53 protein-coding genes and 4 pseudogenes (2 of these 57 only partly in view) are annotated in these 56,266 nt (G+C 64.3%); 35 read left to right on the top strand and 22 right to left on the bottom strand.

The genetic code is table 11. The features are described 5' to 3' along the window. Positions 1-781, top strand: partial view of a phospholipase D family protein gene (locus tag GKC70_RS00565; RefSeq protein ID WP_295484126.1) — the 3' portion only. 779 nt of this gene lie to the left of the window's left edge; 781 of the gene's 1,560 nt are visible here — the last part of the coding sequence; its start codon lies beyond the left edge, outside the window; its stop codon occupies positions 779-781. A gap of 4 nt (positions 782-785) precedes the next feature. Here GKC70_RS00565 and GKC70_RS00560 read toward each other — a convergent pair whose 3' ends face one another. Both GKC70_RS00560 and GKC70_RS00555 read right to left on the bottom strand, forming a co-directional pair. Next, complete coding sequence (locus tag GKC70_RS00560; protein WP_342650137.1) at positions 786-1,925, bottom strand: MFS transporter; 1,140 nt, start codon at positions 1,923-1,925, stop codon at positions 786-788. 85 nt (positions 1,926-2,010) lie between these two features. Next, a pseudogene (locus GKC70_RS00555) lies at positions 2,011-3,503 on the bottom strand (aldehyde dehydrogenase). Between the two features lie 212 nt (positions 3,504-3,715). Between GKC70_RS00555 and GKC70_RS00550 the strand changes: the two are divergent. The 4 genes from GKC70_RS00550 to GKC70_RS00535 all read left to right on the top strand — a co-directional run bounded on the left by GKC70_RS00550 (position 3,716) and on the right by GKC70_RS00535 (position 5,130). Next, positions 3,716-4,075: a cupin domain-containing protein gene (locus tag GKC70_RS00550; RefSeq protein WP_342650136.1), complete on the top strand. Its 360-nt coding sequence runs from the start codon at positions 3,716-3,718 to the stop codon at positions 4,073-4,075. An 89-nt stretch (positions 4,076-4,164) separates the two neighbouring features. Then, positions 4,165-4,416, top strand: a complete 252-nt coding sequence (locus tag GKC70_RS00545; RefSeq protein WP_052192148.1) for an I78 family peptidase inhibitor — start codon at positions 4,165-4,167, stop codon at positions 4,414-4,416. 171 nt (positions 4,417-4,587) lie between these two features. Beyond that, a complete protein-coding gene (locus tag GKC70_RS00540; protein ID WP_342650135.1) occupies positions 4,588-4,791 on the top strand; it encodes a hypothetical protein in 204 nt (67 codons plus the stop codon). A gap of 135 nt (positions 4,792-4,926) precedes the next feature. After that, the gene (locus GKC70_RS00535) at positions 4,927-5,130 is read left to right on the top strand and encodes a hypothetical protein (RefSeq protein WP_317872170.1); all 204 of its coding nucleotides are present in this window, start codon (positions 4,927-4,929) and stop codon (positions 5,128-5,130) included. A 74-nt stretch (positions 5,131-5,204) separates the two neighbouring features. Here GKC70_RS00535 and rpmG read toward each other — a convergent pair whose 3' ends face one another. Further along, entirely contained in the window at positions 5,205-5,360 is a 156-nt protein-coding gene (gene rpmG / locus GKC70_RS00530; RefSeq protein ID WP_003253507.1) for a 50S ribosomal protein L33, read from the bottom strand. 10 nt (positions 5,361-5,370) lie between these two features. After that, positions 5,371-5,607, bottom strand: coding sequence for a 50S ribosomal protein L28 (rpmB, locus tag GKC70_RS00525; RefSeq protein ID WP_003258972.1), 237 nt, complete (start codon positions 5,605-5,607; stop codon positions 5,371-5,373). Positions 5,608-5,975: 368 nt separating this feature from the next. Between rpmB and GKC70_RS00520 the strand changes: the two genes are divergently transcribed. Next, the gene (locus tag GKC70_RS00520; protein ID WP_342650134.1) at positions 5,976-7,565 is read left to right on the top strand and encodes an ABC transporter substrate-binding protein; all 1,590 of its coding nucleotides are present in this window, start codon (positions 5,976-5,978) and stop codon (positions 7,563-7,565) included. Between the two features lie 67 nt (positions 7,566-7,632). Here the strand turns inward: GKC70_RS00520 and radC are convergent. Beyond that, positions 7,633-8,301 (bottom strand): annotated as a pseudogene (gene radC / locus GKC70_RS00515) (DNA repair protein RadC); the annotation flags it as partial. Between the two features lie 129 nt (positions 8,302-8,430). Between radC and coaBC the strand changes: the two are divergent. From coaBC to GKC70_RS00480, 7 genes are all read left to right on the top strand, one after another. After that, positions 8,431-9,642 (top strand): bifunctional phosphopantothenoylcysteine decarboxylase/phosphopantothenate--cysteine ligase CoaBC, encoded by a 1,212-nt coding sequence (gene coaBC, locus GKC70_RS00510; protein WP_317872230.1) that lies wholly within the window; start codon positions 8,431-8,433, stop codon positions 9,640-9,642. A 5-nt stretch (positions 9,643-9,647) separates the two neighbouring features. Continuing rightward, positions 9,648-10,103, top strand: a complete 456-nt coding sequence (gene dut / locus GKC70_RS00505; protein ID WP_029613175.1) for a dUTP diphosphatase — start codon at positions 9,648-9,650, stop codon at positions 10,101-10,103. A 103-nt stretch (positions 10,104-10,206) separates the two neighbouring features. After that, positions 10,207-11,604 carry a phosphomannomutase/phosphoglucomutase gene (locus GKC70_RS00500; protein ID WP_342650133.1) on the top strand — a complete coding sequence of 466 codons (1,398 nt, stop codon included), beginning with the start codon at positions 10,207-10,209 and terminating at the stop codon, positions 11,602-11,604. Between the two features lie 22 nt (positions 11,605-11,626). Continuing rightward, positions 11,627-12,532, top strand: coding sequence for an acetylglutamate kinase (gene argB, locus GKC70_RS00495; protein ID WP_029613177.1), 906 nt, complete (start codon positions 11,627-11,629; stop codon positions 12,530-12,532). A 159-nt stretch (positions 12,533-12,691) separates the two neighbouring features. Continuing rightward, a complete protein-coding gene (locus GKC70_RS00490; RefSeq protein ID WP_342650132.1) occupies positions 12,692-13,372 on the top strand; it encodes a CsgG/HfaB family protein in 681 nt (226 codons plus the stop codon). A 49-nt stretch (positions 13,373-13,421) separates the two neighbouring features. Beyond that, positions 13,422-13,790, top strand: a complete 369-nt coding sequence (locus GKC70_RS00485; protein WP_342650131.1) for a DUF4810 domain-containing protein — start codon at positions 13,422-13,424, stop codon at positions 13,788-13,790. 20 nt (positions 13,791-13,810) lie between these two features. Beyond that, on the top strand, positions 13,811-14,446 hold the full coding sequence (locus GKC70_RS00480) for a DUF799 domain-containing protein (protein WP_039583310.1): 636 nt from the start codon (positions 13,811-13,813) through the stop codon (positions 14,444-14,446). A 72-nt stretch (positions 14,447-14,518) separates the two neighbouring features. On the opposite strand, the gene pyrE is transcribed toward GKC70_RS00480, so the two are convergent. After that, complete coding sequence (gene pyrE / locus GKC70_RS00475) at positions 14,519-15,160, bottom strand: orotate phosphoribosyltransferase (protein WP_029613181.1); 642 nt, start codon at positions 15,158-15,160, stop codon at positions 14,519-14,521. Between the two features lie 80 nt (positions 15,161-15,240). Here pyrE and GKC70_RS00470 point away from each other — a divergent pair, with 80 nt between their 5' ends. The 10 genes from GKC70_RS00470 (at position 15,241) to GKC70_RS00425 (ending at position 26,546) form a co-directional block, all read left to right on the top strand. Further along, on the top strand, positions 15,241-16,020 hold the full coding sequence (locus GKC70_RS00470; protein WP_039582003.1) for an exodeoxyribonuclease III: 780 nt from the start codon (positions 15,241-15,243) through the stop codon (positions 16,018-16,020). Positions 16,021-16,353: 333 nt separating this feature from the next. Continuing rightward, positions 16,354-17,661: a CitMHS family transporter gene (locus GKC70_RS00465; protein ID WP_039582006.1), complete on the top strand. Its 1,308-nt coding sequence runs from the start codon at positions 16,354-16,356 to the stop codon at positions 17,659-17,661. 67 nt (positions 17,662-17,728) lie between these two features. Beyond that, positions 17,729-18,499 (top strand): TerC family protein, encoded by a 771-nt coding sequence (locus GKC70_RS00460; protein WP_029613183.1) that lies wholly within the window; start codon positions 17,729-17,731, stop codon positions 18,497-18,499. 222 nt (positions 18,500-18,721) lie between these two features. Next, a complete protein-coding gene (locus tag GKC70_RS00455) occupies positions 18,722-20,380 on the top strand; it encodes a Na/Pi cotransporter family protein (RefSeq protein ID WP_317872176.1) in 1,659 nt (552 codons plus the stop codon). 37 nt (positions 20,381-20,417) lie between these two features. Further along, entirely contained in the window at positions 20,418-21,824 is a 1,407-nt protein-coding gene (locus GKC70_RS00450) for a pitrilysin family protein (RefSeq protein WP_342650130.1), read from the top strand. 83 nt (positions 21,825-21,907) lie between these two features. Beyond that, on the top strand, positions 21,908-22,930 hold the full coding sequence (locus GKC70_RS00445; RefSeq protein ID WP_342650129.1) for a DUF5924 family protein: 1,023 nt from the start codon (positions 21,908-21,910) through the stop codon (positions 22,928-22,930). A gap of 141 nt (positions 22,931-23,071) precedes the next feature. Then, entirely contained in the window at positions 23,072-24,193 is a 1,122-nt protein-coding gene (locus GKC70_RS00440) for an MlaE family lipid ABC transporter permease subunit (RefSeq protein WP_039582014.1), read from the top strand. Further along, on the top strand, positions 24,190-24,984 hold the full coding sequence (locus tag GKC70_RS00435; protein ID WP_342650128.1) for an ATP-binding cassette domain-containing protein: 795 nt from the start codon (positions 24,190-24,192) through the stop codon (positions 24,982-24,984). The genes GKC70_RS00440 and GKC70_RS00435 overlap by 4 nt, the downstream gene beginning before the upstream one ends. A 3-nt stretch (positions 24,985-24,987) precedes the next feature. After that, positions 24,988-25,926 (top strand): MlaD family protein, encoded by a 939-nt coding sequence (locus GKC70_RS00430; protein WP_342650127.1) that lies wholly within the window; start codon positions 24,988-24,990, stop codon positions 25,924-25,926. Then, positions 25,923-26,546 (top strand): ABC-type transport auxiliary lipoprotein family protein, encoded by a 624-nt coding sequence (locus tag GKC70_RS00425; RefSeq protein WP_342650126.1) that lies wholly within the window; start codon positions 25,923-25,925, stop codon positions 26,544-26,546. Before GKC70_RS00430 ends, GKC70_RS00425 begins: the two co-directional genes overlap by 4 nt. Here the strand turns inward: GKC70_RS00425 and GKC70_RS00420 are convergent. The 6 genes from GKC70_RS00420 to GKC70_RS00395 form a co-directional block, all read right to left on the bottom strand. Then, positions 26,528-27,757 carry a nucleoside recognition domain-containing protein gene (locus tag GKC70_RS00420; RefSeq protein ID WP_039582022.1) on the bottom strand — a complete coding sequence of 410 codons (1,230 nt, stop codon included), beginning with the start codon at positions 27,755-27,757 and terminating at the stop codon, positions 26,528-26,530. The two genes, GKC70_RS00425 and GKC70_RS00420, sit on opposite strands and share 19 nt — an antisense overlap. 115 nt (positions 27,758-27,872) lie before the next feature. Continuing rightward, positions 27,873-29,207: a glutamate/aspartate:proton symporter GltP gene (gene gltP / locus GKC70_RS00415; RefSeq protein WP_342650125.1), complete on the bottom strand. Its 1,335-nt coding sequence runs from the start codon at positions 29,205-29,207 to the stop codon at positions 27,873-27,875. A 730-nt stretch (positions 29,208-29,937) separates the two neighbouring features. Next, positions 29,938-30,408 carry an inhibitor of vertebrate lysozyme family protein gene (locus tag GKC70_RS00410; RefSeq protein WP_029613191.1) on the bottom strand — a complete coding sequence of 157 codons (471 nt, stop codon included), beginning with the start codon at positions 30,406-30,408 and terminating at the stop codon, positions 29,938-29,940. Further along, a complete protein-coding gene (locus tag GKC70_RS00405) occupies positions 30,405-30,566 on the bottom strand; it encodes a DUF1328 domain-containing protein (RefSeq protein ID WP_023532363.1) in 162 nt (53 codons plus the stop codon). The genes GKC70_RS00410 and GKC70_RS00405 overlap by 4 nt, the downstream gene beginning before the upstream one ends. A 52-nt stretch (positions 30,567-30,618) precedes the next feature. Then, on the bottom strand, positions 30,619-30,903 hold the full coding sequence (locus GKC70_RS00400; RefSeq protein ID WP_039582031.1) for a hypothetical protein: 285 nt from the start codon (positions 30,901-30,903) through the stop codon (positions 30,619-30,621). A gap of 175 nt (positions 30,904-31,078) precedes the next feature. Continuing rightward, entirely contained in the window at positions 31,079-31,900 is an 822-nt protein-coding gene (locus tag GKC70_RS00395) for a BON domain-containing protein (protein ID WP_342650124.1), read from the bottom strand. Positions 31,901-32,112: 212 nt separating this feature from the next. Between GKC70_RS00395 and algB the strand changes: the two genes are divergently transcribed. Both algB and GKC70_RS00385 read left to right on the top strand, forming a co-directional pair. Beyond that, positions 32,113-33,459 carry a sigma-54-dependent response regulator transcription factor AlgB gene (algB, locus tag GKC70_RS00390; protein ID WP_039582036.1) on the top strand — a complete coding sequence of 449 codons (1,347 nt, stop codon included), beginning with the start codon at positions 32,113-32,115 and terminating at the stop codon, positions 33,457-33,459. Beyond that, on the top strand, positions 33,456-35,234 hold the full coding sequence (locus tag GKC70_RS00385; RefSeq protein WP_342650123.1) for a KinB sensor domain-containing domain: 1,779 nt from the start codon (positions 33,456-33,458) through the stop codon (positions 35,232-35,234). The genes algB and GKC70_RS00385 overlap by 4 nt, the downstream gene beginning before the upstream one ends. 21 nt (positions 35,235-35,255) lie before the next feature. Here GKC70_RS00385 and GKC70_RS00380 read toward each other — a convergent pair whose 3' ends face one another. From GKC70_RS00380 to GKC70_RS00350, 7 genes and pseudogenes are all read right to left on the bottom strand, one after another. Next, complete coding sequence (locus tag GKC70_RS00380) at positions 35,256-36,875, bottom strand: EAL domain-containing protein (RefSeq protein ID WP_342650122.1); 1,620 nt, start codon at positions 36,873-36,875, stop codon at positions 35,256-35,258. A gap of 75 nt (positions 36,876-36,950) precedes the next feature. Beyond that, positions 36,951-37,727 carry an N-acetylmuramoyl-L-alanine amidase gene (locus tag GKC70_RS00375; protein ID WP_342650121.1) on the bottom strand — a complete coding sequence of 259 codons (777 nt, stop codon included), beginning with the start codon at positions 37,725-37,727 and terminating at the stop codon, positions 36,951-36,953. An 87-nt stretch (positions 37,728-37,814) separates the two neighbouring features. Further along, positions 37,815-39,869 carry a diguanylate cyclase gene (locus GKC70_RS00370; RefSeq protein WP_342650120.1) on the bottom strand — a complete coding sequence of 685 codons (2,055 nt, stop codon included), beginning with the start codon at positions 39,867-39,869 and terminating at the stop codon, positions 37,815-37,817. Positions 39,870-39,947: 78 nt separating this feature from the next. After that, on the bottom strand, positions 39,948-40,802 hold the full coding sequence (locus GKC70_RS00365; protein ID WP_342650119.1) for an endonuclease/exonuclease/phosphatase family protein: 855 nt from the start codon (positions 40,800-40,802) through the stop codon (positions 39,948-39,950). A gap of 11 nt (positions 40,803-40,813) precedes the next feature. Then, positions 40,814-41,446, bottom strand: coding sequence for a thiol:disulfide interchange protein DsbA (gene dsbA / locus GKC70_RS00360; RefSeq protein WP_342650118.1), 633 nt, complete (start codon positions 41,444-41,446; stop codon positions 40,814-40,816). A 192-nt stretch (positions 41,447-41,638) separates the two neighbouring features. Next, the gene (locus GKC70_RS00355) at positions 41,639-42,256 is read right to left on the bottom strand and encodes a c-type cytochrome (protein WP_116889887.1); all 618 of its coding nucleotides are present in this window, start codon (positions 42,254-42,256) and stop codon (positions 41,639-41,641) included. 31 nt (positions 42,257-42,287) lie between these two features. Further along, a pseudogene (locus GKC70_RS00350) lies at positions 42,288-42,586 on the bottom strand (cytochrome c5 family protein). A gap of 181 nt (positions 42,587-42,767) precedes the next feature. Between GKC70_RS00350 and yihA the strand changes: the two are divergent. Further along, positions 42,768-43,400, top strand: coding sequence for a ribosome biogenesis GTP-binding protein YihA/YsxC (gene yihA / locus GKC70_RS00345; protein WP_039582049.1), 633 nt, complete (start codon positions 42,768-42,770; stop codon positions 43,398-43,400). A gap of 297 nt (positions 43,401-43,697) precedes the next feature. Here the strand turns inward: yihA and polA are convergent, their stop codons facing one another. Next, positions 43,698-46,445, bottom strand: coding sequence for a DNA polymerase I (polA, locus tag GKC70_RS00340; protein ID WP_342650117.1), 2,748 nt, complete (start codon positions 46,443-46,445; stop codon positions 43,698-43,700). Between the two features lie 75 nt (positions 46,446-46,520). On the opposite strand from polA, the gene GKC70_RS00335 reads away from it, so the two are divergent. Together GKC70_RS00335 and GKC70_RS00330 are read left to right on the top strand one after the other, a co-directional pair. After that, entirely contained in the window at positions 46,521-46,808 is a 288-nt protein-coding gene (locus GKC70_RS00335; RefSeq protein WP_029612500.1) for a DUF2782 domain-containing protein, read from the top strand. Between the two features lie 73 nt (positions 46,809-46,881). Then, positions 46,882-47,832 (top strand): homoserine kinase, encoded by a 951-nt coding sequence (locus GKC70_RS00330; RefSeq protein ID WP_342650116.1) that lies wholly within the window; start codon positions 46,882-46,884, stop codon positions 47,830-47,832. Between the two features lie 64 nt (positions 47,833-47,896). Here GKC70_RS00330 and GKC70_RS00325 read toward each other — a convergent pair whose 3' ends face one another. Next, on the bottom strand, positions 47,897-48,802 hold the full coding sequence (locus tag GKC70_RS00325) for a zinc ABC transporter substrate-binding protein (protein WP_342650115.1): 906 nt from the start codon (positions 48,800-48,802) through the stop codon (positions 47,897-47,899). Between the two features lie 66 nt (positions 48,803-48,868). On the opposite strand from GKC70_RS00325, the gene zur reads away from it, so the two are divergent. The 4 genes from zur (at position 48,869) to GKC70_RS00305 (ending at position 51,726) form a co-directional block, all read left to right on the top strand. Beyond that, positions 48,869-49,354 carry a zinc uptake transcriptional repressor Zur gene (zur, locus tag GKC70_RS00320; protein ID WP_342650114.1) on the top strand — a complete coding sequence of 162 codons (486 nt, stop codon included), beginning with the start codon at positions 48,869-48,871 and terminating at the stop codon, positions 49,352-49,354. Beyond that, positions 49,351-50,124 carry a zinc ABC transporter ATP-binding protein ZnuC gene (gene znuC / locus GKC70_RS00315; RefSeq protein ID WP_342650113.1) on the top strand — a complete coding sequence of 258 codons (774 nt, stop codon included), beginning with the start codon at positions 49,351-49,353 and terminating at the stop codon, positions 50,122-50,124. Before zur ends, znuC begins: the two co-directional genes overlap by 4 nt. Next, positions 50,117-50,899, top strand: a complete 783-nt coding sequence (znuB, locus tag GKC70_RS00310; protein WP_342650112.1) for a zinc ABC transporter permease subunit ZnuB — start codon at positions 50,117-50,119, stop codon at positions 50,897-50,899. The genes znuC and znuB overlap by 8 nt, the downstream gene beginning before the upstream one ends. A gap of 119 nt (positions 50,900-51,018) precedes the next feature. Beyond that, entirely contained in the window at positions 51,019-51,726 is a 708-nt protein-coding gene (locus GKC70_RS00305; RefSeq protein ID WP_342650111.1) for a PA5502 family lipoprotein, read from the top strand. 53 nt (positions 51,727-51,779) lie between these two features. Here GKC70_RS00305 and katE read toward each other — a convergent pair. Next, positions 51,780-53,923: pseudogene (gene katE, locus GKC70_RS00300) on the bottom strand (catalase HPII). Between the two features lie 225 nt (positions 53,924-54,148). On the opposite strand from katE, the gene GKC70_RS00295 reads away from it, so the two are divergent. From GKC70_RS00295 to GKC70_RS00285, 3 genes are all read left to right on the top strand, one after another. Continuing rightward, positions 54,149-55,156 (top strand): methionine ABC transporter ATP-binding protein, encoded by a 1,008-nt coding sequence (locus tag GKC70_RS00295; protein ID WP_039582065.1) that lies wholly within the window; start codon positions 54,149-54,151, stop codon positions 55,154-55,156. Continuing rightward, positions 55,156-55,827, top strand: coding sequence for a methionine ABC transporter permease (locus GKC70_RS00290; RefSeq protein ID WP_039582067.1), 672 nt, complete (start codon positions 55,156-55,158; stop codon positions 55,825-55,827). Before GKC70_RS00295 ends, GKC70_RS00290 begins: the two co-directional genes overlap by 1 nt. Before the next feature lie 66 nt (positions 55,828-55,893). Next, positions 55,894-56,266 carry the start of a MetQ/NlpA family ABC transporter substrate-binding protein gene (locus tag GKC70_RS00285; RefSeq protein WP_342650110.1) on the top strand. 401 nt of this gene lie beyond the right edge of the window, so only the first 373 of its 774 coding nucleotides appear in the window; the start codon lies at positions 55,894-55,896; its stop codon lies off the right edge, out of view.

Raw genomic sequence — 56,266 nt, 5'->3', positions numbered from 1 at the left:
GGAGAAGCACCCGGCACTGTACGACCGCCTGATGGCCTACCAGACCGAACCGCGCCTGGACACCTGGCGCAACGAGCTGATCTGGGCCCACAGCCAAGCGCTATGGGATGCGCCGAGCAAGGTGCTGTCCAGCGGCGACCCCGATCCGCACCTGCTGATGAGCCAGCAGTTGGCGCCGGACCTGGAGCGCGTGCACCGTGAACTGATCCTGGTGTCGGCCTACTTCGTGCCCGGCGAGCCGGGCCTGCTGTACCTCACCGGCCGTGCCGACGCCGGCGCCTCGGTGAAGCTGCTGACCAACTCGCTGGAGGCCACCGACGTGCCGGCCGTGCATGGCGGCTATGCGCCCTACCGGCGCGCGCTGCTGGAGCATGGGGTGGAGCTGTTCGAACTGCGCCGCCAACCTGGCGATCCGAGTGCCGTACGCGGCGCGCTGAGCTTCAAGGGGCAGTCGGATTCGAGCCTGCACAGCAAGGCCATGGTCTTCGACCGGCAGAAGACCTTCATCGGCTCGTTCAACTTCGACCCGCGCTCGGTGCTGTGGAACACCGAAGTGGGAGTGTTGGTCGACAGCCCGGAGCTGGCCGAGTACACCCGCGAGCTCGCCGAACAGGGCATGGCCCCGGCGCTGAGCTACCAGCCCAAGCTGGTTGACGGAAAGATGGTCTGGGTGACCGAGGACAACGGCCAGGTGCACACCCTGACCGAAGAGCCGGGCGACCTGTGGCGACGCTTCAACGCGTGGGTAGCCCAGGCGGTGGGACTGGAGCGAATGCTCTAGTCCCTCACAGCGCGGCCGGCTCGAACGCCCCCGCTCGCCGGGTCAACAACACCAGCCCCGCCGCACCGGCCGCCATCAGCCACAACAGCGCATGGCCGCTGACCCACTGGCTGCCCGCCCCGGCCAGCAGCGGCCCGAGCAGGCAACCGATGCCCCACAACTGCGCCACGTGGGCATTGGCGCGCACCAGCGCGTCGTCACGATAGCGCTCGCCGATGAGGATCAGCGACAGGGTGAACAGCCCTCCGGCGCTGGCGCCGAATAGCACCCAAAGCGGCCAGATCGCGGGGCTATGCAGCAGCAGCGGAATCGCCAGGCTAGACCCCATCAGGCTCACGGCGCAGCCGCTGAACAGAGCCTGCCGGGACATGCGGTCGGCTAACGCGCCAATCGGCAGTTGCAGCACCGCGTCGCCGACCACCACGGTGCTGACCATGAACAGCGCCACTTCGGCGGTGAAGCCCTGCTGCAGCACGTAGACCGGCAGCAGCGTGAGAATCATCGCCTCGAAGGCGGCGAACAGGGCGATGGCCCAGGCGATCACTGGCAGGCGCCGACAGAAAGCCAACAGATCGCGAAGGGTCACGCTGCACGCTTCGGTAGACGGCGCGCCCGTGCGGCCAAACAGCAGCAATGGCGACAGCAGCAGCAGACCGGTGGCCGCCCAGAAGCCGAAGTCGTCATCCGAGCCGAGCACGCCCAACACCAGCGGCCCGGCCAGTTGGCTCAGGGCATAGCTGCTGCCGTAGAGCGCGACCAGACGACCGCGCCACTGCTCGACCACCAACTGGTTGATCCAGCTCTCGCCGAGGATGAACACCACCGTCAGCGAGGTGCCGATCAGCAAGCGCAGCGCCAGCCACAACGCATAGCTGGGCAGCAGCGCCAGCAGGCCGATCGACAGCGCCCCGCCCCACAGGCACAGACGCATCGCCGCCGGAACACCGAGCCAGCCAGCCAGACGACTGGCCAGGCTGGCGCCGAGCAGCACGCCGATGGCCGGCATCGCCGCCATCACACCAATAGCGAAACTGCCGTAGCCCCAGCCTTCCAGGCGCAGGGACACCAGCGGCATGCTCACGCCGAGGGCGAGGCCGACACTGAGCACCGAGGCCAGCACGGCAAAATAGGTGGCCCAACGCATCGGCCTTCTCCTGAACGAAATGCACAAGGCCCACTCGCGGGTCAATCACCGAAGCGATTGACCCGCGAGTGGGCCATTGGGGAGGTTACAGCTTGATCCAGGTCGCTTTCAGTTCGGTGTACTTTTCCAGCGCATGCAGCGACTTGTCGCGGCCGTTGCCAGACTGCTTGAAGCCACCGAACGGCGCGGTCATGTCGCCGCCGTCGTACTGATTCACCCAGACGCTGCCAGCGCGCACGGCACGAGCGGTCTTGTGCGCCTTGGACAGGTCGGCGGTCCAGATGCCAGCGGCCAGGCCGTAAGGCGTGTCGTTGGCGATGGCCACGGCCTCTTCGGCGCTGTCGAAGGCGATCACCGACAGTACCGGGCCGAAGATCTCTTCCTGGGCGATCTTCATGGCATTGGTCACGCCGTCGAAGATGGTCGGCTCGACATAGGTACCACCGGTTTCCTCAAGGATGCGCTTGCCGCCGGCCAGCAGCGTGGCGCCGTCCTGATGACCGGCGTCGATGTACGACAGCACGGTGTTCATCTGCTGGGTGTCGACCAGCGCGCCTACCGTGGTGGCCGGGTCCAGCGGGTTGCCGGGCTTCCAGGCCTTGAGCGCCTCGACCACCATCGGCAGGAAGGTGTCCTTGATCGAGCGCTCGACCAGCAGGCGCGAACCGGCGGTGCAGACCTCGCCCTGGTTGAAGGCGATGGCGCTGGCGGCAGCCTGGGCGGCGGCGTGCAGATCAGGCGCGTCGGCGAAGACGATGTTCGGGCTCTTGCCACCGGCTTCGAGCCAGATGCGCTTCATGTTCGACTCGCCGGCATACACCATCAGTTGTTTGGCGATGCGCGTGGAGCCGGTGAACACCAGGGTGTCCACGTCCATGTGCAGGGCCAGGGCCTTGCCGACCGTGTGGCCATAGCCTGGCAGCACGTTCAGTACACCCGCCGGGATACCGGCCTCGATGGCCAACTGGGCGATGCGGATGGCAGTCAGCGGCGATTTCTCGGAAGGCTTGAGCACTACCGAGTTGCCGGTGGCCAGCGCCGGGCCGAGTTTCCAGCAGGCCATCATCAGGGGGAAGTTCCACGGCACGATGGCACCGACCACACCCACCGGCTCGCGGGTGACCAAGCCGAGCTGATCATGGGGGTTGGGGCCACTTCGTCGTAGACCTTGTCGATGGCCTCGGCGGTCCAGTGGATGGCGTTGGCTGCGCCGGGGATGTCGATGCTGGAGGAGTCGCTGATCGGCTTGCCCATGTCCAGGGTTTCCAGCAGCGCCAGTTCCTCGACATGCTGGCGCAGCAGGCCGGCGAAACGGATGAGCGTGGCCTTGCGCTTGGCCGGCGGCAGTTGCGACCAGACACCCGAAGCGAAGGTGGCGCGGGCATTTTCTACTGCGCGGTTGGCATCGGCCTGGTCGCAACTGGCAACCTTGGCCAGGAAGCGCCCGTCGACCGGGCTCAGGCACTCGAAAGTATCGCCGGAGGCGGCGTCGGTATAGTGGCCGTCGATGAAGGCGCGGCCTTCGATCTTCAGTTGCTGGGCACGTTGTTCCCAATCCGCACGCGTCAAGGTGGTCATACGAAACTCCTCCTCTTGTTGAAGTGCAGCCCCGTACCGAGGACTCACGGGCACTGTCGGATATGCTGGCCGGGCGCCGAGCGCACACGGGCATCCGACACCCTAAACCAGGCCTGACAAACTATCAATATATTTGACACTAAAGGCAAAAATGCCTACTGATGTGCATTTTATTAAACAATCAACGTGTTGAACCACAAAGGGTATCCAGCATGAGCATCGACCGCATCATCGATTTCGCCCAAACCCTGACCGAGGCCGAGCGCTACCGCCCAGCGGCGGAAAAGATCCTCAAGGGTGATCCTGACCAGGCCGTGTACAAATACTATTCCAGTCCTTGTGGGCAATTCGCGGCGGGCGTCTGGGAAGGTGAGCTGGGGCAGTGGACGGTGAACTACACCGAGCACGAATACTGCGAGATCGTCCAGGGCGTATCGGTGCTGCGCGATGAAGACGGAAACGCCAAGACCCTGCGCGCGAGTGATCGCTTCGTCATTCCGGCCGGCTTCAAGGGCACCTGGGAGGTGCTGGAGCCGTGCCGCAAGATTTATGTGATGTTCGAGCAACGCTGATCGCTTGGGCAGGATTATCTACCGCCGCCATACAACCGCCGAGGGTGAACATGGGCGTGTCCAATCCGGACCATTAAGGAGGGCCACCCATGTCCATCGAAAAGACCACCGGCCAAGCCATCGAAACCTGCGGCACCGCCATGACTGACACCCAAGTCAACGAAGCCATGCAGAGCTTGATCGGCAAGACCTATACCGACGCGATCCGTGACGAGCTGAAACAGACCACTGGCCGTCCGGTCACCGGGCCAGCCGACATCGTCACCCGTGAGCTGAATCCTCAGCGCATCAACCTGCGTACCGACGCGCAGGGTGTGATCAGCGGTGTCGACTTCGGTTGACCCCACTGGCCGAACGTTCAGGACCGCTTCCATCGGAAGCGGTTTTTTTTCGCCTGACAGGTAGTTCGCGGCTACTGTGCGCGTTGCAATCCTTAATTACCGCTCGGCCAAGATGCCGCCACCTGAACATAGCGGTGTCCACTATCGGACAGCAGATCAGGAGTACGCAGCATGACCACCGACATTCTCGGCCCGGTTCGCCATATCATCGGCTCGCGATACGTGGAAACCGTGCAGGCCTATGCGCTCGAACTGACCGGCTTGAAGGCTGTGAGGATCGTAAAAGGCGATGCAGACCTGCGCGATTACCACCCAGATCAACTGCGCATCTACGTGGATGACAGTGGCGTCATCACGAACCTGGCCAATGCCTGAAGTCTGGCGCTGTCGAAAACCGCTTCCCTACCGAAGCGGTTTTTTTTTGCACCTAGATATCTACAGCGTCTCGGCCCACAGGATGATCGACCATCGTTCGGCCTCGACTGGAGGCTTATCGAAAAGGACGCGATCATGGACAGCCAACAAGCGACACACGCTCTGCAGCACCTGCTGGGCACCCGTTTCGTACCCAGCGCAGTGAGCTACATGAAGGAACTGGCCGGCGTGAGCAATGCTGAGCAGGTCGGTGAAGTCATCACGCTGCAAGCGCGCCATGACGTCGTGCTGTACAGCGTCGAAGACGGCAACATCACCTTCGTTGCAGCCCACGTCTAAGCCTGCCAAGCATCACCTGGCATAAAAAAACCCGCCTTCTTGCGAAGGCGGGTTTTTTTCAGGTCGCCGATCAATTACTTGATCTTGGCTTCCTTGTACACCACGTGCTTGCGAACGACCGGATCGTATTTCTTGATCTCGATCTTGTCCGGGGTGGTGCGCTTGTTCTTGTCGGTGGTGTAGAAGTGGCCAGTGCCAGCACTCGAAACCAGACGGATCAATTCACGCATGACGTTCTCCTTAGAACTTTTCGCCGCGAGCGCGCAGCTCGGCCAGCACTACGTCGATACCACGCTTGTCAATGACGCGCATGCCTTTGGCGGAAACGCGCAGACGCACGAAACGCTTCTCGGACTCGACCCAGAAACGGTGATGCTGCAGGTTCGGCAGGAAACGACGACGGGTTTTGTTGTTTGCGTGGGAAATGTTATTCCCGGTTACCGGACCCTTACCGGTAACTTGACAGACTCTCGACATGCCTCAGCCCTCTAAAACCACATGCCCAACCCGGCATGGGTTGGCCGCTTAATCTCTCAGTCTATGGCGCCAAGGCGCCGTGTTTCTGGGGGTCTTATCGAACCGGCTCGAATGAGCGACAGACCGAGCCCCTAGAAAAGAGCGCTGCTTTATACCAGAAAGGGTCGACCACAACAACAGAAGATGCACATTCCAGGCGGGTCGATTGCGCCGGGCCAGCATAGCGACAAGGCTTGCGCGCTGTCGACCGCTCGTCGCCGCGCGGCGCAAAAATCCGGTAGCCATTTGCCAAGCGGCACTCTAGGGTTAGAGCTTTCCGCTTCCAGACTGCACTGGCAGATGGGCCACTGACCAGCCGAGGATCCCGCATGCGCGTCGCCGCCCTTTCCGTTCTGTTCACTTCCCTGTTCGTCGCGGGCCTGGCCCAGGCAGCGCCGCTGTCGGTGTGCACCGAGGCCAGCCCCGAAGGTTTCGATGTGGTCCAGTACAACTCGCTGACCACCACCAATGCCTCGGCCGATGTGCTGATGAATCGCTTGGTCGAGTTCGACGCTGGCCAAGGCAAGGTGATGCCGAGCCTGGCACAAGCCTGGACCGTGTCCGACGATGGCCTGACCTACGATTTCACCCTGCGCGACGGCGTGAAATTCCACAGCACCGACTACTTCAAGCCTACCCGCACGCTGAACGCCGACGACGTGCTGTTCAGCTTCCAGCGCATGCTCTACCCCGCCCATGCCTGGCACAAGACCGCACCCGGCGGTTATCCGCATGCCCAGTCGCTGCAGTTGGGCAGCCTGATCAAGTCGATCGAGGCGCCTGACCCGCAGCATGTACGCTTCGTCCTGAGCCACCCCGACGCCACGTTCCTGGCCACGCTGAGCATGGGCTTCGCTTCGATCTACTCCGCCGAATATGCCGACAAGCTACTCAAGGCCGGCACGCCCGAGAAGCTCAATAGCCAGCCCATCGGCACCGGCCCGTTCGTCTTCCAGCGCTTCCAGAAGGACGCCCTGGTGCGTTATCGCGCCAACCCCGACTATTTCGACGGCAAGCCTGCGGTCGACCCGCTGGTGTTCGCCATCACCACCGACGCGAACGTGCGCCTGCAGAAGCTCAAGCGCAACGAATGCCAGGTAGCCCTGTCGCCCAAGCCGCTGGACATCGCCGAAGCCGCGAAGAACGACAATCTGAAGGTATCCTCCACCCCGGCCTTCATGACCGCCTTCGTGGCGATCAACAGCGAGCACCCGCCGCTGGACAAACCCGAAGTGCGCCAGGCGATCAACCTCGCCTTCGACAAGCCGGCCTACCTCAAGGCGGTGTTCGAAGGCACCGCCGCCGCCGCCAACGGCCCCTACCCGCCCACCACCTGGAGCTACGCCAAGGACCTGCCCGGCTACGCGCTGGACCTGAAGAAGGCCAAGGCGCTGCTGGTCAAGGCCGGCCTGCCCGACGGCTTCAGCACCACGATCTGGACCCGCCCGTCAGGCAGCCTGCTCAACCCCAACCCGAGCCTCGGCGCCCAGATGCTCCAGGCCGACCTGGCGAAAGTCGGCATCAAGGCCGAGATCCGCGTGATCGAATGGGGCGAACTGATCCGCCGCGCCAAGGCCGGCGAGCACGACCTGCTGTTCATGGGCTGGGCGGGTGACAACGGCGACCCGGACAACTTCCTCAGCCCGCAATTCTCGTGCGCCGCGGTCAAGTCCGGGACCAACTTCGCGCGGTTCTGCGACAACCGTCTCGACCAGTTGATCAATGCAGGGCGTACCACCAACGACCAGAGCGTGCGCAGCCGGCTGTACCAGCAGGCACAGACGCTGATCCAGCAGCAGGCACTGTGGCTGCCACTGGCACATCCGAAAGCCTCGACTTTGCTCAGCAATAGCGTGAAGGGATATCAGGTGAGCCCGTTCGGGCGGGTGGACTTCAGCAAGGTGTCGGTGGAGCGCTGACTGGCATTCGGTGTCGGCCTTTTCGCCGCTGCGATTTACCCGCGGAAAGGCCGGCACTACCCCCGAACCATCCCTGCTCGACCATCGACAACGGCTCGCCATCGCCGACGATCACATGATCGAGCACACGCACATCGATCAGCGCCAGTGCTTGCTTCAACGTGCGGGTCAGATGCACGTCGTCCTGGCTGGGCTCGCTGTTGCCCGACGGGTGGTTGTGACAGATGATCAACGCCGCCGCGTTATGCATTAGCGACCGGCGCACCACCTCACGCGGATAGATGCTTGCCCGGTCTATCGTGCCGCGAAACAGAATCTCGAACGCCACGGGCCGGTGCCGGGTGTCCAGGAACAGGCAGCCGAACACCTCGCAGCGTTCATGGCGCAGCATCGACTTCAGGTAGCGCCGCACCGCCGCGGGGCTTTCCAGCGCCGGCGCGCGTTCGATGGTTTCGTCCAGGTAGCGTCGTCCGATCTCCAGCAGTGCCTGCAATTGCGCGTACTTCACCGGCCCGATGCCCGGCTCGCGCAGCAGCGCGGCGCGGTCGGCCTCGAGAAATGCCCGCAACCCGCCAAAGCGCTTGAGCAGGCTACGCGCCAAGTCGACCACATTGCGCCCGGCAACGCCCGAGCCCAACAGCACTGCCAACAACTCCCCATCCGACAGCACTTGCGCCCCACGCGCCAGCAATTTCTCCCTCGGCCGCTCGTCCAGCGGCCATTCCCTGATGTTCATACCCCTCCTTGCGTTGTACTGCGGCGCCTTCAAGCCCTGTGTTAATCTAGTTCGCCTCGTTGAATGCGACGTTCTGCCGCAGGCATGTTCAAACGTCGTCGCCCGCTTTCACTGGAAAAAGGCAAGCCTATGCAGCGGCTGTATCGCAAGCGCATCGTTCTCGGCGTGGGTGGCGGCATTGCCGCCTACAAGAGCGCCGAGCTGATTCGCCGACTTCTGGAACACGGCGCGCAGGTGCGCGTCGTCATGACCCGCGGCGGGGCCGAGTTCATCACTCCGCTGACCCTGCAGGCGCTCTCCGGTCATCCGGTGCACATGGATCTGCTCGACCCTGCCGCCGAAGCGGCCATGGGGCATATCGAACTGGCCAAGTGGGCCGACCTGGTACTCATCGCCCCGGCCACCGCCGACCTCATGGCGCGCCTGGCCCAAGGCATGGCCGACGACCTGCTGACCACCCTGGTGCTGGCCACCGACGCAACCGTCGCCGTGGCGCCGGCCATGAACCAGGCCATGTGGCGCGACCCGGCCACCCAGGACAACCTGGCGCTGCTCGAGCGCCGTGGCATCCAGGTGTTCGGTCCGGCCTCCGGCAGCCAGGCCTGCGGCGACGTGGGCCTGGGCCGCATGCTCGAAGCCACCGACCTGGCCTGGTGTGCCGCCGAAACCTTCAAGCGCCAGTCGCTGACCGGCAAGCACGTGTTGATCACCGCCGGCCCCACCCAGGAAAACATCGATCCGGTGCGCTACATCACCAATCATAGTTCCGGAAAGATGGGCTTCGCCCTGGCCGAGGCGGCCGTCGAAGCGGGGGCTCGGGTGACCCTCGTCACCGGCCCCGTGCACCTGCCGACCCCCGACCGAGTCACCCGTATCGACGTGGTGAGCGCGCGGGACATGCTCGCCGCCTGCGAAGCGGCGATGCCCTGCGACCTGTTCATCGCCTCGGCGGCGGTCGCGGACTACCGCCCGGAAGTGGTTGCCCCGCAGAAGCTCAAGAAAGACCCTACGAGCGGCGACGGCATGCTGCTGCAGATGGTGCGTAATCCGGATATCCTTGCCACCCTCGCCGGCCGGGCCGACCGTCCATTCAGCGTCGGCTTCGCCGCCGAGACCGAACACCTGCTCGATTACGCCACGCGCAAGCTCAAGGACAAGAATCTCGACCTGATCGTCGCCAATGATGTGGCCAACCCCAGCATCGGCTTCAACAGCGAAGAGAACGCCTTGACAGTGATCGACCGCCAGCAGCACCAGACCCTCTTCGCGCAAACCAGCAAGGGCAAAATCGCCCGGCAACTGGTCGCCTTCATCGCCGAACGGCTCAATCAGGTTCAATGAGTTACATGCACGCTCTTCAAGCCAAGATCCTCGACCCACGCCTGGGTACCGAATTTCCCCTGCCGCAGTACGCCACGCCCGGTTCCGCCGGTCTGGACCTGCGCGCCCTGCTCACCGAGGACACCGTCCTCGAACCCGGTCAGACCCTGTTGATTCCCACCGGCCTGTCGATCTACATCGGCGATCCGGGCCTGGCAGCGATGATCCTGCCGCGCTCCGGTCTGGGCCACAAACACGGCGTGGTACTGGGCAACCTGGTGGGTCTGATCGACTCGGACTACCAAGGCGAACTGATGGTCTCGTGCTGGAACCGGGGCAACACCGCATTCACCATCAGCGTCGGCGAGCGCATTGCCCAACTGATCCTGGTGCCCGTGGTGCAGGCGCATTTCGACATCGTCGAGGCCTTCGACGAAACCCAGCGCGGCAGCGGCGGTTTCGGTCACTCCGGTACCCGCTGAAACGACCACCGGGGCCATGGATGGCGAACTCTTGGGTCCAACGACCGTCCAAGCGTTCTGTTTGCGCCTACCCAGAAGCCTCAGACCCTTGGAGTCCCCTGAGATGAACGATATGGCCCAGCTGGTTCCCGCACTGCCGGACAGCATTTTCCGCGCCTATGACATCCGCGGCATCGTCGGCAAGACGCTGCACGCCGAGACCGCCTACTGGATCGGCCGCGCCATCGGCGCCCAGACCCTCGCCCAGGGCGAGCCGAAGATTTCCGTAGGCCGCGACGGCCGCTTGTCCGGCCCGATGCTGGTCGAGCAACTGATCCAGGGCCTGGCCGATGCCGGCTGCCAGGTCAGCGACGTGGGCCTGGTGCCCACCCCCGCGCTGTACTTCGCCGCCAACGTGCTGGCCGGCACCTCCGGCGTGATGCTCACCGGCAGCCACAATCCCTCGGACTACAACGGCTTCAAGATCGTCATCGCCGGCGACACCTTGGCCAATGAACAGATCCAGGCCCTGCTGACCCGCCTGAAAACCAACGACCTGACCCGCGCAGAGGGCAGCGTCGAACGCGTCGAGATCCTCGAGCGCTATTTCCAGCAGATCGTCGAGGACGTGAAGCTGGCCAAGCCGCTCAAGGTGGTGGTCGACTGCGGCAACGGCGCGGCGGGCGTGATCGCCCCGCGCCTGATCGAGGCCCTGGGCTGCGACGTGATCCCGCTGTTCTGTGAGGTCGACGGCCACTTCCCCAACCATCACCCGGACCCGGGCAAGCCCGAAAACCTCGAAGACCTGATCGCCAAGGTGCGCGAAACCGATGCCGACCTGGGCCTGGCCTTCGACGGTGACGGTGACCGCGTCGGCGTGGTGACCAACACCGGCAGCATCGTCTACCCCGACCGCCTGCTGATGCTGTTCGCCCAGGACGTGCTGTCGCGCAACCCCGGCGCCGAGATCATCTTCGACGTCAAATGCACCCGCCGCCTCACCCCGCTGATCGAGCAGCACGGCGGTCGCGCCCTGATGTGGAAGACCGGTCATTCGTTGATCAAGAAGAAGATGAAACTGACCGGCTCGCTGCTGGCCGGCGAGATGAGCGGGCACATCTTCATCAAGGAACGCTGGTACGGTTTCGACGACGGTATCTACAGCGCCGCACGCCTGCTGGAAATCCTCAGCAAGGCCGAGCAGTCTGCCGAAGACCTGTTCGCCGCGTTCCCGAACGATATTTCCACGCCGGAAATCAACATCGATGTGACCGACGAGGGTAAATTCAGCATCATTGATGCACTGCAACGCGACGCCGACTGGGGCGCGGCCGAACTCACCACCATCGACGGTGTGCGGGTCGACTATCCCCACGGCTGGGGCCTGGTTCGCGCCTCCAACACCACGCCGGTGCTGGTGCTGCGCTTCGAGGCCGACAGCGAGACAGAACTGAACCGAATCAAGGCTGTATTCCGTGAGCAGTTGCACAAGGTCGAGCCTGGCCTGCACCTGCCGTTCTGACGTTCACATACTGGAGCCCTGCATGACCCTCGATCGCGACGCCGCTTCCCATGTAGCCGAGGTTTTGTCCGAAGCGCTGCCCTACATCCGCCGCTTCGTCGGCAAGACCCTGGTGATCAAGTACGGCGGCAACGCGATGGAGAGCGAAGAGCTCAAGACCGGCTTCGCCCGGGACATCGTGCTGATGAAGGCGGTGGGCATCAACCCGGTGGTGGTGCATGGCGGCGGCCCGCAGATCGGCGATCTGCTCAAGCGCCTGTCGATCGAGAGCCACTTCATCGACGGCATGCGCGTCACCGACTCGGCGACTATGGATGTGGTGGAGATGGTGCTGGGCGGTCAGGTGAACAAGGACATCGTCAACCTGATCAACCGTCACGGCGGCAGCGCTATCGGCCTGACGGGCAAGGACGCCGAGCTGATCCGTGCGAAGAAGCTCACCGTCAGCCGCCAGACCCCGGAAATGACCACACCCGAGATCATCGACATCGGTCATGTCGGCGAAGTGGTCGGGGTCAACACCGAGCTACTGAACATGCTGGTACGCGGCGACTTCATCCCGGTGATCGCGCCGATCGGCGTGGGCGCCAACGGTGAGTCGTACAACATCAACGCCGACCTGGTGGCGGGCAAGGTGGCCGAGGCGCTGAAAGCCGAGAAGCTGATGCTGCTGACCAACATTGCCGGCCTGATGGACAAGCAGGGCCAGGTGCTCACTGGCCTGACCACCGAGCAAGTCAACGAACTGATCGCCGACGGCACCATCTACGGCGGCATGCTGCCGAAGATCAAGTGCGCACTCGAGGCGGTGCAGGGCGGCGTCAACAGCTCGCACATCATCGACGGTCGCGTACCGAACGCGGTGCTGCTGGAGATCTTCACCGACAGCGGCGTCGGCACCCTCATCACCAACCGCAAACGCGCCTGACAGCGTCGTAGCAAGACTTCGCGGGACCGTCCGTGCCTTCGGCAATGGACGGTCCCGCGATGCACTTCACGTTTCTCAACTTTCCCTCCAGACGGCCGAAACAACGTGGCAGAATGCACGCCCGTTGCAAAAAGTTACCGTTCATCTGGAGAAACTCGCGTGAACTACGCATCACAAGGACTCGTGCTGGCCGCCGCCATCGCCCTCGGGTCCATCGCCGGCTGCGCTACCGAAACCTCCACTGCCGTGGCCGTTCAACAGGTCGAGAGCGTCAACCGCCCCTACAGCGGCGTGCGCACCCCGATCGCCGTCGGCAAGTTCGACAACCGTTCGAGCTACATGCGCGGCATCTTCTCCGATGGCGTCGACCGCCTCGGCGGCCAGGCCAAGACCATCCTCATCACCCACCTCCAGCAAACCCACCGGTTCAACGTACTGGACCGCGACAACATGGGTGAGATCCAGCAGGAAGCGCAGATCAAGGGCCAGAGCCAGCGCCTGAAGGGCGCCGATTTCGTGGTCACCGGCGATGTCACCGAGTTCGGCCGCAAGGAAGTGGGCGATCACCAGCTGTTCGGCATTCTCGGCCGCGGCAAGACCCAGATCGCCTACGCCAAGGTGGCGCTGAACATCGTCAACATCAGCACCTCCGAAGTGGTGTATTCCAGCCAGGGCGCCGGCGAATACGCGCTGTCGAACCGCGAAGTCATCGGCTTTGGCGGCACCGCCAGCTACGACTCCACCCTCAACGGCAAGGTCCTGGACCTGGCCATGCGCGAGGCGGTGAACAAGCTGGTCAGCGCCGTGGACAGTGGCCAGTGGAAGCCACAGGCCCAGTAATCGACGCCCGACGTTTCGACGCCCGTAACACGACAAGGAAAGCACGTACATGAGTATCACCCGCTCGGCCTGGCGCACTGGCGCCAGCCTTCTGCTGGCCAGCGCCCTGCTGGCCGGCTGCAATACGCCAAAACCGCTGTATCAATGGGAAAGCTACCAGCCCCAGGTGCGCGAGTACTTCAACGACCAGTCCAAGGAAGAACAGGTCATCGCCCTGGAGCGCGATCTGGAGAAGATCAAGGCCAAGAACGGCGCGGTGCCGCCGGGCTATCACGCGCAGTTGGGTCTGCTCTACTCGAGCCTGGGCAAGGATGACCAGATGATCCAGGAATTCCGTACCGAGAAAGCGCTGTTCCCTGAGTCGGCGACCTACATGGACTTCCTGATGAAGAACGCCACGCAAGGAGCCAAGCCGTGATCAAGCGCCTTACCCAATGCTTGGTCGGCGCCTGCGTGCTGGCCCTGTTCGCCGGCTGCGCCGAGCGCAAGACCACCGACTACGCCGCCTTCAAGCAGAGCCGGCCGAAGTCGATCCTGATCGTGCCGCCACTGAACAACTCGCCGGACGTCAAGGCCAGCTACAGCATGCTGGCGCAGGTCACCTATCCGCTGGCCGAAGCGGGCTACTACGTGATGCCGGTGGCGCTGGTGGCCGAGACGTTCCGCCAGAACGGCATGACCACTCCGGCGGACATCCATGAGTTGCCGGCCGCCAAGCTGCGCGAGATCTTCGGCGCCGATGCCGGGCTGTACGTGACCGTCAGCGACTACGGCACCCGCTACATGGTGCTGAGCAGCGCAACCATCGTCACCGCCAGCGCCAAGCTGGTCGACCTGAAAACCGGCGCCACCCTGTGGACCGGCGCGGCGTCGGCCTCCAGCGAAGAAGGCCGGCAGAACCAGGGCGGGCTTGTCGGCATGCTGATCACCGCAGCGGTGAACCAGATCATCTCCAGCGTGCAGGACGACGCGGGCTATCCGATCGCCGGTATCACCAGCGCCCGGCTGCTGTCGCCGAACCCCAACGGCGGCATCCTGTACGGGCCGCGCTCGCCGAAGTACGGCACCGATTGAGCGACGAGCACTGCGTCGAAGCCATAAAAAAGGCGACCTACAAAGGTCGCCTTTTTTATGGACGATCGGCGCTCAGATCCCGTATTGCGCTCGATAGGCCTCGACCGCCGGCAGGTGCTGCTTGAGCTGCGGATCATCGGCCAGGAATTCCAGTACCTGGGTCAGGGATACGATGCTGACCACTGGCATGCCGAAGTCACGCTCCACTTCCTGGATGGCCGAGAGTTCGCCGTTACCACGCTCCTCGCGGTTCAGCGCGATGAGCACACCGGCGGCGCGCGCCTGCTGGGCCTGGATGATCTGCATGACTTCGCGGATCGCGGTGCCTGCGGTGATCACGTCGTCGATGATCAGCACCTCGCCCGCCAGGGGAGCGCCGACCAGGCTGCCGCCTTCGCCGTGGTCCTTGGCTTCCTTGCGGTTGAAGCACCAGGGCACGTCGATCTGATGATGCTCGGCCAGCGCCACCGCCGTGGCGGCGGCCAGCGGAATGCCTTTGTAGGCTGGACCGAACAGCACGTCGAAGGGGATCTTGCTGTCGACGATGGCCGCCGCATAGCAACGTCCCAGCTGGGCCAGGGCCGAGCCGCTGTTGAACAGACCGGCATTGAAGAAGTACGGGCTGGTACGCCCCGATTTCAGGGTGAATTCACCGAAGCGCAGCACGCCGCGATCGATGGCAAAACGGATGAAGTCGCGCTGATACGGCTGCATGAAAAGTCCCGGACACCACGGATTTAGCTAAATGAGTTGAGCTCGGGTATCATACACGCACGAGATTTTTGGGGCCATTTATGCGGATCATCAGTGTGAACGTAAATGGCATTCAGGCTGCGGCCGAGCGTGGTTTGCTCAGCTGGTTGCAAGCCCAGAATGCCGACGTCATCTGCCTTCAGGATACCCGCGCCTCGGCCTTTGAACTCGACGACCCAGCTTTCCAGCTCGATGGCTATTTCCTTTATGCCTGCGACGCGGAGGTGCCCGCCCATGGTGGCGTGGCGCTCTACTCGCGGATGCAGCCCAAGGCAGTCATCACCGGCCTGGGCTTCGAGACAGCCGACCGCTACGGACGTTACCTGCAGGCCGATTTCGACAAGGTCAGCATCGCCAGCCTGCTGATGCCTTCGGGCATGAACGGCGACGAAGACTTGAATCAGAAATTCAAGTTGATGGACGACTTCGCCAAGTACCTGGACAAGCAGCGCCGCAAGCGCCGCGAGTACATCTATTGCGGCTCGCTGTACGTGGCGCAGCAGAAGCTCGACATCAAGAACTGGCGCGACAGCCAGCAGTCGCCCGGCTTCCTGCCGCCCGAGCGCGCCTGGATGGACGCCATCATCGGCGAAATGGGCTACGTCGATGCCCTGCGCGAAGTCAGCCGCGAAGGTGATCAGTACAGCTGGTGGCCGGATAACGAACAGGCCGAGATGCTCAACCTGGGCTATCGCTTCGACTACCAGATCCTCACCCAGGGCCTGCGCCGCTGCGTACGTAACGCGCGCCTGCCACGCCAGCCGCGCTTCTCCCAGCATGCGCCGCTGATCGTCGACTACGACTGGACGCTGACCATCTGAACCCTGACGGGGCCTATCACCAGGCCCCGTTTTGTTTTACAGCCTCTGACCGGCCCTGCGCTTCGTCTTCCTCGACACCACCTCCTGTCGCCTTCATCGCCGCGAAAGCTGGCTGAAAGCTTTCGCCCCTAGGATAGCGCCACCACCGGCACAAAGACCGGTCAGCCAGGGTGCGCATCCACAGCACACCCGGCTCAATCAACAACAACAATGGTGATTCCGATGCTGTCCTGTGCCCGCCTCCCCGCAGTACCCCTCCCCGTATTCCACGCACTGCGCCCAATGCGCTGATCCGCCCGACACCTTTCGCCGCGCCACGCCTGGAGTACCGTCATGCTGACCTTCCTCGGCTTTGCCATGGTCATCACCTTCATGTACCTGATCATGACCAAGCGCCTGTCGGCCTTGATCGCGCTGATCCTGGTACCGATCCTGTTCGCCCTGTTCGGCGGCTTTTCCGCCAAGATCGGCCCCATGATGCTCGAGGGCATCAGCAAGCTCGCGCCCACCGGCGTGATGCTGATGTTCGCCATCCTCTACTTCGCTCTGATGATCGACTCCGGCCTGTTCGACCCGGCCGTGCGCAAGATCCTCAAGCTGGTCAAGGGCGACCCGCTGAAAGTCTCGGTCGGCACCGCCGTGCTGGCCCTGGTGGTCTCGCTCGACGGTGACGGCGCCACCACCTACATGATCTGCTGCGCCGCCATGTTGCCGCTGTACAGCCGCCTGGGCATGAGCCCGCGCATCATGGCCGGGCTGATCATTCTTGCGGGCGGGGTGATGAACATGACCCCTTGGGGCGGACCGACCGCCCGTGCCGCCAGCGCCCTGCACGTAGACCCTTCGGACATCTTCGTGCCGATGATCCCGGCCATGGCCTTCGGCGTACTGGCGATCCTCGCCATCGCCTACCTGTACGGCAAGCGCGAACGTGCGCGCCTGGGCGAGCTGCACCTGCCGACCGACGACATCGACCACAGCGAAATCAGCGTGTCGCAATTCCCCGAGGCGCGTCGGCCGAAGCTGATCTGGTTCAACGGCGCCCTTACCGTCGCGCTGATGGCCGCCCTGATCGCCGGCCTGCTGCCGCTGCCGGTGCTGTTCATGATCGCCTTCAGCATCGCCATGATCGTCAACTACCCGTGCCTGCAACAGCAGAAAGACCGCATCGCGGCCCACGCCGGCAGCGTGCTGGCGGTGACCGGATTGATCTTCGCTGCGGGCATCTTCACCGGCATCCTGTCCGGCACCGGCATGGTCGAGGCCATGTCCAAGAGTCTGCTGGCGGTGATTCCGGAGGCGCTCGGGCCCTACCTGGCGACGATCACCGCGATCGTCAGCATGCCGTTCACATTCTTCATGTCCAATGACGCCTTCTACTACGGTGTCCTGCCGGTGCTCGCCGAGGCCGCCAGCCACTACGGCATCAGCCCGGTGGAAATGGCCCGCGCCTCGATCGTTGGTCAGCCGGTGCACCTGCTCAGCCCGCTGGTGCCGTCCACGTATCTACTGGTGGCCCTGGCCGGCATCGAATTCGGCGATCACCAGCGCTTTACCCTCAAGTGGGCAGTGTTGGTGTGCCTGTGCATAATGCTCGCCGCCCTGCTCATGGGAGTTTTCCCGCTGTTCAGTAGTCTTTAATACAACTGCAGCACCCTACCGCGGCGGCCCTTTGGGGTCGTCGCCTTCACCGCTCGAAGGAATACACATGGAATGGCTGACCAGCCCGGAAATCTGGGTTGCCTTTTTCACCCTCACCGCACTCGAGATCGTGCTCGGGATCGACAACATCATCATGATCTCGATCCTGGTCAGCCGCATGCCCAAGCACATGCAGCCGCGCACGCGCATCTTCGGCCTGGCGCTGGCGATGGTCACGCGGATCATGCTGCTGCTGTCGATCACCTGGGTCATGCGCCTGACCGACGACCTGTTCGTGGTGCTCGGCGAAGGCATCTCCGGACGTGATTTGATTCTGTTCTTCGGCGGCCTGTTCCTGCTGTGGAAAAGCTCGCAGGAGATCTACCACGGCCTGGAAGGCGAAGACGAAAGCGGCGAGGCGCCCAAGGGCGGCGGCGGCAAGTTCTTCTACACCATCATCCAGATCGCGATCATCGACATCGTGTTCTCCCTGGACTCGGTGATCACGGCGGTGGGCATGGTGTCCCACGTCCCGGTGATGATCGCGGCGATCGTCGTCGCCGTGCTGGTGATGATGCTCTGCGCCGGCACCATCAGCGACTTCATCGACAAGCACCCCTCGCTGAAGATGCTCGCGCTGTCGTTCCTGATCGTGGTCGGCACCGTGCTCATCGCCGAATCGTTCGATGTGCATGTGCCCAAGGGCTACGTGTACTTCGCCATGGCCTTCTCGCTGGCGGTGGAGGCGATCAACATCCGCATGCGCACGGCGCTGGCGCGCAAGGATGGCAAGGAGCAGGACCCGGTCAAGCTGCGCAAGGACGTGCCCGGCCAGTGACCGCCCAGCTGTGCGTCGCCACCCTTGGGGCCGCTTTGCGGCCCCAAGGCTTTCCATGACACAAATGTTTCAAATAAATGCCTGCCATGCGAAGCTGGCGTCTCCTGCGCAAACCCACTAAAGCTTCAGTGAGCACTGACAGAACCGCCCAGCCCCGGGCCAGGCTCACCGCTTCACCCATTGGCCCCGCACTGGGGCGTCGGTAACAAGGGGGCCCCGACCATGCTGACCCTGCTCAACCTGCTGTCTGCCGTGACGTTGCTCGTCTGGGGTACGCATATTGTGCGCACCGGCATCCTGCGCGTGTACGGCTCGCACCTGCGCCGGGTACTCGGCCAGAACATGGATCGTCGCCCGCTGGCGTTCATCGCCGGCATCGTCGTCACCGCCGTGGTACAGAGCAGTAACGCCACTGCCATGCTGGTCACCTCTTTCGTCGGCCAGGGCCTGATGGCCATGACCCCGGCGCTGGCGATCATGCTCGGCGCCGACGTCGGCACCGCGCTCATGGCCCGGGTGCTGACCTTCGACCTGTCCTGGCTGTCACCGCTGCTGATCTTCATCGGGGTGATCTTCTTCCTCTCGCGCAAGCAGACCCGTATTGGTCAGCTGGGCCGGGTGGCCATCGGTCTGGGCCTGATCATCCTGGCCCTGCAATTGATCGTGCAGGCGGCAGCGCCTATCACCCAGGCCCAGGGCGTGAAAGTGCTGTTCGCCTCGCTCACGGGCGATATTCTGCTCGACGCGCTGGTCGGCGCGCTGTTCGCGATGATTTCCTACTCGAGCCTGGCCGCCGTGCTGCTCACCGCGACCCTGGCCGGCGCCGAGGTGATCAGCCTGCCGGTGGCCATTGGCCTAGTGGTCGGGGCCAACATCGGCAGCGGGTTGCTGGCGTTTCTCAGCACCAGCATGCAGAACGCCGCCGGTCGTCGGGTCGCGCTGGGTAGCCTGCTGTACAAGCTGATCGGCCTGCTGCTGATCATTCCGGTTCTGCACCCGCTGGTGGACTGGATGGACTCGCTGAGCTTCAGCCCGCAGGAGCTGGTGATCGGTTTCCACCTGCTCTACAACACCGCCCGCTGCGTGATCATGCTGCCGACGGTCAAACCCATGGGCCGCTTGTGCAACACCCTGCTGCCCGAACGCGAACTGGCCAACGGCCAGGTCAAACCGCGTCACCTCGACCCCACGGCCTTGCAGACCCCCAGCCTGGCACTGGCCAATGCTGCTCGCGAGACCCTGCGCCTGGGCGATATCGTCGAAAGCCTGCTCGATGCCATGCTCGGTGCCCTGCGCGGCACTCAGACCGCACTCGCGCAACAGACCCGCGCCCTGGGCGAGGATGCCGAAGCGCTGTACAGCGCAATCAAGCTGTACCTGGCGCAGATGCCGCGCGAAGACCTGGGCGAACATGACAGCCAGCGCTGGGCAGAGATCATCGAGCTGTCGATCAACCTCAAGCTGGCCAGCGACCTGATCGAGCGGATGCTGCGCAAAGTCCAGCAGCAGAAGACCTCCCAGCGCCGGGAGTTCTCCGAGGTCGGGCTGGAAGAGCTGGCTGGCCTGCAACAGCAATTGCTGGCCAACCTGCGCCTGGGGCTGTCGGTGTTCCTCAGCGCCGATCCGCAAAGCGCGCGCCTGCTGCTGCGCGAAAAGCGCAGGTTCCGCGCTCAGGAGCGGCGCCTGGCCCACGCCCATGTCAGCCGTTTGCAACGCAAGGTGGTGCAGAGCATCGAGACCAGCTCACTGCACTTGGAACTGATCGCCGACATGAAACGGTTGAACTCTTTGTTCTGCAGCAGTGCCTATGTGGTACTGGGCGGCGCGGACACCGGCGGGCTTTTGCTCGACGATCAGCCGGAAGACGCCAGCCCCACTTGACCCCCGCACACCTGGAGACCGGCCCGGAAGCCTGCCCATGCGTTGCCTGATGTTCGCCTGCTGCATCCTGTTCAGCCTGCCCTCGCTCGCCCTCGACCGCTCGCGGGTCGAGGGCTATCTGTTGCCCAACGGCCTGCAGGTGATCCTCAAGTCCGGCTACGAGCGCGACCACGTCGCGATCCGTCTGGTGGTCGGTGTCGGCCTGGACGACTTCCCCTGCGACCAGCGCGAGCTGCCGCACCTGCTCGAGCACCTGCTGTTCAGCGGCCTGGACGACAGTGGCGAAGGCGGCCTGGAAGAACGTCTGCAAGCACTGGGCGGCGAATGGAATGCCTTCACCAGCGCGGCCGACACCACCTTCGTGGTCGAGGCACCGGCACGCAACCAGCGCAAGGTACTCGACCTGCTGCTGGCGGCGGTGCGCGACACGCGCATCGACGCCAAGGCCCTGGCCACGGCGAAGCGGATCGTCGAGCGCGAGGACGGCGGCCACTACGGTCATCTGCAACGCTGGCTGGACCGCCAGGACATCGGCCACCCGGCCAGCGATCAATTGGCGGTCGAGCTCGGGCTGAAATGCGCCGAGCGCTCCGACATCGCCAGCATGAGCCTCAAGCAGGTCCAGGCCATGCGCGAACATTGGTATGCCGCCAACAACATGAGCCTGATCGTGGTCGGTGGCCTCGATCGTTTGCTACCCGCCTATCTGGAGCGCACCTACGGCGAATTGCCTGCCACCGAACCCGGCGAGCGGCGCGACCTGGACAGCATCACCCAGCAGGCCGAACAGCGCCGCGACCTCACCCGCGGCTGGCTCGGCGACAGTGCCAAGCTGCACTGGCTGTTCATCGAGCCGGTGCTCGACAGCGACCACGAGCAGACCCTCGACCTGCTCTCGCGCTACCTCGACTGGACGCTCTACGATCAACTGCGCCTGCGCCACGGCCTGTCCTACGGTCCCTCGGTGCGCCGGGAAAGCTTCGGCGACAGTGGCATGCTCAGCTTCAACGCCGACCTGGAACGCGGCGACATCGACCAAGCCGTCACCGTGCTGCAAGCCACGTTCGATGACCTGCGCAAGCATGGCCTGGACCCCGACACTTTCGCCCGCCTCAAGGAAGCCGCCATCGCTCGGGAAAGCTGGACCAGCCAAGGCAACAGCGCCTTGGCCGACTATTACTGGGGCGCGCTGAACGACTACGAGGACGGCCGCTTCGGCGATCCGATCGGCAAGCTGCGCAAGATCAGCCTGGCGCAGGCCAACGATGCTCTGCGCCAGTTGCTGGCCACGCCCGGTTATGTGCGCATCGAGAAACCGCTGCTGGGCTACGACGAGTTGTACGGGCTGGTGGCGCTGGTGCTCGGGCTGATCCTGGCCATCGGGCTGCTGCGACGCCGCCGCCGGCCGGCGGATCGTCCCAGCGGTGCTACGCGTGAACGTTGAATTGGCGTTATTCTGAGCCGGCCGTGTCGCGGGTGAATCCGTGACAGGGCCAGAACCGTCACCTCACCTTGCTGCCAGCCTCCATGCCCCCCATACCCCAGATCGTCCAGCGCATCATCGAACTGCTCAAACGCTACCCAGGGGTCATCGCCTTGGGCGGTTTCCTGTCGGGCATCGGCAGTTTCATCCTGGTCGACCGCCAGGCCGGGCTGGCTAGCTGGATCGCCATCCTGCTGTTGGTCAGCTGGATATGGCTGATGCTCGAGAACACCCTCACCGGCCTGTTCGCCCGTACCTTCAAGCGCGAAATCCCGCAGCCGCTGCTGCGCTATGCGACGCAGATGATCCACCAGGAGAGCCTGTTCTTCGTCCTGCCGTTCTTCTTCATCACCACCACCTGGAACAGCGGGCAACTGGTGTTCACCGGTCTGCTCGGCGCAGCGGGGCTGATTTCCATCGTCGACCCGCTGTACTACCGCTGGCTCGCCCCGCGCCGCTGGCTGTTCCTGGCCCTGCACACGCTCACCCTGTTCGCCGCGCTGCTCACCGCACTGCCGATCATCCTGCACCTGACCACCGCGCAGAGTTTCAAGCTGGCGCTGATTGCCGCCATGGTGCTGTCGTTCCCGAGCCTGGCCAGCAGCTTTCCGATCAACACCTGGCGACGCGGCGTGATGCTGGTGGTGCTGACCCTGGCGATCGGCGGCGGCGGCTGGTTGCTGCGTTCCTGGGTGCCGCCGGCGACCCTGTGGATGACCGAAGTGGCGGTGACCACGCAGTTGCAGGACCGAGAGCCGGGCGAGTCGCTGGAGCAGATCGACGCCAGCCGCATCCGCAGCGCCGGGCTGTACGCCTACACCTCGATCAACGCCCCACGCGGCCTGAACGAGCGGATCTTCCACGTGTGGCAGCAGGACGGCAAGGAAGTGGACCGCATTGCCCTGGACATCCATGGCGGGCGCAAAGAGGGCTATCGGGCCTGGACCCACAAGCAGAACTTCCCGCCCAACCCGGTGGGCAAGTGGCAAGTGCGGGTGCTGACCGAGGACGGTCAGGTCATCGGCGTGCTGCGCTTCAAGGTGGTCGAGGATGGGACGGCGGGGTGAGGTTCGATCATCGCGTCGTCTTCATCGCGGGACGAGCCCGCTCCCACAGGGAGCTGTGGAAGTGGGCTTGTCCGGCGATGCAGCCACCACCACTGCAACAGGCTATGATCTGCCCCACCGCCGTCGTGCAGAGCCAAAGACATGGAGCCCAGCGTCACCCTCGACACGCGCCAGCACCCTACGCGACTCGCCATCACCGGTGACTGGACCCTGGAGCATTACGCTCGCCTGCGGCGAGACAGCGAGCGCCTGCGCGACCAATACGGCGCCGAGGCTCAGGTCGACCTCACCCAGCTTGGCCGCCTCGACACGGCGGGCGCCTCGCTGCTGGCCGAGCTGCTGGGCGCCGAACGCCTGGCGCACTGCACCCACGAACTGCCCGCCGCCAGCCGCGCCTTGCTGCAGACGGTCTATCGCTCGCTGCAGGACTACTGCATCCCGCTCAAGGAACCCGAGCAGCCCGTGCTGCTGCAACTGCTCGCGCGCATTGGCTGCGCCGTCGACACACTGTGGCAGGACACCCGGCAACTGCTGGGCTTCGTCGGCCTGATCCTGGCCACGCTCGCCACCCGCCTGTTCCAGCCGCACCGCTGGCGCCTCACCCCGGTGGTGGCACACATCGAGCAGACCGGTCTGGACGCTGCCCCCATCGTCGCCCTGCTGACCTTCCTGGTCGGCGCCGTGGTCGCCTTCCTCGGGGCCACCGTGCTGGCCGACTTCGGCGCCACGGTGTTCACCGTCGACCTGGTGGCGTTCTCCTTCCTGCGCGAATTCGCCGTGCTGCTCACCGCCATCCTCATGGCCGGGCGCACCGCCAGCGCCTTTACCGCGCAGATCGGCTCGATGAAAGCCAACGAGGAAATCGACGCCATCCGCACCCTGGGCCTGAACCCGATCGAGCTGCTGGTGGTGCCTCGGGTGCTGGCGTTGCTGATCGCCCTGCCGCTACTGACCTTCGTCGCCATGCTCTGCGGCATGGTCGGCGGTGCGGTGGTCTGCGCGCTGTCGCTGGACATCCCGCCGGCGATGTTCCTGTCCCTGCTGCAGAGCGATATCGGTGTGCAGCATTTCCTGGTCGGCCTACTCAAGGCGCCGTTCTTCGCCTTCCTGATCGCCGCCATCGGCTGCCTGGAGGGGTTCAAGGTCAGTGGCAGCGCCGAGTCGGTCGGCGCCCACACCACCTCGGCGGTGGTGCAGTCGATCTTCGTGGTGATCGTACTGGACGCCGTCGCGGCGTTGTTCTTCATGGAGATGGGCTGGTGATCGGCAAGGGCGAACCGGTGATCCAGGCACGTGGTCTGTGCAACCGCTTTGGCAGTCAGGTGGTGCACCACGGGCTGGACCTGGACCTGTATCGCGGCGAAATCCTCGCCGTGGTCGGCGGGTCGGGTAGCGGCAAATCGGTGCTGCTGCGCAGCCTCGTCGGCTTGCGTCGACCCAACGAGGGCCAGGTGAGGGTATTCGGCCAGGACCTCAACGCACTGAATGACGACCAGCGCTCCAGCCTGGAACGGCGTTTTGGTGTGCTGTTCCAGAAGGGCGCGCTGTTCTCCTCGCTGACCATTACCGAAAACGTCGCACTGCCCTTGATCGAGCACGCCGGCCTGTCGCGCGCCGACGCCGAGCATCTGGCCGGGGTCAAGCTGGCGCTGGCCGGGCTGCCCATCAGCGCGGCGGACAAATACCCGGCTGCGCTGTCCGGCGGCATGATCAAGCGCGCCGCCCTGGCCCGCGCCCTGGCGCTGGACCCCGACATCCTGTTTCTCGACGAACCCACGGCCGGGCTGGACCCGATCGGTGCGACGGCCTTCGATCAGCTGATTTTGACGCTGCGTGACGCCCTGGGCCTGTCGGTGTTGCTCATCACCCACGACCTCGACACCCTGTACACCATCACTGACCGCGTCGCCGTGCTGGCGCAGAAGAAGGTGCTGGTGGCCGGTCCCCTGGCCGAAGTCGAACAGGCGGACGATCCCTGGATTCACCATTACTTTCACGGCCCGCGCGGGCGGGCGGCGGCACAGGCCGCTGCCGGCGGGGCACAGGAGCACTGAAGCATGGAAACCCGCGCGCATCACGTTCTCATCGGGCTGGTCGCCGTGCTGGTGGTGGCCGGTGCCATGCTGTTCGGCCTGTGGCTGGCCAAGTCCAGCGTCGACGACGCGTTCAACGACTACGAAGTGGTCTTCAGCGAGGCGGTGTCGGGCCTGTCGCGTGGCAGCCCGGTGCAGTACAACGGCATCAAGGTCGGCGACGTCAGCAGCTTGCGCCTGGACCCGCAGGACCCGCGCCGCGTGCTGGCCCGGATCCGCCTGAGCGCCGACACGCCGGTCAAGCAGGACACCCAGGCCAAGCTGACCCTGGCCGGCGTGACCGGCAACACCTTCATCCAGCTCAGCGGCGGCACGCCACAGAGTCCGGCGCTCAAAGGCAAGGACGGCCAGCTGCCCGTAATCGTCGCCTCGCCCTCGCCGATTTCGCGCTTGCTCGACGACAGCAGCGACCTGGTGACCAACGTCAACCTGCTGCTGCACAACGCCAACCAGATGTTCTCCGACACCAACATCGAGCGCCTGAGCAACACCCTGGCCAACCTCGAGCAGACCACCGGGGCCTTCGCCAGCCAGAAAGGCGGCATCGCCCAGGCCATCGAGCAATTGGGCCAGGTGGGCAAGCAGGCCAATGCCACCCTGGCCGAGACCCAAGCCTTGATGCGCAGCGCCAACGGCCTGCTTGGCAGCGAGGGCAAGCAGGCCATCGGCAGCGCCGAGCAGGCCATGCAGTCGTTGGCGCAGAGCACCGCGACCATCAACGAACTGCTCTCGCACAACCGCGAAGCCTTGGACGACGGTGCCCAAGGCTTGAACCAACTGGCCCCCGCCATCCGCGAGCTGCGTGAGACGCTCAACGCCCTCAAGGGCATTTCGCGGCGCCTGGAAGCCGACCCCAGCGGCTACCTGCTGGGCCGCGAGCCGAACAAGGAGTTCCAGCCGTGAAATCGCCTCTACGCCTGCTCGCCGTGGCCAGCCTGCTGAGCCTGGCCGCCTGCTCGATCCTGCCGCAAGGCGAGCCGAGCGATGTCTATCGCCTGCCGGTGCATCAGGCCACCCACACCGCCACACCCGTGAACTGGTCGCTGCGTTTGAACAAGCCGTTGGCCAGTGAAGCGCTGTCGGGGTCGCGCATCGCGGTGATTCCCGCAGGCGACGTGATCAGCAGCTACAAGGGCGCGCGCTGGAGCGATCCGGTGCCATTGCTGGTACGCAACCGGCTGCTCGATGCCTTCCAGCGCGATGGCCGGGTGCAGCGCCTGAGCGCCGATGACAGCAACCTGCAGGCCGACTACGAACTGGTCGGCGAACTGCAGGCATTTCAGAGCGAGTACGGCTCGGCCGGTGTAGACGTGGTGATGCGCTATGACGCCCGACTGGTGCAGGGACGTAGCCAGCGCATTCTCGCCAGCCAGCGCTTCGAAGTGCGCCAGCCGCTGAGCGATAGGCAGGTACCAGCGGTGGTCAGTGGCTTCGGCGCCGCAGGCGACACCCTGGCGCGCCAGGTGGTGGACTGGACCGTGACCCAGGCTTCAGGGTTTCAGGCTCAGGCGAAGAACCAGTAGCACACGCAGATCGCCGCGATCACCCCGGACAGCTCGGCCAGCAGCGCGCAGCCCACGGCGTGGCGCACACGCTGGATGCCGACCGCGCCGAAGTACACCGCCAGCACGTAGAAGGTGGTTTCGGTACTGCCCTGGATCGTGGCTGCCACCAGCGCCGGGAAGCTGTCGACGCCTTGGGTCTGCATGGTCTCGATCAGCATCGCCCGCGCGGCGCTGCCGGAGAACGGCTTGACCAGCGCCGTGGGCAAGCCTTCGACGAAACGACTGTCCATCCCCAGCCATTCGACGCCGTGGCGAATGCCATCGAGCGCCAGCTCCAGCGCCCCGGAGGCGCGCAGCACACCCACCGCCACCAGCATCGCCACCAGGTACGGCAGCAGGCTCTTGGCGACGTCGAAGCCCTCTTTGGCGCCCTCGACGAACGCCTCGTAGACCTTCACCCGGCGTAGCGCACCGATCACCACGAACAGCATGATCACGCCGAACAGCGTGAGGTTGCCGAGGATCGACGACAGGCTGGCCAGTGCCGCCGCCGACAGCGTGCCGAGAAACGCCATGAAACCACCCAGCAGCAGCGCGCCGGGAATGAAGTAGGCCAGCACCACCGGATCCCACAGGCGCAGGCGCTGCATCACCGCCACCGACAGCAGACCGACCAGCGTCGAGACACTGGTGGCCAGCAGGATCGGCAGGAACACCAGGGTCGGGTCGGTGGCGCCCTGCTGGGCGCGGTACATGAAGATGGTCACCGGCAGCAGGGTCAGGGACGAGGCATTGAGCACCAGGAACAGGATCTGCGCATTGCTCGCCGTGGTGCTGCTGGGATTGAGCTCCTGCAAGGCACGCATGGCCTTCAGGCCGATGGGTGTGGCGGCGTTGTCCAGGCCCAGGCCGTTGGCGGCGAAGTTCATGGTGATCAGGCCCAGGGCAGGGTGGCCAGGCGGCACCTCGGGCATCAGGCGGGCGAACAGCGGGCCGAGTACCTTGGCCAGCCATTCGACGATGCCGGCCTTCTCGGCGATCTTGAGAAAACCCAGCCACAGGGTGAGGGTGCCGAACAGCAGCACCATGACCTCGACCGACAGCTTGGCCATGGCAAAGATGCTCTCGACCATGGCAGCGAAGATCCCGGCGTTGCCGCCCACCAGCCACTGGGCCAGGGCGGAGATGGCCGCTACCACGAAGAAGCCGAGCCAAAGGCCGTTGAGCATGCGCCTGTTCCCCTGTGAAAAATGCCGGAATGATAGCGCAAACGGGGGCGACCCGACCCCTCCGCACCATGCAAAAAGCCCCGACAGGTCGGGGCTCTTGGGTGCAACGCCAGGTTTACTGGTTGACGGTCTTGCCCGTCGCCACGGCGTGTGGCTTGCCGCCGGCCTGGAACAGCGAGTTGTAGTACGCCTCGCCCTTGGCGCTGTCGTACATCCCCTGCCACTTGGCGATCACCACCGCGGCCAGGGCGTTGCCCACCACGTTCAGGGCGGTACGGGCCATGTCCATGATGCGGTCGACACCGGCGATGAACGCTAGGCCTTCCAGCGGAATACCCACGCTGCCCAAGGTCGCCAGCAGCACCACGAAGGACACGCCCGGCACACCGGCGATGCCTTTGGAGGTGACCATCAGGGTCAGCACCAGCATCAGTTGCTGGCCGATGGACAGGTCGATGCCATACAGCTGAGCGATGAAGATTGCCGCGATGCTCTGGTACAGGGTCGAGCCGTCGAGGTTGAACGAGTAGCCGGTGGGCACCACGAACGAGCAGATCGACTTCGGCGCGCCGTACTTCTCCATCTTCTCGATCACCCGTGGCAGCACGGTCTCGGAGCTGGACGTGGAGTAGGCGAGGATCAGCTCGTCTTTCATGATGCGCATGATCTTGATGATCGAGAAGCCGAACACCCGCGCCACCAGACCCAGCACCATGAAGGCGAAGAAGGCGATGGCGAAGTACACCAGCAGCACCAGCTTGGCCAGCGGCAGCAGCGAGGCGAAGCCGAAGCTGGCGACCGTGGCGGCGATCAGGGCGAACACACCGATCGGCGCGTAGTTCATGATCATGTGGGTGACCTTGAACATGGTCTCCGACACGCCCTGGAAGGTCCGCACCAGCGGCTCGCGCAGCTCGGCATTGAGCGACGACAGCCCCATGCCGAACATCACCGAGAAGAAGATGATCGGCAGCATTTCTCCGCGCATCAGCGCGGCGAAGATGTTCGACGGGATCAGGTTGAGCAGGGTTTCGATGAACGCATGCTCATGCTGCACCTCGGCCGCCGTGGCCTGGTATTTGGAAATATCGACGGTACCGAGGGTGCTCATGTCGATACCGGCACCCGGATGGAACACGTTGGCCATGACCAGGCCCACCACGATTGCGATCGTGGTCACCACCTCGAAGTAGAGAATGGTCTTCAGACCGATGCTGCCCAGTTTCTTCGCATCGCCAACCCCGGCGATACCCACGATCAGCGACGAAATCACGATCGGGACGACGATCATCTTGATCAGGCGAATGAAGATGTCGCCGGCGGGCTGAAGGACGTTGCTGATCCACCATGCCTTTTCTGCACTGAAATGATTCAGTAGCGCGCCGACTGCAACGCCCAGTACCAGACCGATCACGATCTGCCAGGCGAGGCTCAGTTTTGCCTTCTTCATGTCATTACCTTTGTTGTAGTGGTCTTGGGTTGCCCGACTATAAAGCGCGTCCCAGAGCCTTCGGCAATGAAACGGCCAGCGATGGGCTTCCGTCCGGCGACCCGCTTGGAAGGCCGCCGCCAGCGAGCGAAAGAACGCTCGGGCTTGCGAAAAAGGCGCAACTATTGCGACGAGGGCCAGACCAGTCTAATGCCGTAAACGACTACCCCATGCCGAATCGGCATAACAGAAGCGGCTATTTCGGCCAATACAGCCGCTGAAAAATCCCCGTATTCGGTTTTCCGAACACGACCGACTTGCCATTTCACGGCCGAAATGACCAGATGGGCAGAGCGCTAAAAGGAGGGTGTTCGACAATCCGAATCGGCACTTTCACGGTCCACTGGCAGAACCGAAGCGCAGGATTTTTTTCGACATACGGTTGAGACAAAATGTGTCTCGGCGGGAAATTGCGTAAAGCAGCGTTTGAAACGATCAGTGGACGCTCCGGAAGCCAGGTCAGCGTAACGGGTCTGCATGTGCCCGCACTGACCTGGATCTTCCGATGCTGTCGCTCCTGACCCGGCCCTCATCGGAGGTACTCCCTGTACCCCTAGGCCACTCCGACCCTGAATCGATCAAAGCGGCCCGGCCCCTGGTCATGTGCAGCCCCTCATCGGCGCCGCGCATCATGGAAGCCGCAAGCTTGAAGGCTGCAGGCTTCCATCTGATTACAAACGACGACCGCTGGTCAGTACCAGTTCGGGTCACGCTTGAGCTGCTCCTTGAGCAACTGCTGCATGCCTTCGTCCGGTTTACCCAGCCAGCGGTAATCAGCATGCCGCGTTGGCGACTTGTCCGAAGGCAGGCCTTCGGGCACTTCGACCAACATTGCGTAGGCATCATCCTTGTCCCAGCTGAACGCTACGATCAAACGCTTGTACTTGCAGTTGGTCTCGGACTCGCAGAGCGGCCCGACCATGTACTTGTCACCGTCCTCGGTGACGGCGGACATCTGCTCATTCGAGCTGCCGCTGAGGTTGATCACCCATTCGGGCAACCGCTCCTCTCCTTTGATCGCCTTCTGCCAAGCCTGCCGATACTGCTCGTCAGACCCTAGCAGCTGGCCCACTCGCATCTGACCGTCATTACCTGCCAGCGCCCCGGTCGCACCGCCCAGCAGCAGGGCGGTGGCCAGAACATTGCGGAGCATCTGTTTCATCGACGTCCGCGTCCGAAGAAGAAGGAAGCGACGAACAGCACCAGGAACACGATGAACAGGATCTTGGCGATACCGGTCGCGGCGCCGGCGATACCACCGAAGCCCAGCACTGCGGCGACGATAGCGATGATCAGGAATGTGATAGCCCAGCTCAGCATGGTGTTTCTCCTTTCTTTTCGGGATTCTTTCCAGGGTTGAATCGGTGTGCCGTCAGAACACCCAGCGCTCTTGTGGAACGATGCGCTCGACCGTAGCCGGCGAAGCATTGGTCGCCGGCAGCGGTTGAGCGGCTCGAACCAAAGTGTTGGCGTGGGTGGTGCGAAGTTGCGCTAGCAGCGCTGTTTGCGCAGCCACCTGATCGGCCAGACGTGCGGTCTGCACGCTGTGGTAGAACAGGCCGGCAGCCAGGGTCAGTACCAGAGCCACAACCAGATACACCATCGGGTGTACGGACAACGCGGCGACCTGCGAACGATTGACGGATTGGCGATTCATGCCGGCGACTCCTGCAAATGTTGTTATCCAACTCTTGCAGTAGGTATTGCAGCCTGCATGCCAGGTTTTTAATCAAATAAAAAACCTTATGAATCAATTACTTAAAAAATAAATCAAAAACACTGGGGAACGTATCCTGCACGATGACGTCGTGCAGCCCGTGCGTTTTGCACGATCACCCCTCGACCTTGCTCGCGACCTTCAAGAGGTCGGCGTCGACCCCACGAACGCCTAGGATCTGCCCGGCGATCTGCACCGCGATGGACTTCTGTTCATTACTCACCACTTCACCGGACAAGCGCACCATGCCGTCCTGGCTCGCCACCTTTATATTCGGGCCGTCCAGATTGCGACTGAAGCGCAAGCTGCTTTGTACCTTGTCGATGATCCAGGCATCGCTGGGCTGCGGCCCGCTCGGCGCGGTCAATGGCTTGTCGCGGGCCAGCGCCATGGCGGCCGAGTCCAGGCTGATCAGGTTATTGACCAGATACACACCCTCGGTCGTTCGGGCGATCACCCCGGCCTGTTCCTTGGCCTCGACGTTGTCCACTCGCCCACGCATGGTCACCACGCCCTCGCGGCTCTCGACCTCGATCGGCGCCTTCTCGGTGACCCGGCTCCACAACAGCCGAGCGCGAATGACGGAAGTGAGGGTGGCGTCTTCCAGGCGCTGGGCATAGGCCCGCAATTCCAGCGGTCGCTCGGCCAGTTGCGGATTGACCCGCAGCCGGTTGTCCACCCGCTCGATACCCCGGGTGGCCAGAGCCACGCGCTCTGCCAGATCACGCTCGACCGGGTTTTCCACCTCGCCACTGAGGCGGGCCTGGGCGCCCTCGACCTGGACTTCGATGCGGAACGGGTTGAGCAGTTTATTCAGGGACACCGCCGTCTGCACCGCGCCCTCCAGGCGAGCGTCCTGTACGGAATCGGCAAAGGCGGGGACCGCCGCCAACAACAGGCTGGCGGCCAGGACGGTATGACGCGAGAACAAAGACATTGGGCTTCTCCTTTATTCGTGACAAATCCCACGCTCATCGCAACCTGCATGCCAGGCTGAAAAATCTTAAAAAACCTAACTATTTCAATCGGTTAACCAATAACCTAGGCAACAGCTAGCATGCATAGGGCGTAATCCTTCAGAATCGACCATGCAACTTGCCCGATTTTTCCGACACTAACCCAGATCATTCCCACAGGAGCGCAGGAAAAATGGAATCAGCCCAGGATAACCAAGGCCGCATTCTGCTGGTGGACGACGAGTCCGCGATCCTGCGTACCTTCCGTTACTGCCTCGAAGACGAGGGCTACAACGTCGCCACGGCCAACAGTGCTGCCCAGGCAGAGACACTGCTGCAGCGCCAGGTGTTCGATCTGTGCTTCCTCGACCTGCGCCTGGGTGAAGACAATGGCCTGGATGTGCTGGCGCAAATGCGTATCCAGGCGCCATGGATGCGGGTCGTCATCGTCACCGCACACTCGGCGATCGACACCGCGGTGGACGCCATCCAGGCCGGCGCCGCCGATTACCTGGTCAAGCCCTGCAGCCCCGATCAACTGCGCTTGGCCACCGCCAAGCAGTTGGAGGTGCGGCAGTTGTCGGCTCGACTGGAAGCGCTCGAAGGCGAAGTGCGCAAACCCAAGGACGGCCTGGATTCGCACAGCCCACAAATGATGGCGGTGCTGGAAACCGCGCGGCAGGTGGCCACCACTGATGCCAACATTCTTATCCTCGGCGAATCCGGTACCGGCAAGGGCGAGTTGGCCCGCGCCATCCACGGCTGGAGCAAACGCGCACGCAAGGCCTGCGTCACCATAAACTGCCCGTCGCTTAACGCCGAGCTGATGGAGAGCGAACTGTTCGGTCACACCCGCGGGGCCTTTACCGGCGCCAGCGAGAGCACCCTTGGACGGGTCAACCAGGCCGATGGCGGCACCTTGTTCCTGGACGAGATCGGCGACTTCCCGCTGACCCTGCAACCCAAGCTGCTGCGCTTCATTCAGGACAAGGAATACGAGCGGGTGGGCGATCCGGTCACCCGTCGCGCCGATGTGCGCATCCTGGCGGCAACCAACCTCAACCTCGAGGAAATGGTGCGCGAGAGTCGCTTCCGCGAAGACCTGCTGTACCGCCTCAACGTCATCACGTTGCACCTGCCGCCCCTGCGCGAGCGCAGCGAAGACATCCTCACCCTGGCCGACCGTTTCCTGGCGCGCTTCGTCAAGGAATACTCGCGTCCGGCCCGCGGCTTCAGCGACGAAGCCCGCTCGGCACTGCTCAATTACCGCTGGCCCGGCAATATCCGCGAACTGCGCAACGTGATCGAACGCGCCAGCATCATCTGCCCGCAGGAGCGCGTGGAAATCACCCACCTGGGCATGGGCGAGCAACCCACCGGCAACGCCCCACGGGTCGGCGCAGCCCTGAGCCTGGACGAGCTGGAACGCGCGCACATCGGTGCAGTGCTGGCCGCCAGCGACACCCTCGACCAAGCCGCCAAGACGCTCGGCATCGACGCCTCGACGCTGTACCGCAAACGCAAGCAGTACAACCTGTGAAGTGGCACATGAAGCTGCGCACGCGGCTGTTCCTCAGCCTTTCGGCGCTGGTGACCGTCGCGCTGCTGGGCCTGACACTGGGGCTGATCAGCGTGCTGCAGATGGCCTCGGTGCAGCAGCAGATGGTGCGCGACACCAATCACACCCTGGACATCGGCCTGAAGCTGCGGCAGAACCTGGGTGAGCAGTTGACGCTGATACTCGACCCGCAGACCGATCCGAAAAGCCTGACCCACCTGCAGGACAGCTTCAGCACGCTGTTGGCGACCGGTCTGGAGCAGGGCGGCGAGCGCACGGGCTTTGGCAAGGCGCAGAGCCATTACCCAACCTTTCTCCGGGCCTACCGCGACAGCCCCGAGCCGTGGCGCAGCATGGGCCTGGATAACCCACTGGGCGCTGCCTTCAACCAAGTGCGCAACGACCTGATCGACTCGCATCGCCAGGCCCTGGAGCAGATCGCCCGCAGTGAAGAGCACACCCGCGAGCGCGCATTGCTGGTCAGCGGAGTGCTCGGCCTGATGGGGCTGACGGTCGTGGTGCTGGGCTTCGTCACCGCGCACAACCTGGCGCGTCGCTTCGGCCAGCCGATCGAGGCGCTGGCCAAGGCCGCCGACCAGGTCGGCCAGGGCAACTTCGAGGTGACCCTGCCGATCACTCAAGCCAATGAGCTCAGCCTGCTGACACGCCGCTTCGGCCTGATGGCCGACGCCCTGCGCAAGCACCAGGCCACTAATGTCGACGAACTGCTGGCCGGGCAGCAGCGCTTGCAGGCAGTGCTCGACAGCATCGACGACGGCCTGCTGATCATCGATCGCCAGGGCCTTTTGGAGCACCTCAACCCGGTCGCTCAGCGCCAGTTGGGCTGGGATGCTTCGCGGGTCGGCAGCAGCCTGGCCGAAGCACTCAATCGACCTGAGCTGGAGCAGCAGATTCGCCAGGTCTTGCGCGGCGGCAGCCTGGACCGTGCGCCGGAAGACCTGAGCATCGAGATCGACGAAGAAACCCGGTTGCTGACCTTCAGCCTGACCCCGGTCAGCCACCCTCAAGGACCGATCCTGGGCGCAGTGATGGTGCTGCACGACGTCACCGAGCAGCGCGCCTTCGAGCGCGTGCGCAGCGAGTTCGTCCTGCGCGCCTCACATGAGTTGCGCACACCGGTCACCGGCATGCACATGGCCTTCGGCCTGCTGCGCGAGCGGGTCAAGTTCCCACCCGAGGCCCGCGAGCACGATCTGCTCGACACCATCGGCGAAGAAATGCAGCGCCTGACCCAACTGATCAACGACCTGCTCAACTTCTCCCGCTACCAGAACGGCTTGCAGAAGCTGGAGCTGGCGCCTTGCGCCATCGACGAACTGCTCGAGCGGGCGCAGGCGCGCTTCGCCGAATCGGCCGCGGACAAACAGATTGAGCTGGTCAGCGAGCTCGAGCAACCCTTGCCGCGCATCCAGGCCGACGCCGCGCAACTGGACCGAGTACTGGACAACCTGTTGCACAACGCCATCCGCCACACCGCCAGCGGCGGTCACATCCGCCTGCATGCACGGCGACATGCCGAGCGCGTCATCGTCAGTGTCGAAGACGATGGCGAGGGCATCGCTTACGGCCAACAGGGACGGATTTTCGAACCGTTCGTGCAGGTCGGGCGCAAGAAAGGTGGCGCCGGCCTGGGCCTGGCGCTGTGCAAAGAGATCGTGCAACTGCATGGCGGGCGCATGGGCGTGTTCTCCCGGCCAGGGCAGGGCACGCAGTTCTACATGGCGCTGCCGGTCTGAAGACGAGCGCAGGCGGGCCGCTCAGGGCTTGGCCTTGCGCCAACGCGGCTGCACCCGCCGCCCGAGACCGATCGAGTCGATCAGCTCCCGGGCGCTCAGCGGATGGGCGAACAACCATCCTTGTCCATGCTTGACCCCCTCCAAGGCCAGCAACGCAGCCTGCGCTTCCGACTCGATACCTTCGGCGATCACCCGCAAGTGCAGGTCATGGGCCATGCGGATGATGTGCGGGGCGATGGCACCATTGGTCGTGTCCTGGCCGAGCACCTCGATGAAGGCCTTGTCGATCTTCAGGCCATCCACCGGCAGGGTCTGCAGGTACGACAGGCTGCAATAGCCGGTGCCGAAGTCGTCGATCAGGATCTGGTGACCCGCTGCGCGCAGGGCCTGCAAGGTATCGCGCGCAGCGACCACATCGACCAGGCTGCGCTCGGTGACTTCGAACGCGAGTTGCTGCGCGGGCACACGGTGCTGGGCCAGTAGCCGCGCGGCGACATGACCGATGCGCGGCAGCATCACGTCGCAGGCGGCGAGGTTGATCGAAATGTACAAATGACGATGAGCCCGCAACAGCGGGCTCAGTTGCTCCAACACACGCTGCAGCACGAAGTCAGTGATCTGTTGGATCTGCCCGGTGTCCTCGGCCAGCGGAATGAACAGCTCCGGGCTGGTCAGGCTGCCGTCCGCACGCCGCCAGCGCACCAGCGCTTCGGCGCCCACACAGCGGCGGCTGTCGAGCTCGAAGATGGGCTGGTACAGCACTTGTAACTCTCCGCGCCGCAGGGCCTTGCGCAGCTTCGCGCCCAATGAGCGGCGGCGACGAATCAGGCGCAGCGTCAGCCATCCCAGCAGGCTGGCCAACAGCAGGCTGGCGCCGATCATCAGCCACAGCAACGTGTCGCCCGGCAGGGGCAGGCTCTGCCGGGGCACGATGAGCACGAGTTGATAGTCGGGAAACTGGGTGGGCATGCGGTAAATCAGGCGATCGCTGAGTTCGAGCAGGGCCTTGGGCGAGGGCGGTGGCCAGTCGGGCGTCGGGGGCCAGGGCTGCGGCGGGCCCAGGACCGGGATGGCGCGCCGGCCGCCATCGAGCACCACCAGCAGGCTGCCGCCCTGCGGCAGGTCCACCGCGTCAGCCAGGTGTCCGCGCGAAGTCGAGACCAGGAACGAACCTCGTCCCAGTACCAGCGCAGCGAGGTTGTCGTTGGGCTCGGCTGAGGTATTGAGCCAATAGCTGTAGGTGGGACCCTGGATATCGGGGGCGCGATCAGGCCGGATGACCTGGCCGCCACCTCGGCTGGAACACGCGACGGCTCCGTCGAGATAGACCGCCTCGTAGACGAAACGATAGTTCAACTCCACTTCGCGCAGGGCCTGGCGCATGGGCGCGTCGCATTGGCGGCCGGCGACCGCCTGCAAATGATCGACGCCCTCGCGCAACTGCCCGAAGATTTGCTCGAGGCGCTCCAGGAAGCGCTCGCCGCGCGCGTTCATCTGCGCGCTTTCATGCTGCCTGGCTTGTTGCACCGACACGCCGACGCTGGCCGCCAGCAGCACGCTGGCGCTGGCCAGCGCCACCAGTACTGCCTGCAACCAGGGACTGCTGATAATTTGACGCACGGTGGCGATGAACAAGGGCATGCGCGGCATCCAGTTGAATAACCAAGGTATAGCAACTGGACGGTGAATTGGCTCGTGACGATTTAGCCTGCCGGCTCAACGCTGGGTATTGAGCACCTGCAGCATCGCGGCTGTCTGCGCATCGGGCGTGCCGTCGAACAGCTGCGGGCGGAAACGCATCTGGAAGGCGGCGATCACGTGGCGGGTGGCGATATCCAGCTCGCCGGTCTGCTCGATGGCGTAGCCAAACCGTGCCAACTGCTGCTGATACCACAGCGCACTGGGCGGGTTGGCTTCGAAATACACCTGCTGACGCGCCACCGCATTGGCATTCGGCCAGATGCCCAGCCCGGCATCGGCTAGGCGCTTCCAAGGGAACATTGGCCCTGGATCGAGCTTGCGCAGCGGCGCGATGTCGCTGTGACCGATGATGTTGCGCGGTGCGATGCCATTGCGCTGAACGATGTCCTTGACCAGGGCGATCACGGCCTGGATCTGCGCTTCGCTGTACGGGTGCCAGACACGCCCGGTCGGCGTGTCGGTGTAGCCAGGGTTGACGATCTCGATGCCGATGGAGCTGGAGTTGAGCCAAGTGCGGCCCTGCCACTGGCTTTCGCCGGCATGCCAGGCGCGGCGGTTTTCATCCACCAACTGATAGACCGTGGCATTGCCATCGCCAACCAGGTAATGACTGCTGACCTCACCGTGGGTGAGCAGCGCCAGAGAGCGCTCCAGCGAAGCATTGGTGTAATGCAGGACGACGAACTGGATGCGGCTGTCCTGGTTGGCCGAGGGGTGGCTGCGGTCGATGCGCAGGCCACTGGAGCAGCCGGTGAGGAGCACGAGGAACAGGGTGGTGATCAGGGTTTTCATTGGCGGGGCACGTCATGGGGGCAGTCAGCGATACAGTATAACGAGCTGCTGGCGATTACCCAGTCAGGAAAACCTTCGACATGACGGTCAGCCCAGCTCGATCCGATTGCGGCCCTGGCTCTTGGCGCGGTACAGCGCCTCGTCCGCACGCTTGAGTGCCTGCTCGCCGCGTTCGCCCGAGCGCAGCGCAGTAAGGCCGATGGAAGTGGTGACCACAACGCGCTCGCCCTTGAAATGGAACGGGCAGGCCGCGACCGCCGCACGCAAGCCCTCGACCACCTGCAACGCTGCCGCCGGTGCGCTCTGCGGCAGCAGCAGAACGAACTCCTCGCCGCCGAAGCGGGCGATGAAGTCACGCCCGCGCAGGCGTTTGCGCAATTGATCGGCGACGATCTTCAATACCTTGTCGCCTGCCAAGTGGCCGTAGCCGTCGTTGATGCGCTTGAAGTGGTCGAGATCGAGGATGGCCATGGCCAGGTGCCCGCCCTCGGACTGCCAGTGGCCGACTTCGCGCTCGACCTGCTCGGCCCAGGCGGCGCGGTTGGGCAATCCGGTGAGCGGATCGAGCAGGGCCTTCTGCCGCTGCTCTTCGAGGTGCTCGCGATAGCCGAGCGCCTCCTGCTCCATGCTGCTGACGCGCTCGGCCAAGCCCTGCAGCCGCACGGCCAGGGCCTGCTCGCGGCGGTCGCGTTCGTGCTGGTGCTGATCAAGGGTGACCAGCAGGCCCTCCAGGCGGCTGTCCAGCAACTGTTTGAGGCTGTCCATGTCGACGGCACCCTGCACGCTGCTTTGCAGGCCGTCGACCTGCTCGCGCAGTTGGTCGTCCAGTTGGCGCGCGGCGCTGCTGTTGTCGGCGTGCCCTGCGCTAGCCTCCTGCAAATGGCTCTGGAAGCTTTCCAGGCGCTCGTTGATCTGTTGCAGATAGCGCTCGAACTCGTGCTGGCCGCTGTCGTTGATCGCCAGCATCAGCACCGCCAGATCGTCCAGCACGGGAATCAGCTCGTACCAGTTCAGCCCGCGGGCAACCCGCTCGCGCATCTCCAGGGCTTGGGCCTGATGCCGCTCCGGCAGGCTGAGGTCGTCGAGCAGGCCAAGCAGGGTGTGCTCGATATGCTCGGCAACCTGGCTGTAGGGCGGCTCCACGGCATCGGGCAGGGCGTAGGTGCCGTCTTCATCGAGCGCACCTTCGGCCAGCGGGGTGGTGGCGGACGTATCTTCCTCAATCGACGCCTCAGGGGTCGCCAGTGTCTCGACAGACGCGCAGGGCGCAGCGACCTCGACGGATTCGGGTTCGCCCTGAGGCTCGGCGCTGACAACAGGCTCGGCCGCTTCGACCGATGGCGGCAGAGGCTGATCGGCGTGGAGTTCGGCCGGCGCTTGCGCGGGCGATTCGACACCCGCCTCGGCCAAGGGCTCAGGCTCGGCACGAGCGGGCTTGGCCTCGACAACAGGCGGCATCGGCTGCGGCGGGACGGGCGCCTCAGGCTCAAGGATGGGTTCGGCGACGGGCTGGCTGGCGGGCTCGGGCTCAGGGTCCGAGCGGGACGCGGTCACCGCTTCGGCAGGCGGTCGCAGCGTTTGCGCCTGCGGCTCTACGGGCTCGGCTGCAGCGCTCTCGTCCCGGCCACCGAACAGGCGTTGGAACAGGCCAGGGCGGCTATCCTCGCCGGCCTTGCGCAGTGACGACAGCGCCTGGGCCTGCAAGCCGCTGAGTTCACCGAGCAGCGGCGGCAATTCACGCGACTGGCTGACGCCGCCATCGAGTTTCTTGGCCAGCTTTTTCAGCGGTCGGGACACGTCGCCGGGCAGTTCCAAGCCTTGCAACTGGGTGACCAGCGAGGTCAGCGCATCGCTGACCTGGTTCATGCGGGTTTCGCGCCGCTGCTCGGACTCCAAAACCGCCGTTTCCAGGCGCGGGATCAGGCCGGCCAGCCCGGCGTCCATGCTGTCACCGCGGATCACCTCGCGCATTTCCTTCATGCACTGGTCGACCACCTTGTCGCTGCCCTCTGCAGCCAGGGTGCTGCGTACCAGGCCACGGCGCAGCAGGTCGAGGCGGGCCTCCCAGCGCCGCTCCAGCTTCTCCTGCTGCTCGAGGCTCTTGAGGTACTTTTCTTTCCAGCGCTCGGCTTCGTCGGTCATGCCTGGGTCCGCAACGGTAATGGCATCGGGGAAGGGTAACTACTGGATGTCGGCGAGAAGCGCCAAGTCTTGAGCGCTTCAGCGCACCGCCGGCAGGGTATCGGGCGTCAGGGCAGCGGGCAAACGGATCTCCACGGCCACGGGCAGGTGATCGGAGATGGGCTGGGACAGCACCTCGACCCGTTCCAGGGTCAGGCTCGGACTGAGCAGGATGTGGTCCAGGCAGCGTTGCGGGCGCCAGCTGGGGAAGGTGGCCTCGACCTGCGGCGCGATCAGGCCGAGGTCGCGCAGCGGCGAGCGCTCGAGCAGGTCGTTGGCATGGGTGTTCATGTCGCCCATGAGAATCTGGTGGCGATAACCGCCGATCAGCTCGCGGATGTAGGCCAGTTGCAACGCACGGGTCTTGGCGCCCAGCGCCAGGTGCATCATCACCACGATCAGCGCGTCCTCACCCTCGCCGAAGCGCACCAGAATGGCACCACGACCGGCAGGGCCGGGCAGGGGGTGGTCTTCCAGATGCTGGGGGCGCAGGCGGCTGAGTACGCCGTTGCTGTGCTGGGCGAAACGCCCGAGGTTGCGGTTGAGCTGCTGATACCAATAGGGGAATGCCCCGAGCTGGGCCAGGTGCTCGACTTGGTTGATGTAGCCCGAGCGCAGGCTGCCACCGTCCGCTTCCTGCAGGGCCACCAGATCGAAATCGCCGAGCAGCTCGCCGATTTTCTGCAGGTTGCCGGCCCGACCATTGTGCGGCAGCAGGTGCTGCCAACTGCGGGTCAGGTAATGACGGTAGCGCTCGGTGCTGATGCCGACTTGGATGTTGAAGCTCAGCAGCCGCAGGCGACCATCTTCCGGCAGGCCGGGGGCGTGCAGGTGATGCTCGTTGACCCGCGGCTGGTGCAGGCCGACGCTTCGCGTTTGACGCAAACGGGCCATGGTGACGCCGCCTACTTGGCGGCGCGCTCCTTGGCGATCAGCTGGTCAGCAACGTTCAGCACGCCTTCCGGCCCGCCGGCGGTGCCCAGGTCGAAGCGGTATTTGCCATCGACGACCATGCTCGGTACGCCGGAGATTTCGTACTTCTTCGCCAGTTCCTTGGCCTGGTTGACCTGGCCCTTGATGGCGAAGGAGTTGAAGGTGGCGAGGAACTTGTCCTTGTCCACGCCCTGGGTGGCGAGGAAATCGGCCATGTCCTTCGGATCGGTCAGGCGTTTGCGCTGGTTCTGGATGGCGTCGAAGACGGCAGCGTGAACCTTCTGCTCGACGCCCATGGCTTCAAGGGTCAGGAACATCTGGCCGTGGGCGTCCCAAGGGCCGCCGAACATGGCCGGAACGCGCTTGAAGTGGACGTCTTTGGGCAGCTTCTCGACCCAGGGATTGAGGGTCGGTTCGAAGTGGTAGCAGTGCGGGCAGCCGTACCAGAACAGCTCGACGACTTCGATCTTGCCAGGCTCGGACACCGGCACCGGTTGGCTCAGCTCGATATATTCCTTGCCTGCCACCGGCTCGGCGGCCTGGACGGCAGTCATACCGAAGACGCTGGCGGCGACCAGCGCAGTGCTGAGAATCAGTTTACGCATGCTTTACTCCTGGGCGATCTGTGGTCGCCTCGACGCGACCTGTGCTCAGACAGGCCACGACGGGCTCGAGTTCTGTAGTGTAACGGCTGAGCGCGCAAAAAAGGCAGCCAGCACTCAGCCTGGCCATCGGTCGGATGTCCGCGCCGACCGATATTCCACGACACCGCATTAACCGAGCGTTAACGCCGTGCCTCAGTGCAGCCCTTGAATGTAGCTGGCCAGCGCCTCGATGTCCTTGTTGCTCAGCTTGCCGGCGATGGTGCGCATGGTCATGGCATCACCGTCGTTGCTGCGGTTGCCTTCGCGGAAGTCGGTGAGCTGCTTGGACACGTACTGGGCATGCTGGCCGCTCAGGTGCGGGAAGCCGGCCAGGGCGATGCCTTCGCCATTGGGCGAGTGACAACCGGTGCAGGCTGGCATGCCCTTGTCCAGGTCGCCGCCATTGAACAGCGCGCGGCCGCGCTCGACCAGCTTCGGATCGGCGGCGCCGACGCTGCCTTTCTGGCTGGCGAAATAGGCAGCGATGTCGGCCAGGTCCTGATCGTTCAGGCCGGCGAGCATGCCGGTCATCTCCAGCACCTGGCGTTTACCGGACTGGATATCGTGCAATTGCTTTTCGAGATAGCGCTGGCCCTGGCCGGCCAGTTTCGGGAAGTTCGGCGCCAGGCTGTTGCCGTCGGGGTTGTGGCAGGCACCGCAGACCGCAGTCTTGGCCTGGCCGGCGGCGGCATCGCCCTTGATGGGCTCGGCGGCAACGGCCGCCGCTGCGACGCCCATGGTCAACAGCAGACTCACGACTAGTTTGTTCATCAGCTCATCCAACACGGCTAAGGGTGAAATGTTATGTATCGGGACTGCCGCTCATCCAAAGGATGACCGACCGGTAGTCCTCGGTACTGCAGTCCATGCACAATCCACGCGACGGCATAGCCTTGAAACCCTGAGCAACGTGCGTCAACGGCCCGCTCGCAACCTGCGCCAACCCAGGCTCCCTCGACGCTGTCTGCCCTGCAGAGGGCCGATGACGGCGATACCGCATGACCCCTGCGCATCGCTGCGGTTGGTCACGCCTCGGGATCCTGTGTAGCCTGTGCGCTGAAAACGGTGGAACCTACCGCTCGCCAGCAGCCGTTTCGCCATGCGCAACGACCTGACAGGGTTGGGGGCCGCGCTGCGTTCTGATGCGCAAGCTGGTGTTCGGCACCCCATGCCCGCTCTCCTACGTTGGGAGAATGAGCACACAAAAACTGGGGCATTATATACGTGCTCCCCGTAAACGGAAATGTGGCCTGGATCAGGCAACACGCACTTCGGATAACCCATGCAACTCAAAAACCCCATCCTCGGCCTCTGCCAGAAGGCCAAATTCGCCCTTAGCGCCGCCAAGGTCGAACAATGCCCTCAAGACCTGGGCTACGAGGTGGCGTTCGCCGGGCGCTCCAACGCCGGCAAGTCCAGCGCCCTCAACACCCTGACCCACGCCAGCCTGGCGCGCACCTCCAAGACGCCAGGGCGCACCCAACTGCTCAACTTCTTCAGCCTCGACGACGAACGCCGCCTGGTCGACCTGCCGGGCTATGGCTACGCCAAGGTGCCGATTCCGCTCAAGCAGCACTGGCAGCGGCACCTGGAGGCTTATCTGGGCGGGCGCGAGTGCCTGCGTGGGGTGATCCTGTTGATGGATGTGCGCCACCCGATGACCGACTTCGACAAGATGATGCTCGACTGGGCCAAGGCCAGCGGCATGCCCATGCACATCCTGCTGACCAAAGCCGACAAGCTCACCCACGGTGCGGCCAAGAACACCTTGCTCAAGGTCCAGGCGGAGATTCGCAAGGGCTGGGGCGATGCGGCCTCCATCCAGCTGTTTTCGGCGCCCAAGCGCCAGGGCCTGGAAGAGGCATACCGGGTGCTGGCGGACTGGATGGAGCTGGAAGACAAGCCGGCGGCCTGAGGTGCCTGTTTGCCCGCAGTGATCGACGCCGACTGGCAAATTGCGGGCAAAAAAAACCCCGGACTTCATATGGGGAGGGGGAAGTTCGGGGTTCAAGTCCGGACCGCTAGGGCGGGATCCAGATATCTGCCAACACTTAACACAACATAGGAGCATCGAACGGCTTCACCAGCCATTCAGGTACTCTGAGTTGCACTTCAGGGTTTAGTTCCTGAGCCCGGAAAACTAATTGCACAGGTTTCATCTTTCGCGCTGTAGCGGCCTGCGCGCTCACGCTGCAGACCGCCAGCGCTCGCCTCAGTGGGCTTCGTCCCAATTGGAGCCGACACCGACCTCGACCAGCAATGGCACATCCAGTTGAGCCGCGTTGCTCATGTGCGGACGAATCTCGTTGCGCACCTGCTCCACCAGGTCCTCGCGCACCTCCAGCACCAGTTCGTCGTGCACCTGCAGGATCACCCGCGCATCCAGGCCGCTGTCGGCCAGCCAATGATCGACGTTGACCATGGCCCGCTTGATGATGTCGGCGGCGGTCCCTTGCATCGGCGCGTTGATCGCCGTGCGCTCGGCACCACGGCGCAGGGCCGGGTTCTTGGCGTTGATGTCTGGCAGGTACAGACGGCGGCCGAAGAAGGTCTCGACGAACCCCTGCTCGGCCGCCTGGGCGCGGGTGCGCTCCATGTAGGCCAGCACGCCGGGGTACTGGGCGAAATAGCGGTCGATGTAATCCTGCGCCTGCTTGCGGTCCACGCCGATCTGCTTGGCCAGACCGAACGCACTCATGCCGTAGATCAGCCCGAAGTTGATGGCCTTGGCGCTGCGTCGTTGATCGTGGGTGACCGCCTCCAGTGCCACGCCGAACACTTCGGCGGCGGTGGCCCGGTGCACGTCCAGGTCATTGCGGAAGGCGTGCAGCAGACCTTCGTCCTTGGCCAGGTGGGCCATGATACGCAGCTCGATCTGCGAGTAGTCCGCCGCCAGCAGTTTGTAGCCCGGACTGGCGACGAAGGCCTGGCGGATGCGCCGGCCCTCGAGGGTACGCACCGGGATGTTCTGCAGGTTCGGGTCGCTGGAGGACAGTCGCCCGGTGGCGGCCACGGCCTGCTGGTACGAGGTATGGATGCGTCCGGTGCGCGGGTTGATCTGCTCGGGCAGCTTGTCGGTGTAGGTGCTCTTGAGCTTGCTCAGGGAGCGGTACTCCATCAGCACGGTTGGCAGTGGATAACCTTCGGCGGCCAGGTCGGCGAGCACCGCCTCGGCGGTGGAGGCCTGACCCTTGGCGGTCTTGCTCAGCACCGGCATGCCCAGCTTGTCGTACAGAATCACCCCCAGTTGCTTGGGCGAGCCGAGGTTGAACGGCTCGCCCGCCAACTCGTACGCCTGGCGCTCGAGCTCCGCCATCTTCACCCCCAGCTCGCCGCTTTGCACCTTGAGCAAGGCGGCGTCGACCAGCGCGCCTTGGCGCTCGATCTTGGCCAGCACCGGCACCAGCGGCATCTCGATGTCCATGAGCACCGGCTGCAGGCTCGGCGTACGCGCCAGGCGGGCTTGCAGCGCCAAGTGCAGACGCAAGGTGATGTCAGCGTCCTCGGCCGCGTAGGGGCCTGCTTTGTCCAGGTGGATCTGGTTGAAGGTCAACTGCTTGGCGCCACGTCCGGCGATGTCCTCGAACGCGATGGTGCGGTGGTCGAGGTACTTCTGGGCCAGGCTGTCCATGTCGTGGCGAGTGGCGGTGGAGTCCAGCACGTAAGACTCGAGCATGGTGTCGTAGGCCACACCACGTACCTCGATCGGCTGGCTGCAATTGGCCAGGATGTTGATGTCGTACTTGGCGTTCTGCCCGACCTTGGCCTTGGCCGGGTCTTCCAGCAGCGGCTTGAGCGCCAGCAGCACCGCATCACGGTCCAACTGCTGCGGCGCGCCCTCGTAGTCGTGGGCCAGCGGCACATAGGCAGCCTCGTGGGGCTCGACCGCGAACGACACGCCGACCAGTTCGGCCCGCTGCGCGTCCAGCCCGGTGGTCTCGGTGTCGAAGGCGAACAGCGGTGCCTGACGCAGCTTGTCGAGCCAGACGTCGAAGCGCGCCTGATCGAGGACGGTTTCGTACCTGGCCTCGACCTTGGCCGCCGGCGCCTCCACCGGCTCGATCGAAGCGCCCTCGCGGGCGGCGTCGCGCTGCACGTCGGCGATCCAGCTCTTGAACTCCATTTCCGTGTACAGCGCCAGCAAGGCCTCGCGGTCAGGCTCGCCGCAGACCAGCGCGTCCACGGCGATGTCCAGTTCGACATCGATCTTGATGGTGGCCAGTTCGTAAGAGAGGAAGGCCGCATCACGGTGCTCTTCGAGCTTGGCCGGCAGGCTCTTGGCGCCGCGAATGGCCAGGCTCGGCACCTTGTCGAGGTTCTCGTACAGCTCGCGCAGGCCACCACCGATGCCGGTCAGCAAGCCCACGGCGGTTTTTTCGCCAACGCCGGGGACACCGGGGATGTTGTCGACCTTGTCGCCCATCAGGGCCAGGAAGTCGATGATGTGTTCAGGCCCCACGCCGAATTTTTCGTGCACGCCGGCGACATCCAGCACGCTGCCGGTCATGGTGTTGACCAGCGTGATGTGGCCGTCCACCAGTTGCGCCATGTCCTTGTCGCCGGTGGAGATGATCACCGGGCGCCCGGCCGCCGCGCTGCTGCGCGCCAGGGTGCCGATCACGTCGTCGGCCTCGACGCCCTCGACGCACAGCAGTGGGTATCCAAGCGCCCGCACGCTGGCGTGCAGCGGCTCGACCTGCACCCGCAGGTCATCGGGCATGCTCGGGCGGTTGGCCTTGTATTCGGCGAACATGGCGTCACGGAAGGTGCCGCCCTTGGCGTCGAAGACCACCGCGAACAGCGCGTCGGGGTACTGCCGGCGCAGGCTCTTGAGCATGTTCAGCACGCCCTTGACCGCGCCGGTCGGCATGCCCTTGGAGGTGGTCAGCGGCGGCAGGGCGTGGAAGGCGCGGTAGAGGTAGGACGAACCGTCCACCAGGACGAGGGGCGCTTGGCTCATGAGAGGAATCAACCTTTTCGACGGGTCCGGCGCTAGAATAGCCGGATCAGTGACGACAAAAGGACTTAGGTTATCATGCGCACACCCATTCGCCTGTTACTGCTCAGCCTGCTGGCCATCACCCCGGTCCTGGCACTGGCGGCGGACGAGGCCCCATCGGCCGATCCCGATGTAACTATTCGCACGGAAGGCGATCGCACCATCCAGGAATACCGTCAAAACGGCTTCCTGTACGCGATCAAGGTCACGCCGAAACACGGTAAGCCATATTTCCTGGTACGCGCCGATGGCTCCGACGGCAACTTCATTCGATCCGACCAGCCGGACATGCTGATTCCGTCCTGGAAAATCTTCGAATGGTGAGGTAGTCACCCGTACCGTTCTCATCAACCCGGCACTTCCCATTTGGAAGTGCCTGCATGGGCAGCTTTTCAACATGTCAGTCTTCACCCCCGTGTCCCGGCCCGAGCTGGAAACCTTTCTGGCGCCGTATGAGCTGGGCCGCCTGCTGGACTTCCAGGGCATCGCCGCTGGAACCGAAAACAGCAACTTCTTCGTCAGCCTGGAAAAGGGGGAGTTCGTCCTGACGCTCATCGAGCGCGGGCCGGCCGAGGACCTGCCGTTCTTCATCGATTTGCTCGATGTGCTGCACGACGCCGACATGCCGGTGCCCTACGCCGTGCGCGACCGCGACGGCCACGGTCTGCGCCAGTTGTGCGGCAAGCCGGCGCTGCTGCAACCGCGGCTGGCGGGCAAGCATGTGAAAGCCCCGAACAACCAGCACTGCGCGCAAGTGGGCGAACTGCTGGCGCACATTCACCTGGCCACCCGCGAGCGCATCATCGAACGCCGCACCGACCGGGGTCTGGACTGGATGCTCAGCGCCGGCGCCGAGCTGCTGCCGGGCCTGGACGCCGAGCAAAGCGGGTTGCTGCGTAGCGCCTTGCAGGAAATCGAAGCGCATAAGGCGCAGATTCTCGCACTGCCCAGGGCCAACCTGCACGCCGACCTGTTCCGCGACAACGTGATGTTCGAAGGCACTCATTTGAGCGGCCTGATCGACTTCTACAACGCCTGCTCCGGGCCAATGCTCTATGACATCGCCATTACCCTGAACGACTGGTGCCTGGACGCCGACGGCGGTATCGACCTGCCGCATGCCCAGGCGCTGCTCGGCGCCTACGCTGGGCTACGGCCCTTCACGGCGGCAGAAGCCGAGTTGTGGCCGGTGATGCTGCGCGTGGGCTGCGTGCGGTTCTGGCTGTCGCGGCTGATCGCCGCCCGTGATTTCGCCGGCATGGACGTGACCATCCATGACCCCCGCGAGTTCGAGGTCCGCCTGGCCCAGCGTCAGCATGTGGCCTTGAAGCTGCCCATCGCCTTGTGACAGGCAATCACCTCGTCGCGGCGATGACCCGCCGCGATGAGGCCGCCCCTTTGGGATCAGAGCTTCAGAGGCTCTCCAAACACCGCGCCAAATCCACACCGACCTTCTCCAGCAAGCGCTCATAGCCCTTGCCGTCCACCGGATCGGTCCCGCCCAAGGCGTCGAGCTCGGCCAACTTCACCGGCAGTCCCGCCACCAAGGTTTCGGCCAGACGCGGACGAATGGGCGGCTCGCTGAACACACAGGTCGGCCCCACCGCCTGCAAACGCGTGCGCATGGCCGCCACATGCTGCGCCCCCGGCTGCACCTCGGAGGCGACGCTGAACACGCCCGTGTGGCGCAGGCCGTACTCGGCCTCGAAATAGTCGAAGGCTTCGTGGAACACGAAGTAAGGCTTGCCCGCGATACCCGCGACCCGCGTCTTGATCCGCTGATCCAGCGCGTCCAGCCGCTCGGCGAAGGCTTTCTGGTTGACCTGGTAGCGCGCAGCGTTGGCCGGGTCGGCCGCCGCCAGGTCGCTGGCCATCTTCGCCGCGATCACCCGCGCGTTGATCGACGACAGCCACAGGTGCGCGTCGAGCGAGCCGGGGCGGTGGTCATGGTCGTGATCGTCATGGTCTTGTTCGTGGGAATGGCTGTCCTCGCCAAAGTGGCGCAGCTTCATGCCCGGCAGCGACTGCACCGCCACCGTAGGCTTGCTGCGGTTCTTCAACACCCGCGGCAGGAAGCTCTCCATGTCCGGTCCGATCCAGTACAGCAGGTCGGCATCGCTGACCTTGCGCACATCGGAGGGGCGCAGCGCGAAGTTGTGCGGCGACGCCCCAGGCGGCAGCAGTACGTCAGGGCGGCCAACGCCGTCCTGAACCGCTGCAGCGATCTGCTGCAGGGGCTTGATACTGGTGAGCACCCGCACGTCTGCGTGGGCGGAAAAAGCGATGAAAGCGACAAAAAGGGCAAGGAATCGGGACACGGTGAATACTCGACTCGTCAGAAACAGGTAACATAATAACGTCTCCGCCGATAATCGTCGCCGCCCATGTCTATCACCCCGCTGGCCAACCGTCCCCACGATCATTCCCGTTGCGTGCACAGCGCCTTGAGCGAAGCCGACACCCTGTGCGCGCGCCAGGGGCTGCGCCTCACCGCGCTGCGCCGGCGCGTGCTCGAACTGGTGTGGCAAAGCCACAAGCCGCTGGGTGCCTACGACATCCTTGCCGTGCTCAGCGAGCAGGACGGCCGCCGCGCAGCGCCGCCGACGGTGTACCGCGCGCTGGACTTTCTCCTGGAAAACGGCCTGGTGCACCGCATCGCTTCGCTCAACGCCTTCATCGGCTGCAGCCATCCCGAGCACAAGCATCAAGGACAATTCCTGATCTGCCGCGCCTGCCACGTGGCCATCGAGCTGGAGCAGGACAGCATCAGCGATGCCATCGTCGCCAGCGCCAAGGCAGTGAATTTCGCCGTCGAGACGCAGACCGTCGAAGTGGTCGGGCTGTGCGCCAACTGCCGGAGCACCGCATGAGCGACGCGCTGATCCGCCTGGAGCAGGTCGGCGTGAGCTTTGCCGGCGAAGCGGTGCTCGACAGCATCGACCTGGCGGTCGCACCCGGCCAGATCGTCACCCTGATCGGCCCCAACGGCGCCGGCAAGACCACCCTGGTGCGTGCCGTGCTCGGCCTGCTCAAGCCGCACCATGGCACAGTCTGGCGCAAGCCGCGCCTGCGTATCGGCTACATGCCGCAGAAAATCCAGGTCGATGCCACGCTGCCGCTGCCGGTGCTGCGCTTCCTGCGCCTGGTACCCGGCGTGGACCGCGCTCGGGCGCTGGCGGCGTTGCGCGAGGTGGGCGCTGAACAGGTCATCGACAGCCCGATCCAGACCGTCTCCGGCGGCGAGATGCAGCGCGTGCTGCTGGCCCGCGCACTGCTGCGCGAGCCCGAGCTGCTGGTGCTCGACGAACCGGTGCAGGGCGTCGATGTGGTCGGCCAGGGCGAGCTGTACAACCTCATCACCCGCCTGCGCGACCGCTACGGCTGCGGTGTGCTGATGGTCTCCCACGACTTGCACCTGGTGATGAGCACCACCGACCAGGTGGTCTGTCTGAATCGCCATGTGTGCTGCTCGGGTCACCCAGAGCAGGTCAGCGGCGACCCGGCGTTCGTCGAGCTGTTCGGCCAGACGGCGCCGAGCCTGGCGGTCTATCACCATCATCACGATCACAGCCACGACCTGCATGGCGCCGTGATCGCCCCCGGCGCCCATGTCCACGGAGAGCACTGCAAGCATGGCTGATTTTCTTCTCTACGCCTTGCTTGCCGGATTGTCCCTGGCGCTGGTCGCCGGCCCGCTGGGCTCCTTCGTGGTCTGGCGGCGCATGGCCTATTTCGGCGACACCCTGTCCCATGCGGCGTTACTGGGCGTGGCCCTGGGCCTGGCCCTGGACGTCAGCCCGACCCTGGCGGTGACCATCGGCTGCCTGCTGCTGGCGATCCTGCTGGTAACCCTGCAGCAGCGCCAGCCGCTGGCGTCGGACACCCTGCTCGGCATTCTCGCCCCCAGCACCTTGTCGCTGGGTTTGGTGGTCTTGAGCTTCATGCACGATGTGCGCATCGACCTGATGGCCTATCTGTTCGGCGACCTGCTGGCCATCAGCAGCACCGACCTGGCCTGGATCCTCGGCGGCAGTGTGTTGGTGCTGGCCTTGCTGGCCGCGCTCTGGCGCCCCCTGCTGGCGGTCACCGTGCACGAGGAACTGGCGCGGGTCGAAGGCTTGCCAGTGGCGGGGCTGCGCCTGGCGCTGATGCTGCTGATCGCGGTGGTGATCGCGGTGGCGATGAAAATCGTCGGTGTACTGCTGATTACCTCGCTGCTGATCATTCCCGCCGCCGCGGCACAACGTCACGCCCGCTCGCCCGAACAGATGGCGTTGGGCGCCAGCCTGCTGGGCGTGGCCGCGGTCTGTGGCGGCCTGGCGATGTCCTGGTTCAAGGACACCCCGGCCGGTCCGTCGATCGTGGTCTGCGCGGCGGTGCTATTCTTGCTGAGCCTGGCACTGCCCAAGCGCTGACACCTGAAGGTCGCACCGTGCAACCTTTACCTGGGTAAAGGGTCAGTAAGACGTGTTTTCGAGCGGGCACACCTGGGTGTAGACTTGCTCGCTTTTTGCGCAAATAGAGAGTCGCAGGAATGAAGCCGTTCGCCTCCCGTTATCTGCTTGTTGCCGTCTTTTCGCTGTTCCTTGCCGCCTGCTCCTCAGCGCCGGTCGAACCGCCCGCCGCCCCGGAACAGCCCGACGCCTGGCAGCAGTTGCAACAGAACATCGCCAGCAACGAGTTGGCCACCGCCGAAGATCAACTCGCCACGCTGCAAGCGCAGTCGCCGGACGACCCCCGCGTCGAGCAGTATCATCGCCAGTTGGCCGAAGCCTACCTGCAACGCAGCCAGATCGTGTTGCAGAAGGGCGACGTCAACGCCGCTGCCACCGCGCTGGCCCGAGCGCGTGCCTTGATGCCACAGGCGCCGGCCCTGACCGGCGGCGAAGCCGTGGCCCAGGCCCGCCAGGCCGAGCTGGACAAGGCCGAGGCAGCACTCAAGGCCGCCGAGTCCAAACCTCAGGCTCGGGTCATCGATCCGGCAGCACCGAGCACGGTAATTGCGTTGAAAACCACGGACATCGCGGCCATGCGCCGGCAACTGGACGACATTGCCGCCGACGTCGTGAGTTATCACTGCGAAGTGGTCTTCCAAGTGCCGCGCACCCAGGACGCGCCTTGGCTGAAGACGCTGCTGCAAAAGCGCGTCAGCAAGCTCGATGCCAGCTTCCCGCTGAAACAGAAGCATGAAATCCAGCGCGCCTTGCCGGCCCAAGTGGTGCTGGTCCCGCATCAAAACTGAACAAACGAAAAGGGCCGCAATGCGGCCCTTTCGCTACAGCGCAGCGTTACCTGTCAGGCTGGAATGGCCTCGGCTGCCGCTTCTCGCTCCCACACCCGATGAGCCTCGACCGCCTTGACGAAGGCCTCCACGGTCTTCTGGTCGTCGCCCAGCAGCAGCCCCTTGTCGGTCTTCAGACCCAGCGCATCGAGCAGCGCCTTGCCCTGCGGCGCCACGCCGATGGCCTTCAAGTGCTTGTAGCCTTCGAGCAGGAAGTGCTTGGCGACGCCACTGGCGCCCAAGGCATCGAGCGAGGCCTTGCCGTCCGGCACCAGAATACCGTCGAACATCACCGACGGCATGCCCTCCATCGACGCATCCACCGGCAGCGCCTTGCCGTCGGCCGTTTTCACCGGCGCCGAAGTCGGCCCCAGCAGCATCGGCCGCGCGCTATGCGCTTCGAGCGCCTTGACCAGCGTGTCGACGCTGGCACCGTCCACGCCGTTGGCGATCAGCAGGGCAATCTTGCGGCCCTTGATGCCGACCGTGCCGGGATGGTTCATCTGGCTCAGGGCAGGGGAGGTCTTGAGCTTGGACTGAGGCGCCTTGACGGTGCCCGCCTTGGGCGCCGGCAAGCCCAGATTCTCGGCCACCGCCGCCGCCAGGTCGAGATCGATGTTGGCCAGAATCTCATTCACCTGCCGCTCGCGGATGTACTCGCGCTCGACCTTGCCCAGCTCGAAGCTATAGGCCTTGATGATGTGCTGCTGTTCGTTCGGGCTCATGCTCTTGAAGAACAGGCGGGCCTGGGAGAAGTGATCGCTGAACGACTCGCTGCGCTCGCGGATCTTGTGCGCGTCGACGCGTTCTTGATAGCTCTCGAAACCGCCATCCTGAGGCCCGGCAGGCGTCTCTTTCGGCCAGCCGCCGTCGATCGAGTTCGGCTCGTAGGACGCGCGCCCTTTATGGATGGTCTGGCGGTGCATGGCATCGCGCTGATTGTTGTGGTTCGGCGCCACGGGGCGGTTGATCGGGATCTCATGGAAGTTCGGCCCGCCCAGGCGGCTGATCTGGGTATCGGTGTACGAGAACAGGCGCCCCTGCAGCAGCGGGTCATTGGTGAAGTCGATACCCGGCACGATATGCCCTGGGCAGAACGCCACTTGCTCGATCTCGGCGAAATAGTTGTCCGGGTTGCGGTTGAGCACCATCTTGCCCAGCGGCGTCACCGGCACCAGTTCTTCGGGGATGAGCTTAGTCGGATCGAGCAGGTCGAAGTCGAACTTGTGCTCATCGGCTTCCGGCACGATCTGCACGCCCAGCTCCCACTCGGGGTAGTCGCCGGTCTCGATGGCTTCGGACAGGTCGCGGCGGTGGTAATCGGTGTCCTTGCCAGCCAGTTTCTGCGCCTCGTCCCACAATACCGAGTGAACACCCTGACGCGGCTTCCAGTGGAATTTGACGAAGCTGGCCACGCCTTCGGCGTTGATCAGGCGGAAGGTGTGCACGCCGAAGCCTTCCATCATCCGCAAGCTGCGCGGAATGGCACGGTCGGACATGGCCCAGATGACCATGTGCGCCGACTCCGGCACCAACGAAACAAAGTCCCAGAAGGTGTCGTGGGCCGAGCCACCGGTTGGAATCTCGTTGTGCGGCTCGGGTTTGACCGCATGCACGAAGTCGGGAAACTTGATCGCATCCTGGATGAAGAACACCGGCATGTTGTTGCCGACCAGGTCGAAGTTGCCTTCATCGGTGTAGAACTTCACGGCGAAACCGCGCACATCGCGCACCGTGTCCCCGAGCCGCGCGGGCCTTGCACGGTGGAGAAGCGCACGAACACCGGGGTGACTTTCTCCGGGTCTTGCAGGAAACCGGCCTTGGTCAGTGCGCTGTGGTTGCCGTAGCTCTGGAAGTAACCGTGGGCGCCGGTGCCGCGGGCGTGCACGATGCGCTCAGGGATGCGTTCATGGTCGAAGTGGGTAATCTTCTCGCGCATGATGAAGTCTTCAAGCAGCGAAGGCCCGCGCGCACCTGCCTTGAGCGTGTTCTGGTTGTCGGCGATGCGTACGCCCTGGTTGGTCCGCAGCGCCTGACCGGTGGCATCGCTGCGCGCCTGCTCGAGGTTCTGCAGCTTGGTGTTGGTGTTGGCGCGGTCAGGGGTCTGGGTGCCAGCCAGTTCGCTCTGCTTGGGCGCGTCGGTCCTGTTGCTCGACATCTTGGCTCTCCTCATCAGTCTTCAGGCTGCCCATCGGGGGCTTGTTCAGGTAGTGACTGGAGGGGTCGACCATGCGTTCCATCGGGTTTACCGACCGTCGCGTTATACCCAGGCGATTGGTCGAAGACGAAATAAATGCTAAGAACCGCCAGGGGAAAAGGCTAAAATGCGCGACCCCAGCTCACCGCTGACCCTAAATTCCATGCGCCCCACAAGGTTCGCTACGTGATCGAGTTCCAACATGTGCACAAGACCTACCGCGTCGCCGGTAGGGACATCCCCGCCCTTAACCCGACCAGCCTGAGCATCGAAGATGGACAGGTGTTCGGCCTTATTGGCCATTCCGGTGCCGGCAAAAGTACCCTGCTGCGCCTGATCAACCGCCTGGAGGCGCCGTCCGGCGGCAAGATCATCGTCGACGGAGAAGACGTCACCGCCTTCGACGCCAACCAACTTCGGCGTTTCCGCCAGCAGGTCGGCATGATCTTCCAGCACTTCAACCTGCTGGCCTCCAAGACCGTCGCCGATAACGTCGCCCTGCCTCTGGTGCTGGCTGGCGAGCTGTCGCGTGCGGCGATCGACCAACGTGTCAGCCAGTTGCTGGCCCGCGTCGGCCTGTCGGACCACGCGAAGAAGTATCCGGCGCAACTGTCGGGTGGCCAGAAGCAGCGCGTCGGCATCGCCCGGGCGCTGTCGACCAACCCGAAGATCCTGCTGTGCGACGAAGCCACCAGCGCCCTCGACCCGCAGACCACCGCCTCGGTGCTGCAACTGCTGGCCGAGATCAACCGCGAGCTGAAGCTGACCATCGTGCTGATCACCCACGAAATGGACGTGATCCGCCGGGTCTGCGACCGCGTGGCGGTAATGGATGCCGGGGTCATCGTCGAGCAGGGTTCGGTGGCCGACGTGTTCCTTCATCCGCAGCACGCCACCACCAAGCGCTTCGTCCAGGAAGACGAGCAGGTGGACGAGCACGAGCAACGCGACGACTTTGCCCACGTGCCGGGCCGCATCGTGCGCCTGACCTTCCAGGGCGAAGCCACCTATGCGCCGCTGCTGGGCACCGTCGCCCGCGAAACCGGAGTGGACTACAGCATCCTGGCCGGACGCATCGACCGCATCAAGGACGTGCCCTACGGCCAACTCACCCTCGCCGTCACCGGCGGCAACATCGACGCTGCGTTCGCGCGCTTCCAGGCCGCTGACGTCCACATGGAGGTCCTGCGCTGATGGACGCCCTGAATTTCTTCGCCAACGTCGACTGGTCCGAGATCTGGTTGGCCACCGGCGACACCCTGATCATGCTGTTCGGCTCGCTGCTGTTCACCGTGCTGCTCGGCCTGCCGCTGGGCGTGCTGCTGTTCCTCTGCGGCCCGCGGCAGATGTTCGAGCAGAAGGGCGTGTATGCGCTGCTGTCGCTGGTGGTGAACATCCTGCGTTCGCTGCCCTTCATCATCCTGCTGATCGTGATGATTCCGGTTACCGTACTGATCACCGGCACCTCGTTGGGTGTAGCCGGCGCCATCCCGCCCTTGGTGGTCGGTGCCACGCCGTTCTTCGCCCGCCTGGTGGAAACTGCGCTGCGCGAAGTGGACCGCGGCATCATCGAGGCCACTCAGTCGATGGGCGCCACCACCCGGCAGATCATCACCAATGCCCTGCTGCCCGAAGCGCGTCCAGGTATTTTTGCGGCCATTACGGTCACCGCGATCACCTTGGTGTCCTATACCGCGATGGCCGGTGTGGTCGGCGCCGGCGGCCTGGGCGACCTGGCCATCCGCTTCGGCTACCAGCGCTTCCAGACCGACGTGATGATCGTCACCGTGGTGCTGCTGTTGGTGCTGGTGCAGATCCTGCAGAGCGTGGGCGACCGGCTGGTCGTGCATTTTTCCCGTAAGTAACAACCCCAATGGGGTCGGCGTGCCGACCCGTTCGGGGGCCGTCGCGGCCCTCACAAGGAGTGATCGATGAAGAAACTGCTTGCTGTCGTCGCCGCCGTCGCGGCCTTCTCCGCCCAGGCGGCGGAAACCTTGAGCGTGGCCGCATCCCCGGTGCCGCACGCCCAGATCCTCGACTTCGTCAAGCCGACGCTGGCCAAGCAAGGGGTGGATTTGAAGGTCAAGGAGTTCACTGACTACATCCAGCCCAACGTGCAAGTGGCCGAGAAGCGCCTGGACGCCAACTTCTTCCAGCACCAGCCGTACCTGGACGAATTCAACAAGGCCAAGGGCACCCACCTGGTCAGCGTTGCCGGCGTGCATATCGAACCGCTGGGCATCTATTCGAGCAAGTACAAGACACTCGACGAGCTGCCGTCCGGTGCCACCGTGGTCATCCCCA

Source organism: Pseudomonas sp. REB1044, from assembly GCF_038813925.1.
GTDB lineage: Bacteria > Pseudomonadota > Gammaproteobacteria > Pseudomonadales > Pseudomonadaceae > Aquipseudomonas > Aquipseudomonas boreofloridensis.
This window is presented reverse-complemented; position numbering and strand designations above follow the sequence as displayed.

Excerpts from the sequence above, each read along its gene's own strand:
- GKC70_RS00560 (WP_342650137.1), bottom strand. The coding sequence starts at position 1,925 with ATGCGTTGGGCCACCTATTTTGCCGTGCTGGCCTCGGTGCTCAGTGTC.
- GKC70_RS00550 (WP_342650136.1), top strand. The coding sequence starts at position 3,716 with ATGAGCATCGACCGCATCATCGATTTCGCCCAAACCCTGACCGAGGCC.
- GKC70_RS00545 (WP_052192148.1), top strand. The coding sequence starts at position 4,165 with ATGTCCATCGAAAAGACCACCGGCCAAGCCATCGAAACCTGCGGCACC.
- GKC70_RS00540 (WP_342650135.1), top strand. The coding sequence starts at position 4,588 with ATGACCACCGACATTCTCGGCCCGGTTCGCCATATCATCGGCTCGCGA.
- GKC70_RS00535 (WP_317872170.1), top strand. The coding sequence starts at position 4,927 with ATGGACAGCCAACAAGCGACACACGCTCTGCAGCACCTGCTGGGCACC.
- rpmG (WP_003253507.1), bottom strand. The coding sequence starts at position 5,360 with ATGCGTGAATTGATCCGTCTGGTTTCGAGTGCTGGCACTGGCCACTTC.
- rpmB (WP_003258972.1), bottom strand. The coding sequence starts at position 5,607 with ATGTCGAGAGTCTGTCAAGTTACCGGTAAGGGTCCGGTAACCGGGAAT.
- GKC70_RS00520 (WP_342650134.1), top strand. The coding sequence starts at position 5,976 with ATGCGCGTCGCCGCCCTTTCCGTTCTGTTCACTTCCCTGTTCGTCGCG.
- coaBC (WP_317872230.1), top strand. The coding sequence starts at position 8,431 with ATGCAGCGGCTGTATCGCAAGCGCATCGTTCTCGGCGTGGGTGGCGGC.
- dut (WP_029613175.1), top strand. The coding sequence starts at position 9,648 with ATGCACGCTCTTCAAGCCAAGATCCTCGACCCACGCCTGGGTACCGAA.
- GKC70_RS00500 (WP_342650133.1), top strand. The coding sequence starts at position 10,207 with ATGAACGATATGGCCCAGCTGGTTCCCGCACTGCCGGACAGCATTTTC.
- argB (WP_029613177.1), top strand. The coding sequence starts at position 11,627 with ATGACCCTCGATCGCGACGCCGCTTCCCATGTAGCCGAGGTTTTGTCC.
- GKC70_RS00485 (WP_342650131.1), top strand. The coding sequence starts at position 13,422 with ATGAGTATCACCCGCTCGGCCTGGCGCACTGGCGCCAGCCTTCTGCTG.
- pyrE (WP_029613181.1), bottom strand. The coding sequence starts at position 15,160 with ATGCAGCCGTATCAGCGCGACTTCATCCGTTTTGCCATCGATCGCGGC.
- GKC70_RS00470 (WP_039582003.1), top strand. The coding sequence starts at position 15,241 with ATGCGGATCATCAGTGTGAACGTAAATGGCATTCAGGCTGCGGCCGAG.
- GKC70_RS00465 (WP_039582006.1), top strand. The coding sequence starts at position 16,354 with ATGCTGACCTTCCTCGGCTTTGCCATGGTCATCACCTTCATGTACCTG.
- GKC70_RS00460 (WP_029613183.1), top strand. The coding sequence starts at position 17,729 with ATGGAATGGCTGACCAGCCCGGAAATCTGGGTTGCCTTTTTCACCCTC.
- GKC70_RS00455 (WP_317872176.1), top strand. The coding sequence starts at position 18,722 with ATGCTGACCCTGCTCAACCTGCTGTCTGCCGTGACGTTGCTCGTCTGG.
- GKC70_RS00450 (WP_342650130.1), top strand. The coding sequence starts at position 20,418 with ATGCGTTGCCTGATGTTCGCCTGCTGCATCCTGTTCAGCCTGCCCTCG.
- GKC70_RS00445 (WP_342650129.1), top strand. The coding sequence starts at position 21,908 with ATGCCCCCCATACCCCAGATCGTCCAGCGCATCATCGAACTGCTCAAA.
- GKC70_RS00440 (WP_039582014.1), top strand. The coding sequence starts at position 23,072 with ATGGAGCCCAGCGTCACCCTCGACACGCGCCAGCACCCTACGCGACTC.
- GKC70_RS00430 (WP_342650127.1), top strand. The coding sequence starts at position 24,988 with ATGGAAACCCGCGCGCATCACGTTCTCATCGGGCTGGTCGCCGTGCTG.
- GKC70_RS00420 (WP_039582022.1), bottom strand. The coding sequence starts at position 27,757 with ATGCTCAACGGCCTTTGGCTCGGCTTCTTCGTGGTAGCGGCCATCTCC.
- gltP (WP_342650125.1), bottom strand. The coding sequence starts at position 29,207 with ATGAAGAAGGCAAAACTGAGCCTCGCCTGGCAGATCGTGATCGGTCTG.
- GKC70_RS00410 (WP_029613191.1), bottom strand. The coding sequence starts at position 30,408 with ATGAAACAGATGCTCCGCAATGTTCTGGCCACCGCCCTGCTGCTGGGC.
- GKC70_RS00405 (WP_023532363.1), bottom strand. The coding sequence starts at position 30,566 with ATGCTGAGCTGGGCTATCACATTCCTGATCATCGCTATCGTCGCCGCA.
- GKC70_RS00400 (WP_039582031.1), bottom strand. The coding sequence starts at position 30,903 with ATGAATCGCCAATCCGTCAATCGTTCGCAGGTCGCCGCGTTGTCCGTA.
- GKC70_RS00395 (WP_342650124.1), bottom strand. The coding sequence starts at position 31,900 with ATGTCTTTGTTCTCGCGTCATACCGTCCTGGCCGCCAGCCTGTTGTTG.
- algB (WP_039582036.1), top strand. The coding sequence starts at position 32,113 with ATGGAATCAGCCCAGGATAACCAAGGCCGCATTCTGCTGGTGGACGAC.
- GKC70_RS00380 (WP_342650122.1), bottom strand. The coding sequence starts at position 36,875 with ATGCCCTTGTTCATCGCCACCGTGCGTCAAATTATCAGCAGTCCCTGG.
- GKC70_RS00375 (WP_342650121.1), bottom strand. The coding sequence starts at position 37,727 with ATGAAAACCCTGATCACCACCCTGTTCCTCGTGCTCCTCACCGGCTGC.
- GKC70_RS00370 (WP_342650120.1), bottom strand. The coding sequence starts at position 39,869 with ATGACCGACGAAGCCGAGCGCTGGAAAGAAAAGTACCTCAAGAGCCTC.
- GKC70_RS00365 (WP_342650119.1), bottom strand. The coding sequence starts at position 40,802 with ATGGCCCGTTTGCGTCAAACGCGAAGCGTCGGCCTGCACCAGCCGCGG.
- dsbA (WP_342650118.1), bottom strand. The coding sequence starts at position 41,446 with ATGCGTAAACTGATTCTCAGCACTGCGCTGGTCGCCGCCAGCGTCTTC.
- GKC70_RS00355 (WP_116889887.1), bottom strand. The coding sequence starts at position 42,256 with ATGAACAAACTAGTCGTGAGTCTGCTGTTGACCATGGGCGTCGCAGCG.
- yihA (WP_039582049.1), top strand. The coding sequence starts at position 42,768 with ATGCAACTCAAAAACCCCATCCTCGGCCTCTGCCAGAAGGCCAAATTC.
- polA (WP_342650117.1), bottom strand. The coding sequence starts at position 46,445 with ATGAGCCAAGCGCCCCTCGTCCTGGTGGACGGTTCGTCCTACCTCTAC.
- GKC70_RS00335 (WP_029612500.1), top strand. The coding sequence starts at position 46,521 with ATGCGCACACCCATTCGCCTGTTACTGCTCAGCCTGCTGGCCATCACC.
- GKC70_RS00330 (WP_342650116.1), top strand. The coding sequence starts at position 46,882 with ATGTCAGTCTTCACCCCCGTGTCCCGGCCCGAGCTGGAAACCTTTCTG.
- zur (WP_342650114.1), top strand. The coding sequence starts at position 48,869 with ATGTCTATCACCCCGCTGGCCAACCGTCCCCACGATCATTCCCGTTGC.
- znuC (WP_342650113.1), top strand. The coding sequence starts at position 49,351 with ATGAGCGACGCGCTGATCCGCCTGGAGCAGGTCGGCGTGAGCTTTGCC.
- znuB (WP_342650112.1), top strand. The coding sequence starts at position 50,117 with ATGGCTGATTTTCTTCTCTACGCCTTGCTTGCCGGATTGTCCCTGGCG.
- GKC70_RS00305 (WP_342650111.1), top strand. The coding sequence starts at position 51,019 with ATGAAGCCGTTCGCCTCCCGTTATCTGCTTGTTGCCGTCTTTTCGCTG.
- GKC70_RS00290 (WP_039582067.1), top strand. The coding sequence starts at position 55,156 with ATGGACGCCCTGAATTTCTTCGCCAACGTCGACTGGTCCGAGATCTGG.